Source organism: Phycobacter sedimenti (genome assembly GCF_038148855.1).
Lineage (GTDB): Bacteria > Pseudomonadota > Alphaproteobacteria > Rhodobacterales > Rhodobacteraceae > Phycobacter > Phycobacter sedimenti.
On the sequence record NZ_JBBVGR010000008.1, the window covers coordinates 114920 to 172361 of the forward strand.

51 protein-coding genes (2 of these 51 cut by a window edge) are annotated in these 57442 nt (G+C 59.8%); 31 read left to right on the forward strand and 20 right to left on the reverse strand.

The window, feature by feature from the left end; genetic code table 11:
- Positions 1-97: the final stretch of a sugar transferase gene (locus AADA15_RS15115; protein ID WP_341642390.1), read on the forward strand. Its footprint begins 584 nt before the window's first position; the window shows 97 of its 681 coding nt (coding positions 585-681); the start codon falls outside the window, past its left edge; it ends in the stop codon at positions 95-97.
- A 202-nt stretch (positions 98-299) separates the two neighbouring features.
- Here AADA15_RS15115 and rfbA read toward each other — a convergent pair whose 3' ends face one another.
- The 6 genes from rfbA to AADA15_RS15145 all read right to left on the reverse strand — a co-directional run bounded on the left by rfbA (position 300) and on the right by AADA15_RS15145 (position 5506).
- Positions 300-1187 (reverse strand): glucose-1-phosphate thymidylyltransferase RfbA, encoded by an 888-nt coding sequence (rfbA, locus tag AADA15_RS15120; protein WP_341642391.1) that lies wholly within the window; start codon positions 1185-1187, stop codon positions 300-302.
- Positions 1184-2035: a dTDP-4-dehydrorhamnose reductase gene (rfbD, locus tag AADA15_RS15125; RefSeq protein ID WP_341642392.1), complete on the reverse strand. Its 852-nt coding sequence runs from the start codon at positions 2033-2035 to the stop codon at positions 1184-1186. Before rfbD ends, rfbA begins: the two co-directional genes overlap by 4 nt.
- A gap of 108 nt (positions 2036-2143) precedes the next feature.
- Complete coding sequence (locus tag AADA15_RS15130; RefSeq protein WP_341642393.1) at positions 2144-2911, reverse strand: hypothetical protein; 768 nt, start codon at positions 2909-2911, stop codon at positions 2144-2146.
- 3 nt (positions 2912-2914) lie between these two features.
- Positions 2915-3967, reverse strand: a complete 1053-nt coding sequence (gene rfbB / locus AADA15_RS15135; RefSeq protein ID WP_341642394.1) for a dTDP-glucose 4,6-dehydratase — start codon at positions 3965-3967, stop codon at positions 2915-2917.
- Positions 3964-4545: a dTDP-4-dehydrorhamnose 3,5-epimerase gene (gene rfbC, locus AADA15_RS15140; RefSeq protein ID WP_437343205.1), complete on the reverse strand. Its 582-nt coding sequence runs from the start codon at positions 4543-4545 to the stop codon at positions 3964-3966. The genes rfbB and rfbC overlap by 4 nt, the downstream gene beginning before the upstream one ends.
- 271 nt (positions 4546-4816) lie before the next feature.
- The gene (locus AADA15_RS15145; RefSeq protein ID WP_341642395.1) at positions 4817-5506 is read right to left on the reverse strand and encodes a metallophosphoesterase family protein; all 690 of its coding nucleotides are present in this window, start codon (positions 5504-5506) and stop codon (positions 4817-4819) included.
- A 28-nt stretch (positions 5507-5534) separates the two neighbouring features.
- Between AADA15_RS15145 and AADA15_RS15150 the strand changes: the two genes are divergently transcribed.
- Both AADA15_RS15150 and AADA15_RS15155 read left to right on the forward strand, forming a co-directional pair.
- On the forward strand, positions 5535-5825 hold the full coding sequence (locus tag AADA15_RS15150) for a hypothetical protein (protein ID WP_341642396.1): 291 nt from the start codon (positions 5535-5537) through the stop codon (positions 5823-5825).
- Positions 5826-5845: 20 nt separating this feature from the next.
- Entirely contained in the window at positions 5846-7378 is a 1533-nt protein-coding gene (locus tag AADA15_RS15155; protein ID WP_341642397.1) for a hypothetical protein, read from the forward strand.
- A gap of 124 nt (positions 7379-7502) precedes the next feature.
- Here the strand turns inward: AADA15_RS15155 and AADA15_RS15160 are convergent, their stop codons facing one another.
- The 3 genes from AADA15_RS15160 to AADA15_RS15170 are packed head-to-tail and all read right to left on the reverse strand — an operon-like array spanning position 7503 to position 10874.
- A complete protein-coding gene (locus AADA15_RS15160) occupies positions 7503-8333 on the reverse strand; it encodes a CpsD/CapB family tyrosine-protein kinase (protein WP_341642398.1) in 831 nt (276 codons plus the stop codon).
- A gap of 18 nt (positions 8334-8351) precedes the next feature.
- Complete coding sequence (locus tag AADA15_RS15165; protein ID WP_341642399.1) at positions 8352-9944, reverse strand: GumC family protein; 1593 nt, start codon at positions 9942-9944, stop codon at positions 8352-8354.
- A 12-nt stretch (positions 9945-9956) separates the two neighbouring features.
- Positions 9957-10874, reverse strand: a complete 918-nt coding sequence (locus tag AADA15_RS15170) for an ExeA family protein (RefSeq protein ID WP_341642400.1) — start codon at positions 10872-10874, stop codon at positions 9957-9959.
- A 353-nt stretch (positions 10875-11227) separates the two neighbouring features.
- Between AADA15_RS15170 and AADA15_RS15175 the strand changes: the two genes are divergently transcribed.
- From AADA15_RS15175 to AADA15_RS15195, 5 genes are all read left to right on the forward strand, one after another.
- Entirely contained in the window at positions 11228-13624 is a 2397-nt protein-coding gene (locus tag AADA15_RS15175; protein ID WP_341642401.1) for a tetratricopeptide repeat protein, read from the forward strand.
- Positions 13625-13780: 156 nt separating this feature from the next.
- Positions 13781-14389 (forward strand): polysaccharide biosynthesis/export family protein, encoded by a 609-nt coding sequence (locus AADA15_RS15180; RefSeq protein ID WP_341642402.1) that lies wholly within the window; start codon positions 13781-13783, stop codon positions 14387-14389.
- 105 nt (positions 14390-14494) lie between these two features.
- The gene (locus AADA15_RS15185) at positions 14495-15652 is read left to right on the forward strand and encodes a TonB-dependent receptor (protein ID WP_341642403.1); all 1158 of its coding nucleotides are present in this window, start codon (positions 14495-14497) and stop codon (positions 15650-15652) included.
- Positions 15653-15743: 91 nt separating this feature from the next.
- Positions 15744-17342, forward strand: a complete 1599-nt coding sequence (xrtD, locus tag AADA15_RS15190; RefSeq protein WP_341642404.1) for a VPLPA-CTERM-specific exosortase XrtD — start codon at positions 15744-15746, stop codon at positions 17340-17342.
- Between the two features lie 281 nt (positions 17343-17623).
- Complete coding sequence (locus AADA15_RS15195; RefSeq protein WP_341642405.1) at positions 17624-18193, forward strand: VPLPA-CTERM sorting domain-containing protein; 570 nt, start codon at positions 17624-17626, stop codon at positions 18191-18193.
- Positions 18194-18298: 105 nt separating this feature from the next.
- Here the strand turns inward: AADA15_RS15195 and AADA15_RS15200 are convergent, their stop codons facing one another.
- The 3 genes from AADA15_RS15200 to AADA15_RS15210 form a co-directional block, all read right to left on the reverse strand.
- Positions 18299-21508, reverse strand: coding sequence for a LamG-like jellyroll fold domain-containing protein (locus tag AADA15_RS15200; RefSeq protein WP_341642406.1), 3210 nt, complete (start codon positions 21506-21508; stop codon positions 18299-18301).
- 607 nt (positions 21509-22115) lie between these two features.
- Positions 22116-22817: a response regulator gene (locus AADA15_RS15205; protein ID WP_341642407.1), complete on the reverse strand. Its 702-nt coding sequence runs from the start codon at positions 22815-22817 to the stop codon at positions 22116-22118.
- Positions 22814-23326 (reverse strand): MarR family winged helix-turn-helix transcriptional regulator, encoded by a 513-nt coding sequence (locus tag AADA15_RS15210; RefSeq protein ID WP_341642408.1) that lies wholly within the window; start codon positions 23324-23326, stop codon positions 22814-22816. Before AADA15_RS15210 ends, AADA15_RS15205 begins: the two co-directional genes overlap by 4 nt.
- A gap of 190 nt (positions 23327-23516) precedes the next feature.
- Between AADA15_RS15210 and AADA15_RS15215 the strand changes: the two genes are divergently transcribed.
- Complete coding sequence (locus AADA15_RS15215) at positions 23517-24383, forward strand: branched-chain amino acid aminotransferase (RefSeq protein ID WP_341642409.1); 867 nt, start codon at positions 23517-23519, stop codon at positions 24381-24383.
- A 101-nt stretch (positions 24384-24484) separates the two neighbouring features.
- Here the strand turns inward: AADA15_RS15215 and AADA15_RS15220 are convergent, their stop codons facing one another.
- Positions 24485-24913, reverse strand: a complete 429-nt coding sequence (locus AADA15_RS15220) for an organic hydroperoxide resistance protein (RefSeq protein WP_192964874.1) — start codon at positions 24911-24913, stop codon at positions 24485-24487.
- Positions 24914-25023: 110 nt separating this feature from the next.
- On the opposite strand from AADA15_RS15220, the gene AADA15_RS15225 reads away from it, so the two are divergent.
- Positions 25024-25455 (forward strand): MarR family winged helix-turn-helix transcriptional regulator, encoded by a 432-nt coding sequence (locus tag AADA15_RS15225; protein ID WP_341642410.1) that lies wholly within the window; start codon positions 25024-25026, stop codon positions 25453-25455.
- Positions 25456-25577: 122 nt separating this feature from the next.
- Positions 25578-27140 (forward strand): alkaline phosphatase D family protein, encoded by a 1563-nt coding sequence (locus AADA15_RS15230; protein ID WP_341642411.1) that lies wholly within the window; start codon positions 25578-25580, stop codon positions 27138-27140.
- A gap of 60 nt (positions 27141-27200) precedes the next feature.
- On the opposite strand, the gene AADA15_RS15235 is transcribed toward AADA15_RS15230, so the two are convergent.
- Positions 27201-28142, reverse strand: coding sequence for a DMT family transporter (locus tag AADA15_RS15235; RefSeq protein WP_341642412.1), 942 nt, complete (start codon positions 28140-28142; stop codon positions 27201-27203).
- Between the two features lie 119 nt (positions 28143-28261).
- On the opposite strand from AADA15_RS15235, the gene AADA15_RS15240 reads away from it, so the two are divergent.
- Both AADA15_RS15240 and AADA15_RS15245 read left to right on the forward strand, forming a co-directional pair.
- Positions 28262-28639 carry a hypothetical protein gene (locus AADA15_RS15240; RefSeq protein ID WP_341642413.1) on the forward strand — a complete coding sequence of 126 codons (378 nt, stop codon included), beginning with the start codon at positions 28262-28264 and terminating at the stop codon, positions 28637-28639.
- Between the two features lie 119 nt (positions 28640-28758).
- Positions 28759-30261 (forward strand): malonate--CoA ligase, encoded by a 1503-nt coding sequence (locus AADA15_RS15245; protein WP_341642414.1) that lies wholly within the window; start codon positions 28759-28761, stop codon positions 30259-30261.
- A gap of 63 nt (positions 30262-30324) precedes the next feature.
- Here AADA15_RS15245 and AADA15_RS15250 read toward each other — a convergent pair whose 3' ends face one another.
- The gene (locus AADA15_RS15250) at positions 30325-30951 is read right to left on the reverse strand and encodes a cation efflux transmembrane domain-containing protein (RefSeq protein WP_341642415.1); all 627 of its coding nucleotides are present in this window, start codon (positions 30949-30951) and stop codon (positions 30325-30327) included.
- Positions 30952-31024: 73 nt separating this feature from the next.
- On the opposite strand from AADA15_RS15250, the gene AADA15_RS15255 reads away from it, so the two are divergent.
- Complete coding sequence (locus AADA15_RS15255; protein WP_341642416.1) at positions 31025-31447, forward strand: MerR family transcriptional regulator; 423 nt, start codon at positions 31025-31027, stop codon at positions 31445-31447.
- Between the two features lie 3 nt (positions 31448-31450).
- Here AADA15_RS15255 and AADA15_RS15260 read toward each other — a convergent pair whose 3' ends face one another.
- A complete protein-coding gene (locus AADA15_RS15260; protein WP_341642417.1) occupies positions 31451-32485 on the reverse strand; it encodes an ACP S-malonyltransferase in 1035 nt (344 codons plus the stop codon).
- On the reverse strand, positions 32482-34671 hold the full coding sequence (locus AADA15_RS15265; RefSeq protein WP_341642418.1) for a dehydrogenase E1 component subunit alpha/beta: 2190 nt from the start codon (positions 34669-34671) through the stop codon (positions 32482-32484). The genes AADA15_RS15260 and AADA15_RS15265 overlap by 4 nt, the downstream gene beginning before the upstream one ends.
- A 215-nt stretch (positions 34672-34886) precedes the next feature.
- Here AADA15_RS15265 and AADA15_RS15270 point away from each other — a divergent pair, with 215 nt between their 5' ends.
- From AADA15_RS15270 to AADA15_RS15295, 6 genes are all read left to right on the forward strand, one after another.
- Positions 34887-35888, forward strand: coding sequence for an efflux RND transporter periplasmic adaptor subunit (locus AADA15_RS15270; protein ID WP_341642419.1), 1002 nt, complete (start codon positions 34887-34889; stop codon positions 35886-35888).
- A complete protein-coding gene (locus AADA15_RS15275) occupies positions 35885-39148 on the forward strand; it encodes an efflux RND transporter permease subunit (protein WP_341642420.1) in 3264 nt (1087 codons plus the stop codon). Before AADA15_RS15270 ends, AADA15_RS15275 begins: the two co-directional genes overlap by 4 nt.
- 145 nt (positions 39149-39293) lie before the next feature.
- Entirely contained in the window at positions 39294-41045 is a 1752-nt protein-coding gene (gene acsA / locus AADA15_RS15280) for an acetate--CoA ligase (protein ID WP_341642421.1), read from the forward strand.
- Complete coding sequence (pdhA, locus tag AADA15_RS15285) at positions 41042-43045, forward strand: pyruvate dehydrogenase (acetyl-transferring) E1 component subunit alpha (RefSeq protein ID WP_341642422.1); 2004 nt, start codon at positions 41042-41044, stop codon at positions 43043-43045. Before acsA ends, pdhA begins: the two co-directional genes overlap by 4 nt.
- Positions 43042-44196 carry a dihydrolipoamide acetyltransferase family protein gene (locus tag AADA15_RS15290; protein ID WP_341642423.1) on the forward strand — a complete coding sequence of 385 codons (1155 nt, stop codon included), beginning with the start codon at positions 43042-43044 and terminating at the stop codon, positions 44194-44196. Before pdhA ends, AADA15_RS15290 begins: the two co-directional genes overlap by 4 nt.
- Positions 44193-44438 (forward strand): acyl carrier protein, encoded by a 246-nt coding sequence (locus AADA15_RS15295; RefSeq protein ID WP_341642424.1) that lies wholly within the window; start codon positions 44193-44195, stop codon positions 44436-44438. Before AADA15_RS15290 ends, AADA15_RS15295 begins: the two co-directional genes overlap by 4 nt.
- Here the strand turns inward: AADA15_RS15295 and AADA15_RS15300 are convergent, their stop codons facing one another.
- The 3 genes from AADA15_RS15300 to AADA15_RS15310 are packed head-to-tail and all read right to left on the reverse strand — an operon-like array spanning position 44439 to position 48379.
- Complete coding sequence (locus AADA15_RS15300; RefSeq protein ID WP_341642425.1) at positions 44439-45200, reverse strand: TSUP family transporter; 762 nt, start codon at positions 45198-45200, stop codon at positions 44439-44441.
- Positions 45187-47895: a cation-translocating P-type ATPase gene (locus tag AADA15_RS15305; protein WP_341642426.1), complete on the reverse strand. Its 2709-nt coding sequence runs from the start codon at positions 47893-47895 to the stop codon at positions 45187-45189. Before AADA15_RS15305 ends, AADA15_RS15300 begins: the two co-directional genes overlap by 14 nt.
- A 46-nt stretch (positions 47896-47941) precedes the next feature.
- Entirely contained in the window at positions 47942-48379 is a 438-nt protein-coding gene (locus AADA15_RS15310) for a hypothetical protein (RefSeq protein ID WP_341642427.1), read from the reverse strand.
- Between the two features lie 512 nt (positions 48380-48891).
- Here AADA15_RS15310 and AADA15_RS15315 point away from each other — a divergent pair.
- From AADA15_RS15315 to thyX, 11 genes are all read left to right on the forward strand, one after another.
- Positions 48892-50076, forward strand: a complete 1185-nt coding sequence (locus AADA15_RS15315; RefSeq protein ID WP_341642428.1) for a site-specific integrase — start codon at positions 48892-48894, stop codon at positions 50074-50076.
- A 106-nt stretch (positions 50077-50182) separates the two neighbouring features.
- Positions 50183-50860: a hypothetical protein gene (locus tag AADA15_RS15320; RefSeq protein ID WP_341642429.1), complete on the forward strand. Its 678-nt coding sequence runs from the start codon at positions 50183-50185 to the stop codon at positions 50858-50860.
- A gap of 106 nt (positions 50861-50966) precedes the next feature.
- Positions 50967-51191 carry a helix-turn-helix transcriptional regulator gene (locus AADA15_RS15325; protein WP_341642430.1) on the forward strand — a complete coding sequence of 75 codons (225 nt, stop codon included), beginning with the start codon at positions 50967-50969 and terminating at the stop codon, positions 51189-51191.
- 137 nt (positions 51192-51328) lie between these two features.
- A complete protein-coding gene (locus tag AADA15_RS15330) occupies positions 51329-51550 on the forward strand; it encodes a hypothetical protein (protein WP_341642431.1) in 222 nt (73 codons plus the stop codon).
- A gap of 109 nt (positions 51551-51659) precedes the next feature.
- Positions 51660-52922, forward strand: coding sequence for a hypothetical protein (locus AADA15_RS15335; RefSeq protein WP_341642432.1), 1263 nt, complete (start codon positions 51660-51662; stop codon positions 52920-52922).
- 592 nt (positions 52923-53514) lie between these two features.
- The gene (locus AADA15_RS15340; protein ID WP_341642433.1) at positions 53515-53808 is read left to right on the forward strand and encodes a type II toxin-antitoxin system HigB family toxin; all 294 of its coding nucleotides are present in this window, start codon (positions 53515-53517) and stop codon (positions 53806-53808) included.
- A 2-nt stretch (positions 53809-53810) separates the two neighbouring features.
- The gene (locus AADA15_RS15345; RefSeq protein WP_341642434.1) at positions 53811-55040 is read left to right on the forward strand and encodes a hypothetical protein; all 1230 of its coding nucleotides are present in this window, start codon (positions 53811-53813) and stop codon (positions 55038-55040) included.
- Between the two features lie 175 nt (positions 55041-55215).
- Positions 55216-55401, forward strand: coding sequence for a hypothetical protein (locus AADA15_RS15350; protein WP_341642435.1), 186 nt, complete (start codon positions 55216-55218; stop codon positions 55399-55401).
- Positions 55394-55582, forward strand: a complete 189-nt coding sequence (locus tag AADA15_RS15355) for a hypothetical protein (RefSeq protein ID WP_078523518.1) — start codon at positions 55394-55396, stop codon at positions 55580-55582. The genes AADA15_RS15350 and AADA15_RS15355 overlap by 8 nt, the downstream gene beginning before the upstream one ends.
- A 566-nt stretch (positions 55583-56148) precedes the next feature.
- Positions 56149-57078 (forward strand): dCTP deaminase, encoded by a 930-nt coding sequence (locus AADA15_RS15360; RefSeq protein WP_341642436.1) that lies wholly within the window; start codon positions 56149-56151, stop codon positions 57076-57078.
- Positions 57079-57117: 39 nt separating this feature from the next.
- Positions 57118-57442, forward strand: partial view of an FAD-dependent thymidylate synthase gene (thyX, locus tag AADA15_RS15365; RefSeq protein WP_341642437.1) — the 5' end (the start) only. 434 nt of this gene lie beyond the right edge of the window; 325 of the gene's 759 nt are visible here — the first part of the coding sequence; the start codon lies at positions 57118-57120; its stop codon lies off the right edge, out of view.

A 57442-nucleotide genomic window follows, 5' to 3' on the forward strand; every position in this document is an offset into this window, starting at 1 on the left:
CTATGACAGAAAATATCTGAACGACCTGTCGGCAAAGACAGACGCGATGATTCTGGTCAAAACGGTGGGTGTTGTGTTCAAGGCTACCGGCCACTGAGACGGCAGCCCACACGGATGAGCCCTGATCGGACTTAAAAAAAGCATATCTCGCCACCACAGGCGAGATATGCGGCAAGTCTTCCGCTCGCCCCTGTGAGCGAATGGGGCTAAAAAACTGTCACCAGACGACTTCCAGTATTCAGGCGCAGCGGCGGGACCCGCACCTTCCGGGCAACCCAAAACCACCGCTGCTCCGCCGGTCAGGGTTTTAGCAAGCGTTCCAGATAGGCACCGTAGTCGTTCTTCTTGAACAGATCCGCGCGGGCCTGAAGCTCCTGGTCGTTGATCCAGCCCGCCTCATAGGCGATCTCCTCAAGGCAGCCGGTCTGGAGCCCCTGGCGTTTGGTCAATGTGCGCACGAAATTGCCCGCATCCAACAGCGAGCCATGGGTGCCGGTATCAAGCCAGGCATAGCCGCGACCCATGGTTTCCACCCTGAGGGCGCCTTCATCGAGATACATCTGCAAAAGATCGGTGATCTCCAGCTCGCCCCTCGGCGAAGGCTGCACCCGGCGCGCGCGTTCGGGGGCGGATCCGTCAAGGAAATAGAGACCCGTGACTGCATAGTTCGAGGGCGGAGATTCAGGCTTTTCGATGATCTGGCGCGCCGTGCCGTTTCCGTCAAAGGCAACCACACCATAACGTTCGGGATCGGCCACGTGATAGCCGAAGACCGTCCCGCCCGCGCCCTGTTCACCCGCCGCCGCAAGCAGTTTCGGCAACCCGTGGCCAAAGAAGATGTTGTCCCCAAGGACCAACGCAGACGGGGCACCATCCAGGAAGTCCTCGGCCAGGATATAGGCCTGCGCCAACCCGTCTGGGCTGGGCTGCACCACGTAGCTCAGCGACACGCCCCATTGACTACCGTCTCCCAGCGTGCGCTGGAACTGCTCCTGATCCTGCGGCGTGGTGATCACGCAGATCTCGCGGATCCCGGCCAGCATCAGAACCGACAGCGGGTAGTAGATCATCGGCTTGTCGTAGATCGGAAGCAGCTGCTTCGACACGCCCATGGTGATCGGGTAGAGCCGGGTGCCAGAGCCCCCCGCCAGGATGATTCCTTTCCGCGTGGTGCCATGTGCTGTCATGCGCTCTCTCCCAAATCCTTTAAAATCTCATCCAGGCCCGCGCGCCAATCGGGGCGGGAAATGCCAAAAGCAGTTGCCAGCGTGGTGCAATCGAGCCTTGAATTCAGAGGTCGCTGCGCCGGAGTGGGGTAATCGCTTGAGGGGATATCCACCACTTCGCAGGACAAACCGGCGCGGGAAAAAATCTCGCGCGCGAAGTCGGCCCAGTTGGTATCGGGCTGGCCCGACAGGTGATAGATGCCGCTTTTGGACGGCTCATCGATCAGTTGTTCGGCCATCTTGAGGCAAGCGGCTGCGATATCGCGCGCCGGGGTCGGGGCGCCGACCTGGTCGGCAACAATGGTAAGACGGTCGCGGTCCTTGCCAAGCCGCAGCATGGTCTTGACGAAGTTGTTGCCATGGGCCGAAACAACCCAGGAGGTGCGCAGGATCGCATGCACCCCGCCCGCCGCGCGCACGGCTTCTTCGCCCACCAGTTTACTGCGCCCATAGGCGCCAAGGGGGCCTGTTGCATCATCTGGCTGCCAGGGCGCATCTCCGCTGCCGTCAAAGACATAGTCAGTGGATACAGTCACAAAGGGGATGCCCAGATCAGCGCAGGCCCGTGCCATCGCAGCAGGGGCCACGGCGTTGATCACGGTGGCCAGTTCTTCTTCGTCCTCGGCCCGGTCGACCGCCGTATAGGCAGCGGCATTGATCACCGCCTTGGGGGCATGGGCGTGGATCGCTGCAGCGCAGGCTTCTGGCTCGGCCAGATCCGCCGCATCCCGACCCAGACAGATGACACCGTCATGGGCCGCCAGTTCGCGGGCCAACTGTCCGGTCTTGCCAAAGGTGAGAATGGTCAAACGTGCGGCTCCCTTTCATTCTGGTCTGTGATCAGTCCATTTTCCGTTTCACAAGGTCTTGGGCTTGAGCCGTTCTGCGCTCATCCGCCCCAGGTCCGTGTGACGTGACTACCCCAGCAGGCGTTGTTTGATGTTCGAGAGGTTCCGGCGCATCCTGCTGGCGAAGGTGTCCCGGCGATTGAGCCATTCCTTTGATGTATCTGGTGGGGTTTGCCCGATTGCCCCGAACAAGGCCGGGAAGACGGACCCGTCCCGTTGAAGCACAGCGTCATAGTCAATGACAATCAGATCACCGATGCCTTCCCAGAAGGCACGAAGCTCATCCGTCTGATAGTACCAGCTTCCGTTCGTGCTTTCCGCATCCGACACCTCCTCAAGCAAAGGGGTCACCGATGTTTTCTTGAGCTGGTTTTCCCGTGATGCGGCCCAGGCTTCCTTCGAGCGCAAACACAGGATCGGGACAATCTCGGAAAACAAGGGTGTCAGGTGATGCCGCAGCAAAGTGGCCTCTTCCGGCGTGCGAAGCAGGCAGAATTCCTCACTCGATATGACAAAATCCCGGGCCGTGCTGGCCTCGACCATCTTTGTCAACCCAGCCATGACGCGGTTGGTATTGGCCTCATCCGGCAGCGGCGCATTGCGCAGCAGGCGGGGACTGGTTTTCAGGCTTGGCCGGATAAAGCAGTTCGCCAGCAGGAATGCATTGGCCGAACCTTTGCGGGCGATGGGTTTTCCATGGAGAACCTCGAACCCCGTGCGCCGGAGCTGCGGTGCCATGGAACACAGGGCGGCCTGGAAGGATGTTGTGCCGGTTTTATGAGTGCCAACGTGCAGGAACAGACGCCTCTCGTTGACTTCACTCTTGCTACCACTCACGGTCTACGCTCCTTTTCCCAGCCGCTGCCCGACGCCATGGCGGGCCTGCAGGGGACGCCACCAGGCCTCGTTGTCGAGGTACCACTGGACGGTTTTGGCCAGCCCCTCTTCGACCGTGACCGACGGCCGCCAGCCCAGTTCGTCGCGGATGCGGGAGGGGTCGATGGCATAGCGCGCGTCATGGCCCGGACGGTCGGTCACGAAGGTGATCTGCTCGGCGTAGGATTTTCCATCACTGCGCGGGCGCTTCTCGTCCAGAATGGTGCAAAGCGTCTGTACCAGCTCAAGGTTGGTGCGCTCATTCTCGCCGCCGATATTGTAAGATCGCCCCAGCACACCCTTCTCCAGCACTAGAAGCAGAGCATCGGCGTGGTCTTCAACGAAAAGCCAGTCGCGGATGTTGGAGCCATCGCCATAGATCGGCAGCGGCTTGCCGGCCAGCGCGTTTAGGATCACCACAGGGATCAGCTTTTCCGGGAAATGATAAGGGCCGTAGTTGTTCGAACAATTGGTCAGCACCACCGGCAGGCCATAGGTTTCAGCCCAGGCGCGCACCAGGTGATCGCTGGCGGCCTTGGAGGCGGAATAGGGCGAGCGCGGATCATAGGCGGTTTCTTCGGTGAACATCACCTCTGGATCGCTGGGCAGAGATCCGTAGACCTCGTCGGTCGAGATATGATGAAAGCGAAAGTCTTCGGGCCGCCCGGCCTGCACCCAGAATTTGCGCGCCGCCTCCAGCATGTTGAAGGTGCCGGTGATATTGGTGTCGATGAAATCGCCGGGGCCGTCGATCGAGCGGTCCACATGGCTTTCGGCGGCCAGATGCATCACGGCATCGGGGCGGTGCGTCTCGAAGACCCGGTCCAGCGCGGCACGGTCGCGAATATCGGCCTGTTCGAAGGCGTAATTCGGGCTCTTCGCCGCCTCGGCCACGTTTTCCAGGCAGGCGGCATAGGTCAGAGCATCGAGGTTTACCACCTGATGACCGCGCGAAATCGCCAGCCGTACCACGGCGGATCCGATAAAGCCGGCACCACCCGTCACGAGGATCTTCATGCGGCCTCTCCTTCCCAGGTGAAGGGGCTGTCGAAATCAGCCAGTGCGGCGGCGGCGGCGTCCTTTTCCGAGAGAACCGGCGTGCCGTCAAAACCCCAGTCGATGCCGCAGCTGTCCCAGGCCACCGCACCATCGCATTCGGGTGCGTAGTAATCGGTGCATTTGTAGATGATCTCGGTGTCGGGCGCACGGGTGATGAAGCCATGCAGGAACCCCTTGGGCACCAGCAACTGCTTTCCGTTCTCCGCCGAGAGCTCAATGCCGAAATGCTGCCCGTAGGTGGGCGAACCCTTGCGGATGTCCACCGCCACATCATAAAGCGCCCCGCGCCCGCAGCGCACCAGTTTGTCCTGGGCATGAGGAGGCGACTGGAAGTGGAGGCCCCTCAGGGTGCCAACCTGCGCAGACAGGGAATGATTGTCCTGCACAAAGTCCAAATTCAGCCCATGATCGGCCATGCGCTTGCGGTTCCAGCTTTCGCTGAAAAAGCCGCGTGCGTCTCCAAATCGGGCAGGTGTCAGTATCTTCAGCCCCGCAATCGGCGTCTCTTCAATCTGCACCACGAAAACCTTTTTCATCTAACATTTGCCTAGTGGCTACTCTGGTTTGGCGAAATTTTAAACCCTCCACATTCACGTCGGCGATTATTGTTGAGCCACTGGAACGCATTCGCTCAAAAATTCATAATCCACATGTCTGCAGACCGTTCGAGCGACAGCTTGAGGCATCGGGAGGTTCGTCAATCTGGTAATCCTGCAGGTCTTGATGAACCTGCAAATGTGCTTCGGTCCATGTCCGAACAGAGCCTCCCGCTGCACGCGGATCATGGCAGCCGCCTGCCATTTCACATCAAGGAAGGTGGGTAACCAGACTCTCTGCTTTGCCTGTGTCGATTCTTACGGCGGTAAGCCGACCCGTTGCATAGGCGCCAGTGTCGATGGAAATGCGTCCCCGATCTATGGCGGCTTCATTGACGATGGTATGGCCATGCACGATCCAGATGCCATCGGTCCGCCATTGCTTCAGAAAGGCAGGATGGCCCCACAACAGGTGGCGGGGATCCTGGTCTGCAACGGGCAGGGCTGGATCAGCGCCGGCATGGGTCACAAACACATTTCCGCTTTGGTGCCACAAAGGCAGATCGCGTATCCATTCGACCAGGTCTTTACCCATGGCATCGCGAAGCGCCGCGCTGGCTGCACTCATGGCTTTTTCGTCCGACAGGTCCATGGGAGGAGAGACGCCGAAACTGGCCAGAGTCTGCGGCCCACCGTTACGGAGCCATCGTGCGCCGTCCTGCAGTGGCCTGTCGAGAAACTGAAGCAGCATGTCTTCATGGTTGCCCTTCAGGCAAATGATATCCTTGCGGTTACAAAGGAAGCGCAGAACCCCGGCGCTGTCCTCCCCGCGGTCGACATAATCCCCAACACACACGATGGGGATATCCGGGGACAGGCGATGCAACAGTGCCTGCAACAGGTCGAACCGCCCATGGATATCTCCGATCACGTAAAGCGGATGGTCCGGGGTCAGATCCATGAGTGCCGGACCACGCCGGAGCACTCTGGTGGTGCAGTACCTCAGGATTTTTCCAAATCCGGCGGAGATCATTTCACCAAACTGCCTCATTGTTTGTTTCGCTGTGTTCTGGCGTTCAGGGGTTCGCCTGAGGGAATCAGCCTGCCGACCCGTGCAGCCGGTCCTGGCCAGGTTTGAAACCGGGATTGGCCCTGTTTTTGGCAACGATCCAGTGTTTTTCCCTCCGGCGAGAGAGGTTTTTATACAATATGTCCAAAATTTTGCATTAATTGAATGCGATCTGGGGTATTTCGGTGCTAAAGTTCAGAAAGTTGTTTAATTGAGTCTACAGAGAATATCATGTCGATAATTGGCCGTCGTCGCAGTGAATCCCGTACAAATACCCTGTCGCTTGGCGCTGGGGTGCTTTGTGTCGCAGCGCTGCTACCCTTGGCGGGGCTCGCCGCAACCCAGCCTGCTCAGTCTTCGTCTGTTGAAGTCACGCCAGAACAGGCCGCCTTGTTCGCGGGTCAGAGACCTTTCACATGGTCTCCAGACGGTGGTTTTCGGGATCTTGGCGCATTGCCACTGGGTCTGACCAGCGGCAATGCGTCCGATGCGTTCAACGGCAACCTTGTTATCGGTGTGTTGACCGGCGAACAGCAGAGTGCGGCCTTCAGCTGGGATCCTCAGAATGGTGTCGTGTTGTTCAATGCTGCGCCCGGCGCGCGGACAAGCGTGACGGCAGTCAATGCCACTGGCAGTGTTTTTGCCGGATGGCAGGAAGACTCGGATGGTCGCCGGGCCGGTCTTTGGACCGAAGCGGGTTTTCAGGACATCAACACCCTGGCCAAACCGCCCCAAGGGGTCATCCTGACAGAGGCGAGCGACATTTCGCCCTCGGGTGATATCGTGGGTATCGCCCGTCAAGTGGTGAATGGTGAAGAACGCCAGATCGCTTTTGTCTGGACGCCAGGTGGCGAACTAAAGCTACTGCCCAATATCGGTGATGCCGCACCGGAAACGGCCAAATCCGCATCCGCCGGTGGGTATGTGATTGGTCAGGCCAGAACATCCGGCGTGTCGCAAGGCTATATCTGGCGCGATCAGGAACCAGCGCGGCTTTTGACCACGCCAGATGGATCTCCAAGCGAAGCCCTGGGCGTCAATTCTGATGGTGACGTGGTCGGCTCCGTTACGGGCGACCCCGCCAGAGCCGTGATCTGGCTACGAGACGGCAGTGAAGCGATTGACCTTAATACGCGTCTTGTTGGCCCGTTGCCCGACGGTTTCACGCTTATTCGGGCAGAATCCATAAACGACGACGGTCAAATCGCTGCCTATGCCCGCTCGGAAACAGGCTCCATTTCGTTGGTTCTTTTGTCTCCTTCACGCGGTGCACGCGCCGGGATGTACGTGGCGCGGAACCTGGGTGAAGTCTACGTGGACGAGACACTGCAGACATTGTCGCCTTTGACCATAACCGATGATGGGAACATTGCCGGTGGCTGTGCGCCGCTGGCACGAGCCTGCCCTGCGTTCAACAGTTTCGGCGCAGAAGAGCTTGCAGCCCTCGACGGCGTGACCAACTTGTTCACAGGCAATGGATTGGCAGCCTTTGGCGGGTTTGGTGGCACCGGCCTTGGCGGTTTCGGGGATATCGGTGGAACGCCCTTTGGCGGAACCGGCGGGGGCGCTGCTCCGGGGGCACCTGTGACTGGTGGAGGTGGAACTGGTGGCGTTGGGCGCGGCACTCCGTTCTTCCCGCCGGTGACTTCTTCCGCTCCCACAACGACGGTGGCAGCTGCTTCTCCGGTGCCGCTGCCTGCGGCGATCTGGGCTTTGTTGCTGTCTCTGGGGCTGCTGCTGCGCCCCTGGCGCCGACGGTTCTGATCAGAACCAGCATATCGAAACAAAAACACCGGGCAGCCGTTTCGCTGCCCGGTGTTTTTGTTTTCAGGCCGTCCGGATCAACAATGCGACCGGACAGCCGCTTTGGCGCATGCGCCCGATGGCTTCAGTAGCCGTAGCCATATCCGCCGTACCCGCCTTCGGCAAACTCGCACTTGTTGAGCACAACGCCCAGCACATTGGTCTGCGACGCCAGTTCACGCTCACAACGGTCGATTTCCGCGATGGTGCTGCGCCCTGCGGCAGCAACGATCAACACGCAGTCCACGTGCTGCATGAATGCCATCGTGTCATCGTTGACGAGAACAGGCGGCATATCGAAGATCACTGTATTGGGCTCGTAGTCAGCCTCGATCCCCGCCAGAACTTGCCCGATGCCGTCGCCCAGCAAGATGTCGGAGGCGTTGCGAACCGGGGCTGAGTTTGTCAGGAACGCAAGATCGTCCGTGCCCCGGAATGCCAGATCCCCAAATCTGGCCCGCCCAGAGAGAACATCGCCAACCGATCCCTTGTTGTTTTCTTTGCGGCTGAGCCCCAGCAGCCGGTTCTGGCTGGGATTGCGCATATCGATTTCCATCGCGATGGCACGGGTGTTGGTTTGCCGCGCGATTGAAAACGCAAGATTCAGTGAGATTGTGCTTTTTCCGCAGGCTGGCGTCGGCGAGGTGATCGCCAGGCGGCGCCAGCCATGCTCCTGCATTGCCCGCAATGTTCGCGTCCGGAGCATATCGAACGGCGTTGCCTCTGGATCCGAGTTCATGGACACGATCCGGTTGCGGCGCAGGAGGCGGTCCTGCAATTCGGCATGAGGAATTTCGTCCCAGAGCGGCGGGTTCACCAGTTCGGTTTCGGCTTGTCCCGGGGCGCGTGCTGCGCTGCCTTGACTGCCCTTCTGCTTTTCCCGTGCCTTGATAATTGCGGCTTGAAGGCGTTCCATCGAAATTCCGCTCCGTACTCAGATTAATTGGTCTAGACCGACCCGGTCGAGCACACGCTCAAGGATCGGAGCAAGCGGGGCAACATGTTGATCAACATACCAGAGGGTCGATGGTACACCCACGCAAATAAGGAGTGCGATACCGAGTACAGTCGTACGCCGACGCATACGCTCTGACTGTGTTGTCATGTACGGGATTGTCGCGAAGGCACTGATCTGCAGCCCATTTTCCAAATCCCGTGGCCTGCGGACAGCGTTGTTCAACAGTTCGCGCAGGGCAAAAAGCAAAAGCCCGAGGAACATGCCGCCCATCAGACCGCTCGTCGCAATGATCGGACGATTGGGGCTCGTCGGCTGCTCTGCCGGAACAGCCTGTTCCACGACCGAGATACGCTGTCCCCGCGACAGGGACTCGATCATGCTGCCAGTCTCAGCGCGCGCCTTGTTGGCGACGGCCTGGTTATACTGCTCCTGCAGGTTCTGATAATCGCGCTCCATCGCGGCAAGGGTTACCGTGTTGCCCGGCGTTGCCTCGATGGTTCGGGAGATCCTCTCCATGCGTTCTTCGGCCGCGACACGCTGATCCTCAATGTATCCGATCTGCGCATCGATGTCGGCAATCTGGATATCAAACAGCGACATCTCGAGGCTGCGGTCCGAGGTGTCGACCAAAGGCGCCGTACGCGGGGGCAGGGCAGCCACGGCGGCTTCGGCAGCTTCGATCTGGGACTTCAGCAGGGTCATGCGCGGGTTTGTTTCAGACAGGGTTGCCGACAGGCGGGCATATTCCCGGCGCAACTCTGCCAGTTGGATCTCTTCGGGGCGGGCCTGCGATGTGATGGCTGCAGCCGGGCTTCGGCGGTCGTTGAAGTTGATTTGCCCGGTTGTTTCAAACAGGGTGATCAATTGCTGGCGACGATCCTGAAGGGCACTTTTTTCACGCTCGAGCTGCAGAATGCGCTCTTGCAAGGCGTTCTGCTGGCTGCGGCGAAACTCAAGACTGTCGGGCAGCGCCTCAAGGTTCTGTTCCTGGAACTGGAGGATCTGAGCGCTGATCTGACTGAGAGCCTGTTCCAAGCGCTCGGTTTCCTGGGTGAAAAAGTCGAGAGTTTGGCGCGCTACGTTTGTGCGCATCCGGACGTTTTCCTGGAGGATCAACGTAACGACTTCATTCGTGGTCTGCGCGCTTTTCTGAGCACTGGAAGATTCAAAGCTCACGGTCACGATCGTCGCCGATCGTTCGCCCCGGCGAACCTGGGTTCGGACTGTGTCAATATTGATGCGCCCGCGCAGATCCTTGACCTTTTCGTCTGCGATCATGCCCGGATTGTCCGCATACAGGTTTTGATCGTTGGCCAGATCCAGCAGGATTTCACGGCTCAGGATGCGCTGACGAATGATCTCGAGCGCCTCAATTTCACCCGTTCGCACGGTTGTGGCAGCCAGTTCGTCCGGTATCTGCTCGGACTCCACGATCAAGGTCGCCTGAGATTTGTAGACCGGCGGCAGCGCAAGAGCGATCGCCACGCCAACAATCGCTCCGATTGCGGTCAGGATGACCACATAGGGCAAGTGGCGGCGAAAAATCCGCCAGTAGTAGTGCAGTTCCATCTCGGCCAGGTCCTATTTCTTGTCATCGCCGCTGAGGCGGTCATTCAGATTGGGCGGTGATTGTTCCCCTTGCACAAGACGTAACGGATGCGCTCGTCCGGCACAGAAAAACAGTTGATCATCCAGAACTTCCTGAACAATCGCGCCATCCACGAACTGCTGATCAGCCTCGAAGGCATAGAGCAGCGAAAAGTCGCACAGCTGGTTGATGAGGCGTGGAATGCCCCCCGTGACCTGCCGGATCTTCGAAAAAGTCTCTGGCAGGAATATCTCGTTTTTGGCCCCAGCCACGCGCAGCCGGTGATTGATATAGTTTTCTATATCTGCGTCCCCGAGCCGCGGGAGGAACACGCTGGCAGAAATACGCTGCGCCAACTGGGTCATGTCCGATTGCATGATGATGTCGCGCAGTTCGGGCTGTCCCACCAGAACCAGCTGCACAAGTTCGTGTTCGGCAAAGTTGATGTTGGTCAGCATTCTGAGCTGTTCAAGAGAGTCGCGCCCCAGGTTCTGCGCTTCATCAAAGATCAGAACGACGCGTCGGCCCTTGGCGTATTCCTCGATCAGGAACTCTTCGAACCGTCGGCTCAGCGCAGCATAGGGCTCTTCCTCCCCGTACGCCTGTTCGAGCGATGTCAGTATCAGCCGCATCAGATCTGCACGATCCGTTGCGGTGGAATTCGAGATGAAGCCAATCACGAGGTCATCGGTGATCGTCTTGAGAAGGTCGCGCAGAAGCGTGGTTTTTCCGGACCCGACCTCACCCGTGACCAGAGTGATCGGAGCGCGCGCGATCAGGCCGTATTGCAGGACCGCGCTGGCCTTCTTGTGTGTGCGGGACCAGAACACAAAGTCGGGATCGGGCACCAGCGTAAAAGGCCGCCGCTCAAATCCAAAGTGTTCTAGGTAGATATCAAAACTGAAATTCATGGTACATCCAAACTGCGTGCAGGGCACGAAAATGTTGGCACAACACAACGGTCCGTTCGTACCCGTTCTGTTTTCCTAAGGCAATTCCTTCGGCCTTCCACGGTGGTACCTATCGTAAAATTCCCCCCGATGCGAGTTAATGGGCGGCAACTTGACATATTGTGCCTGAATTGAGCACAGCCGGAGCAGTGTTTAATCGTATTGCGCGAAGCATGGGGGTAGTTTCAGCAAATATCGTACGGTTTCCCCATGAAGAACGGTTGACTAAGTGCTACCTAAAGGCTCGGTCGATTCTCTATTCTGGATACTGGCGGGGTTAAGTTAAGTTGAGACGTTTCATTGCAGTTTTTCTTATGGTTGCAACGCTGGCTGCATGTCAAAGCAGTGAAGAGCGTGCAGAGGCCTATTATCAGTCTGCGCTTGAGTTGCTTGAAGAAGGGGATGTTGAACGCGCCCTGATCGAATTGCGTAACGTCTTTGACAACAACACGCTTCATCGCGAGGCGCGGCGGCTGTATGCGGATCTTGTTCTGGAGAGCGGCAATGTCCGTGAGGCCTACGGGCAATATCTGCGTCTGGTTGAACAGTATCCGGATGCCATTGATGTGCGCAGGTTGCTGGCGGAAATCGCCCTCGACCTGAACAACTTCAGCGAAGTGACACGCCATGGGACGGCCTTGTACGAAGCTGCGCCGGACGTTCCCGAACACCAGGCCCTGATGATCTTCATCAACTATCGTGACGCGCGCCAGAGGCAGAACAACGTCGACGCCGGTCAGGAGGTCGAAAAGGCAGAAGCGCTTCTTGATGAGCACCCGAAACTGTCTACAGCGCTCCGTATTCTCGTCGACTGGCACGCGACCAGCCCTTCGCCGATGCGGGCGATTCCTTATCTCGACCGCTTGCTGGAGCTGTACCCGGATTCTCAGCCACTGCACATGGCTCGGCTGGCGGTCCTGCAACGCGCCGGCGAAACAGAGGAAATCGGCAAGCAGCTGCACTGGCTTTATGAACGCTTCCCGGAAGACAGCGTGATCGCCGATCAGCTTGTTCTTTGGTACCGCGCAAAACGCGATTTTGACACACTGGAAACATTCTTGCGCGACCGTGCCGGTGATTTTGATGGCCCGATTGCGGGGCACATTGCCGTTGTGGAGCTCTTGGCCCAAACGCGGGGCCGGGATGCGGCCCTTGCGGAGCTGAATAGCCTGGCTGAGGCCAACGGCGACACCGACCTGTCCCGTCGCTATGCGCTTCAAGCCGCGCTTTTGGAGTTCAACGCGGGCGAGCGGGAGCAGGCAATTGCCACCATGTCGCGGATCGTGGAGGAGGCCGAGCAGGTCGACCTGATCAATGAGGCCCGTATCAGCCTGTCACGCATGAAGGCGGCCACGGGGTATGCCGACGAGGCGCGTGCTCTTGTTGAAGAGGTCCTGGAAAGTGATCCGGGCAACGTTCCGGGGCTTGTGGCGCGCGCGGCCTGGAATATCCGTGAAGACAAGCTGTCCGAAGCGATCACGGGCCTGCGGCAAGCCTTGGATCAGGACCCGCGCAACTCCGAAACCCTGATCTTGCTGGCTGAAGCGCATCAAAAGATGGGCAATATAGAACTGGCCGAGCAGCGCCTCGCGCAGGCGGTGGAGGTGACCAACGCGGCTCCGCGTGAGGCACTGATCTATGGTCGCTATCAGATCGCGCGCGAGCAGCTCGCGGCGGCCGAGCAGGTTCTGACGGATTCTTTCCGCACCTTCGGGGATCTGGAAGTCGCGCGCCTTCTTGGGCAGGTTCTGTTGCAGCGTGGCGACTTTGAAGGCGCCCGCGGGATCCTGGATCGTCTGGCCAACAGCGAAAACCCGAACGCGGCGCCCTTGGCCCGGGCTTTGCAGGCCGCCATCATGTTCAATCAGAACCGGGTAGAAGAGGGTCTGGCCTTCCTGCGCCAAACCGCCGATGTGGAAGGCGAAAACGGTGAGTTCGTTTCCGCTCTGCAGATCCTGCGGGTTCAAATGATGTCCGGGCGCCTTGAGGATGCGCGCAACCAACTCGCCGTGATGCGCAGCCAATTCCCCGAAAACCTTGCTCTGCGTCTACTCGAAGGAAATCTGGCCGGGTTGGAGGGGAAGCCCGAAGAAGCCATTCAAATCTACCAAACCCTGCACGACGAACACCCCGACCAACCGATTGTGTTGCAGCGGCTCTATTCGTCGCTGCGCGAGAATGGGCGTGGAGACGAGGCAAAAGCGATCCTTCAGGCCGGGCTGGAGCGCCAGCCGGATGCGCATCCGCTACTGATGCTGCGCGCCTATGAGCTGGAACTGGAGCAGCAGGAAGAGGGCGCGATCGAGGTTTATGAGCGCCTCTATAAGGAGGATCCGGACAGTCTGATCGTGGCCAATAACCTGGCCAGCATGCTTGCGATGCATCGCGACAATCCGGAGGACGTCAAGCGTGCCTACACGATTGCGCAGCGGCTGAACGGCACCAAAATTCCGGCGATGCTCGATACGCTGGGCTGGGTGCAGACGCTCAATGGGGAGTATGACGCGGCAATCCTGAACTTGCAGGCCGCGGTACGCGGGTTGCCGAACAATCCTACCGTTGCCTTCAATCTGGCCCAGGCCTATGCCAAGGCGGGGCGTATCGAAGAAGCGCGCGCAGAGTTGCAGCGCGGCTTTGATCTGGCGGACGGCGATGAGGGCGTTCCCCAGTTCCAGCGAGCTCTGGATCTCAGAGACGAGTTGGGCGGATAGTGCGGCAAGGGCTTGAATCGCCAATGTGACCTACAGGGCACGGCCCGGCAGGAACATCGGCTTTTCATTTGTCGGTGGTAAACAAAGTATGTAAATCTCGGCGCATATGTCTAACGATTCTGGCGCGCGCTACGAATTTGGAGCAGGATTTTAGAAATGAAGACGAACAACAAAGCTATCGCTCTCTTGGCTTGGGCGCTATTGGCCTGTGTAGGCTTCATCGCCACCGGGGTTGAGGCCGCCAGCTACAAGATCCGCTCGGGCGACGTGCTGCGGGTGGAGGTTCTGGAAGATGAATCGATCAACCGTGATGTTCTGGTCGGACCGGACGGAAGCATTTCTGTCCCGTTGGTCGGCGTCATCTCCGTATCTGGCAACACCCTGACAGAGGCAAGCAGCCGCCTTGCAGGCGCACTGGCGCCCAATTTTGCCAACACGCCCAACGTTTTGGTGTCCCTGCGTGAGCGTAACAGCTCAAGCGGCACATCGGTTTCCCGCAAGGTCTACGTGATCGGCGAGGTGAACAATCCCGGCTATGTGGATGTGGACAGCAACACGACACTGTTGCAGGCGCTGGCCCTGGCTGGTGGAGTCACCGATTTTGCGGCCGTCAAGCGGATCCAGCTTCGCCGCGTGTCCGGCGGGTCCGAGACCGTCTATCGCTTTGACTACAGCAAAGTTCTGGATGGCGTCAGCAACGTGGGCACAAGCGCAGTCACCGGGGGCGACGTGATCGTTGTGCCCACCCGCCGTCTGTTTGAGTGATCCTGGGGTACCATGAACCATCGAGGTAAAAATCTGACCCTGTTCGCAGGGTTGATTTCCCTGTCCGTCTCGCCTGTGGCGGGCCAGGACACAGGTGGCAGGACAATGCGTTTCGATCTTTCAGAACGCGTCGAAGCCGTGCGGAACCCCACGCTTAATCCCGGACAGGATGATTCTGAGATTCTGTCCACGACAAATCTTGGCTATGAGCTGTCCAGCAAGACGCGTAGTGACGAGTTGTCTCTTCGGCTGCAGGCCGCATTGCGCGTCCCGTTCGGTAGCAGCTCGGATGATCCGGACATCGACGATACCGGCGCGACCCTGCGCTACAGGCATATCGCACCCGGCGCCACCTTTACGACACTGGCGTCCATTCGTCGGAGGGATCTGGCGTATCTAAGATCATTCGATCTGGATGAAGATGACGACATCGATGCGCTCAACAATACCGGTGATCGGATCAATTCGAACCTGCAATTCGGGGTCGATTTCGGGCAGGACCGGCCGTTTGGCTGGGGGGCCTCCGTTGGAGCAAGCAAAGTTCGCTACAAGAACCTGGGCGCGGGGTCGACTCTTACGGATTATGATCGTGAGAATGCGACACTGACCGGACGTTTCGATCTGTCGGAAGTGACGCAGCTGACATCCAGCCTTACCTATTCTCAAAGCCAGGAAGAGGGCAGCAACCGCTTGCGCACCTATGGTGCGAACTTTGCGCTCAGCCATTTGCGTGAAACAAGCGAGTACCGAACCTCGCTGTCCATGGCCTGGCCGGATCAATCTGCTGATCGCGTCACGCTGACGGTCGGGAACACAACCCAGTTCAGTGATCGTGGGCAGATCTCTTTTGATATCGGCGGTACCTTCTCGGACGGTGGGTCAACGCGGATTGTCGGGCGCCTGGATTACCAAAACCAGCTCACGCCCAACAGCAACGCCCGTGCAAACCTGCAGCGCCAGGTGAGCGATGCGAGCGATGGTGCGGTCATTCTGCGAACCCGTGGTCAGATCGGATACGACGTTTCGTTGACCTCTTTGACCACGCTGGCGTTTGACCTGCGCTACCTGGAGCGCGAAAACCTCAGCAATGGTTCCGACCTCGAGGAATACGGCGTCAGCTTCAGCGTGAATCGTCAGCTGACCTCCGATTGGCTGCTGACTGTCGGACTGGGGCAGACGACACGCAAGGAAACCGGGCTTGCAACGGCCAAGTCGGAAACGGTTTACTTTTCCATCGGCCGGGCGTGGACCGGAAGGTTCTGAGACACTAGGTTGATGTGAAATTCATGCGCCATGGCGGGTTTGGATGACCTGATCCAACCCGCGTGTTGTTTGTTAATTCGGGATTATTGCGATGCCCACTGGACCCTCTGTTGCCAATCCCTCTGAGTTTCAAGGCCGGATACCCGTTGGCGCCATCATGCTGGTGGTGTTGTTCCTGGTCAGCGTGCCGGTGCTTTGGCTGGGCATTTCATCGCTCTTGGAAGTCTGGGTAACACCCGAATACAGCCATGGACCGCTGATCCCTCTGATCTCTCTCTACCTGTTCCTTCGGGAGTTGCGCGACAAGGAGCCGCTTCCCGGTACGACCCCGGTGAATCGCCGTCCTGGCGTTCTGGTGATCGTGAGCGCTCTTCTGCTTGCAGTGGTCGGAAATCTCACCTCTGTGCCGGATCTGGTGGCCTACGCGCTGATCATATGGGTTGGCGGAGTCGTGCTCGTCTGCTTTGGCTGGGCAGAGGGCCGGCGCCACCAGATGCCGGTCCTGCACCTGATCTTCATGCTGCCGCTGCCCCAGATTCTCTATTGGAAACTGACGATCTTTTTGCAGGGCGTGTCGTCTGAGCTGGGGGTCTGGTTCATCAAACTGGCCGCGGTACCAGTTTACCTGGACGGCAACATCATCGATCTTGGGCCTTACAAGCTTCAGGTGGCCGAGGCTTGCTCGGGGCTGCGCTATCTTTTCCCGATCCTCAGCTTCTCCTATCTGACCGCGATCCTGTACAGGGGCCCCTTCTGGCACAAGGTCTTTCTCTTTGCCTTTGCGGCGCCGCTGACGGTCTTCATGAATGCCTTCCGCATTGGCGTGATCGGTGTTCTGGTCAATTCTTACGGGATCGAACAGGCTGACGGATTTTTGCATTTCTTCGAAGGCTGGGTGATCTTTGGTGCCTGCGTTGCGATCCTGTTTCTGACCGCCGTCCTGTTGCAGCGTCTGAGCCGCAGTCACCTGAGCCTGGCGGAAACCATCGACATGGATTTCAATGGACTGGGTGGCGAGGCCGCCAAGGTGCTGTCCTTTCCGGCCAGCCGTGCTCTGACGGCTTCGGTGGCGCTCAGTCTTTTGATCTCTGCCACCTACGTGCTGACACCGCATTCAGAGAACGAGCCCCCGACGCGGGATTCATTTGCCCTGTTCCCAAGTCGGCTTGATGGATGGTCGGGATTCTTCAGCACACTGGAGCCGAATGTCGAAAAGGTACTTGGCGCAACTGACTATGCGAACTCCGCCTATATCGGTCCGGACTCCGATATTCCGGTCGAGTTTTTCGCGGCCTGGTATCGAAGCCAGACCGAAGGGGAAGGGATCCATTCCCCCGAGGTGTGCCTGCCCAACGGCGGCTGGGAGATCTTCTCGTTGGCCCCTCATGAAGTGTCGATGCCCGAAACGGTTTACGGGACATTCACCGTGAACCGCGCGGTCGTCGAGAAGGGGTTCGAGCGCCAGTTGGTCTACTACTGGTTCGAGCAGCGTGGCACCCGGATGACAAATGACGTGACGGCCAAACTGTCGGTCCTGCGGGACACGGTGATACGGGGACGTAGCGATGGCGCCATGGTGCGGTTTGTGACCCGTATTGCCCCGAACGAGACAGAGGAGGATGCGACACGCCGCCTCGAGGCGCTCATGTCGCGTGTCCTCAAGATCCTTCCACGATATATCCCGGAATAGGCATCAGACCGGCTGAAACCGCGCCGCAGCAGACAGTCACTTTTGCAAGGGATCGCATCTTTCGTTCTTCTTAATGTTGCCACTATTCCAATGGATCTGGGGCGATTCGCCCATTTTTCTTGGTTGGCAGCGCGAAAGTCTCACACTTGTGTGCGCTTGGTGGATAGCCTGCCTCATGCGGCAGGATTTCGTTCAATTTGGCAACAATGCACCCAATTCCGGGGCCATTTTCGCATCAGAACCCTCGCAGACGTTAACAATTTGTTGCTGCGCGCCGGGGTATGAAGTATTTTAATCATATCGTTGGCAATTCTCTTGGAGCCCCAAGAGCGTTGACATGGGTGCAGGCATCCGTGGGTGGATGTCGTGATAACAAATTTGAGGATGGTAAAGTGATTAAAGCTCTCAAATACGTAGCTGCCGCGGCTGTTGCCACGCTGGCTCCGATGTCGGCCTCCGCGCTGACATACTTCTCTGCGTACACAGACGGTAGTACGTACAACTTCTCCGATGGCTATCAGTCTCTGGTTGGCGTTGCTCTGTCTCCAGAAGGTGCCGGTTCCATCACTCTGAACATTGTCAATGATATCGGTGCAAATCTCCGGTTTGCCTTCGACCTCGTTGCCGAAACTCTGAGTGGTGTCACCTATACCTTTGGCGGTGCGCCGGTAACTCCGGACTTTGGTGCGCCGGTTGCTGGTCCCACCCAGCTCGTGATCAACTACACCGGCGCAAACGTTGGTGATCAGATCGCATTCGCGATGTCGGCTGTTCCGGTTCCGGCAGCTGCAGCTCTGATGCTGACTGCAATGGGTGCTCTGGCACTGGTGCGTCGCAACAAGCAAGCGTAAGCTACGCGTAGAAACGCAAAATCAGTTGGGAGCGGTCGAAAAGGCCGCTCCCAATTCCTTTTGGGGCACATCCTAGACGGCAGGCGGACTGGTCGCTAAGACGGCTTACAGAATGCTGAAGTGGTCTGCTCCGACGTCGGTCATGAAGACGAAGTCGTCGATCTGCCCATCAAATCCATTTCCCCATTTCCTGCCTACGGACAAACCCCAGTGCTGCATATCGGGGGTGGTCCCGCTTGCGTCCATTGAGTCCACAAGGATGCCGTCCACGCTCATCTGCAATCGCCCCTGGCTGTCAGAATAGGCGATTTCCACCTCGTGCCAGTCGCGGTCGGCCAGCACATCCCCGTCGGTTGAGATTTCGAACTGACCATCTGAGGTCGTCATGCGGAAAACCAGGTCATCCCCCACGACATCAAGCTGGAATGCCTTGTGAATTCCGAAGACATTGCGACCGTCGGATGTATCGCTTTTCATGTCGAGCGAGAAGACGAAGTCGTCCTGACCGTATAGGTCCTCGTATCCCCGAGTGACCTCAAGCGCTGCTTTGTCCGAGGACACGTCGAGTACCTGCGATCCCCGTACTTCCGAGAATTCGAAATTCCCGTCTGCCGATTGCAGTTGCGCTCCGGCGCCGGACAGGTCGGCCAGTTTGCTTCCCTCGAAGTCGAATGCCAGCACGGTCTCTCCGGACAGACCGTGGGCGGTTGGGTCGAACAAGCCATCGATGACATATGGCCCGTCATGAAGGCTGGGCGTATCCGAAACCGTTATGTAATTCACCAGGGCGTCAACCGTTTCGCCTCCCCAGGGATGGCCGAAGTTCAGCCCCCAGTACTTAACGGACGCGGTCGTGCCGCTGTGCTCACCGCTGGCCACCAGCCTGTCATCCACGAACAGCTGCAGGCTGTTCTCGGCACTGTCATACTGGATGCTGATCTTGTGACTCTCTGTGTCCCAGTTCTCCGGGCCTGAGGCGATCTGCTTCCAACCTTCGGAGGTCTTGAGTCTCAGAACCAACTGACCGCTGTCGTTCAGCGCCAAATCCAGCGTATTGTGAAGATAAGCAATGGTGCCACTACTGTCAGGATCGTTCATCTGCAGGGTGAACTCTACGGAGAATGCATCGGCCTCATAGAAGACGTCATTCTGCCGCGTAAGAGCCAGGCTGTTTTCGCTGATATTGATACCTGCAGGAGTCCAGGGTCCAACGCCGCTGAGGGTATAGTCCAGATCAACGGCTTCGACCCCGTTTGCGTCCCAGAAGAGGTAGCCAAGGAAGCTCGGCATTGCATCAGCCGAAATGTCTTCGATCGCAGAGCCGTCCCGTTCCAGGTTTTCCCGCAGCAGGTAGATGTCGCGGACCTTGGCAGACAGGCCATCATTCCAGGTGTTGCCAACCGTCAAGCCCCAGTACATTTTGGGATTCGTCGTTCCGTGAGCTTCAACCGTATCTGTCAATTCTCCGTCCACCAGCAATGCCAGGCTCCCCTGGTCGCCATCGTAGACAAAGTTCAGATGATGGGCGGCTTCGTCGGCAAAGATCGCGACGCCGCTCACCAGCTTGAACTCCCCTTCATCAGTATTCATGGTGAACCACACGTGGCCCTCGGCATCGATCCTGGCCGAAAGGGAGTGAGGCAGGTCGAGGAATGACCCGGCCATGCCGTCTTCTCGGTCGATCGTGATGCCAAGGTTGAAACTGCTCAGATTGAACAGTGCGTCGTTGGACCGCGAAATCTCGATCCTGGACTGACCGCCAATCTCCACCCAGTCATCTGCAACGACCAGATCTCCTTTCAGAGCGATGTCATTTGCGATTTCCGTCTTGTCAGCAAGTATGGAGCCGGAAACATCAAGGTCGAACACGTATGGAGAGTCGATGTCGATGCTTCGGGTAATCTGATCTTTCGTCCCATCCGGCAGCGTAACCACCAGAATGTAGTCATGAGATCCCGACGTTCCGAAATCATGCGTGACGGTGACCCCTTTCTTTTCGGTTCCATCGGCAAAAATCCAGGTAAAGTCAGCCCCTGCGTCAACCGCCAGACCTGTCGCCGATCTGGAGTGTTCCGCGGTCAGAGTGACTTCTGACTGATCGAATTTCGAAATCGTTACGTCTGCAACTGCCAACAGCGCGTCTGCGGTTGGATCGAACCAGGTCAGATGGCTCCCAGCAACGCCATTCAGGGGGCTGTCCGGACGCAACATCAGATCGCGCAGGTCGCCGCTGCCCCCTGCCTCGACGTTGAGGAAGTGATCCCTGTAGTCATCGCTGGGATCGTCCCCGATGCCGAGGACCGCGTTGTCGCCCTCATTTCGAACGGTGTGAACGATGTTGTTCTCGACAACCGTATTGGTTCCGCCGATATCAATCGTACCCACCATGCTGGATGGGGTGATTGAGCCGTCGGCTTCAATTATGAAAATGTCCGGACTATTTATGACGGTATTGTTTCGAACTGTAGCGTTGTTGGTATCATTAAGGAATATCGCGTTGCGGTGACCCCCAAAAAGGACGTTGTCCTCAATCAGAATATTTTGGAAGAGTTCGTCGCTATCTTCAGCATTTCGATTGTGCCCGAAAATCAGCTGATAAAGAGGTCCGCCACTGGCATCCAGAATGTTTTCCGAAATAGTGATGTTCTCATTATTAATCGTTGTTCGAAAACCCCATAGTTGAATAAAGTCAGGGTGATTGAACTCCGTTGTGGAACCGGTCATGTCATGCAGGTGGTTTCCCTGCACGTTCATTCCGGAAACGCCGCCGATGCGAATTCCATCCCCTTGCAGCCCCTGAATATCGTTTTTGACGACATCAATGTCAGTGCAATCTCGGAAAGCAAGCCCATGGAAGAAGTTGGAAATCTGATTTTGTTCAAATACGATGCCGTCTGACCATTTCACGATTGCGGCACTGCTGGCGACTTCGTAATCGTCAATGGTGCCTGGAGGCCCTTCGGACGATCCCTCCATCACATTGTTCTTAAACACGATATTACTGCACGACATGAGGTCAATGACCGATGTGGGTTGCGATGACCCCATTCCGGACTCTTCAATCCTCAGGTTCTCGAAAGAGATGTTTTCAATCCCTTTCATTCGGACAGACGTGACTATCGCGGGGGTATTTGGATCCAGGGATCTGATGGCGATGTTCGGGTTGACATTGCCATCCTCTGTGTCCCAGGCGGCAATCTGGAACTCGACTTTTGGAGCCAGAAGTATTTCACCGCCACCCTCCGAGATAAGGTTTTTGAGTGCGGCATCCAATTCTTCCTGGGAATAACATATTACCGTTTTTGCTTCACTCATGATCTCGCCCTTTTCAACAAGTGCCCAAACCTGAAGGCATCGTTAACGGGACGGAGGGCTTGCAGTGGAAAAATTTCGGGCTGAAATGTGTCTTTCCGTTATAACTTTATGATAATTATTTTGTGGGTTGCTTTAGGTCCCGGTTTTGCGTGATGGCAGTATTGAGAATTGAATTAATTTTTCATGTTCGTGACACGGGCGACCAGTGTCCGGTCCAGATCTTCGGGGCGCCGTCTTGCAAGCCATGCCCTTCAGGCACGGAATGTCGTATGCCCTCGATGATCGAGGTGCGGGGTCATGTCACCGTCAGCGCCGCGCCGATGCGCAGGACCATGCATCTGTTCGTCACCCTCCGGGGTGCCGCGCGCGTCTGTAGCCGGGCCGAAACTGTCAAAAGCGCACTCATGATGGCCGCCGCAGACCTCAGAGCCCGGCTACGCCGGACGTTGGCATCCCATCAGTCGTGCGTTCTACCGCTCCGTCATATGCGAAGCTGCATGTGACATCGTGAATGTCGCATGTGCGTCCGGCGGGGCCGGACGCGCGCTATTTCTGATTGAGTGACAGCTTTGACAGCGTGGAACTGAACGGCGATCTCGTGAAGCTGTCAGTCCGGGGCCAGCATGTAGCCCGCGCCGCGCACGGTCTGCAGGTATTGCGGCTGCTTGGGGTCTGCTTCGATCTTGCGGCGCAGGCGGGTGATCTGAACGTCCACCGCGCGCTCTTGCGCCTGGCCGCGGTCGCGTCCCAGATCCTCGACCAGCTTGGCGCGGCTGACGGGTTCTCCGGGGCAAGCGGAAAAGATCTTCATCAGCTGGCTTTCGGTACCGGTGAGGCGGATCAGCTCTTCGCCCTGCCACATTTCTCCGCGCTCGATGTCATAGCGGATGTCGCCTAGGTGCAGGACCTTTGGCACGCTGTCCTCGGCCACCGTATCGGGCATGCGCCGCAGGATCGCATTGACGCGCAGCACCAGTTCCTTTGGCTCAAAGGGTTTGGAGAGATAGTCATCCGCCCCGGCCTCAAGCCCTGCGATCCGGTCCGAGGTTTCGCCCTTGGCCGTGAGCAGCAGGATCGGGGTCGTCATGGTTTCCCGCAACGAGCGCGTCAGGCTGACGCCATCCTCGCCGGGCATCATCACGTCCATGATGATCAGATCGAAATCCAGCCCTGCCAGAAGCCGCCTCGCATGGGCGCCGTCTCGGGCTGCGGTCACCAGGAATCCGGCCCGCATGAGAAATTTCTTCAGGAGGCTGCGGATGCGTTCGTCATCATCTACGATCATCAGATGCGCGTCAGACCCGCTCATGCGCCCGACTCCCGCAGCTTGGTGTAGGCGCGGCGCATGTCGGCATCCATCATCGCCTCGAGCACCTTCTTGAAACCCTGCACGGCCTCGGGACCGGCCTCTTTATAGGCGGTGCGCATCCGGGCGCGCTGGGCATCGGACAGGGCGGTCTCAAGCGCGATGCCCTGTTCGGTGAGATAGAGATGGCGCTCGCGTTTGTCGGTGGTGCCGACCCGGCTTTCGACCAGGCCGTCGTCGATCAGGGTGCGCAGCACGCGGTTGAGCGATTGTTTGGTCACGCCAAGAATGGTCAGAAGGTTGTTCACAGTGGTGCCTGGCGCACGGTTGATGAAGTGGATCGCCCGGTGGTGCGCCCGTCCATAGGACATCTCGGCCAGGATCCTGTCTGGGTCGGCGGTAAAGCCACGGTAGGCAAAGAACATTGCCTCGATGCCCTGGCGCAGCTGCTCGTCCGTCAGGAACAAAAGGCTTTCGCCGCCAAATCCCTGCCCCGATCGTCCTTCCGGCATGGCTGTCCCCCTTTTTGGTCCTGTTCCGGTTGGTCTTCCGGCCTGCGCTCACTGCCAGTTTAAGTCAGCGTTATTGACATTCCAAGGGTGAAGATGTATCGAATCGCAGCTTTGGCGCAACAAAATGTCCGATCCGGTCATTTCGAGCGCAACTTATGAAAATATCGCTAGGTGTTAGGGAGGGTGCGGCATGGCCGGATATGATGACCGTGACGGATTGATCTGGATGGACGGGGAAATGGTCGAATGGCGGGATGCCAAGGTGCATATCCTGACCCATGCGATGCACTATGCCTCCTCGGTTTTCGAAGGTGAGCGCGCCTACAACGGCAAGATCTTCAAGAGCCGCGAGCATTCCGAACGCCTGATCGCATCGGCCAAGGCGTTGGACATGCCGATGCCCTACACGGTGGACCAGATCGAGGCGGCCAAGGAAGAGACGCTCAAGGCATCCGGGCTGACCGACGCCTATGTGCGCGCGTTGGTCTGGCGCGGCGCCGGTGAGGACATGGGCGTGGCCTCGGCGCGCAACCCGGTTCGCATGGCGATCGCTGTCTGGGGCTGGGGCGCCTACTATGGCGATGCCAAGATGCAGGGCGCCAAGCTGGACATCGCGGAATGGAAACGCCCCAGCCCGGAGACCATCCCGGTGCACGCCAAGGCGGCCGGCCTTTACATGATCTGCACCATCTCCAAGCACAAGGCCGAGGCCAAGGGCTGCTCGGATGCGCTGTTCATGGATTACCGCGGTTATGTGGCCGAGGCGACCGGCGCCAATATCTTCTTTGTGAAGGATGGCGAGGTGCACACGCCGAAACCCGATTGCTTCCTCAACGGGATCACCCGCCAGACTGTCATTCAGATGCTGAAGGACAAGGGCATCACCGTGCATGAGCGCCACATCATGCCCGAGGAAATGGAAGGATTCGAGCAGTGCTGGCTAACCGGCACCGCCGCCGAGGTCACTCCGGTGGGCGAGATCGGCCCGTATAAATTCGAAGTGGGTGCTCTGACTCGTGAAATCGCCGAAGCCTATGAGGCTCTGGTGCGCAGCTGATCCTATCCTGCCGGACCTAGAATGCAAAAGCGCGGACCCGAGGGCCCGCGCTTTTTCCGTGTAAGCACCTGCGGTGCCGCGGACGCTGTTTGGCGCAGTGGTCACACCACCTCGGTGGTGACCTCGATATTGCCACGTGTGGCGTTGGAATAGGGGCAGATGGCGTGGCCCGCATCGGCGATGCGCTGCGCCTCGGCCTTGTCCACGCCGGGCATCGAAACCTTCAGCTTCACCGAAAGGCCAAATCCGCCCTCGGCGCGGGGGCCGATGCCCACCTCGGCGTCTACGGAGACGTCATTCGGGACTTTTGCAAGGGTGCTGTCCTGGGTGGTCGCGAACTTCATCGCGCCGATATAGCAGGCGGCGTAGCCGGCAGCGAACAGCTGCTCGGGGTTGCTGCCTTTGCCGCCGCCGCCCATTTCCTTTGGCGGGTCGAGATCAAAGCTCACCTCGCTGCCGTGGATGCTGGCCTTGCCGTCGCGCCCGCCGGTTGCGGTGGCGCCTGCAGTGTAGATCGCTGTGATGGACATCTCTCTTCCTTTCGAATCGCGTGCGATTATATCGTGTACGATATAAATAGTCTGTGGTACGCAAAAATCAACCGCTTGCGATTAGGGCGCGCGCGACATAAATTTGTGGCATGGATCAGATGTTGAAAATCGACGACCTTTTGTGCTTTTCCGTCTATTCGGCAAACCATGCGCTGACGCGGCTGTACCGGCCGCTGCTGGCACCCTTGGGCCTGACCTATCCGCAGTATCTGGTGCTGGTCGCCCTATGGGAGAATGACGCGCAGAAGGTCGGCGATCTGGGCAAGCGGCTGGATCTGGAGACCAACACCCTGACGCCGCTGCTGAAACGGATGGAGAGCGCGGGCTATCTGACGCGCCGCCGCAATCCAGAAGATGAGCGCAGCCTGATCGTGACCCTGACCGACAAGGGGCAGGCGCTGCGGGCTGAGGCGCGCCACATCTCGACCTGTGTGATCGAGGCGATGGGCGGTGACCTGAAAGAGCTGATCGAGCTGCGAGATCGCGTGAACGCCCTGCGCGCCCGGCTTGAAGGTTCTTGAGCGGATGGCGCACCGGCCGTCATAAAAGAGTCTCCAAAGTTTCATTTTGAGTACGGGTAGAATTTACATTCGCCCTGTTTGTCTGGCGGCACCTATTCAACTGCAACAGACAGGGAAAACTCATGTCTTCTCATCGCTTTATGCGTCCCAGCCGCCGGGCCTTCCTGGCGGGCGGCACCGCTTTTGCTGCTTCGCTGGCGGCGCCTTCGATCTCCCGCGCCGGCGCGCGCCCGGTCTTTACCCACGGTGTTCAGTCGGGTGACGTAGGCACCATGTCCGGCATGATCTGGACCCGCACCGACCGCCCTGCGCGGGTGATGATGGAAGTTTCCACCACCGAGAGCTTTGCCAACGCGCGCAAGCTGGCACCGATGAACGCGCTGCCCGGAAGCGATTTTTCGGTCAAACGTCTGGTGGACGGTCTGCCGTCCGATCAGGATATCTTTTACCGTTTCGTGGCAGCGGACCTGAACGATCTGCAGGCCACGTCAGAGCCGATCATGGGCCAGTTCCGCACCGCGCCCACCTCGCGCCGCGACGTGCGTTTTGCCTGGTCTGGCGACACCGCCGGTCAGGGCTGGGGCATCGATGACGAGGGCATGCGCACCTATGCCACCATGGCCCAGCACCGTCCCGATTTCTTTATCCATTCGGGCGATACCGTCTATGCGGACGGACCGATGAAGGATGAGGTCGAAAAGGACGGCCAGCTGATCTGGAAAAACGCCACCCTGATCGAGGAAAAGCGCAAGGTGGCCGAGACCCTCGACGAATTCCGCGGTCAGTGGAAATACAACATGATGGACGAGCATGTGCGCGAAATGAACGCCCTGTGCCCGACCTTTTTCCAGTGGGACGACCATGAGGTCGTGAACAACTGGTCCGATGCCAAGGATCTGAGCGGCGACGACCGCTACACCGAGAAGAACGTGCATGTGCTGGCCTCCCGCGCGGCGCAGGCGTTCCACGAGATGACGCCGATCAGCTATACCCCTGCTGAGCCAGGCCGCGTTTACCGCAAGATCGGCTATGGTCCGATGCTGGATGTCTTCTTCCTTGATCTGCGCAGCTATCGTGCGGGCAACAGCCTGGGCCTGCAGGACAACCCTGCGGATGAGGCGACCACGCTTCTGGGCGCCGAGCAGATCGCCTGGCTCAAGCGTGAGCTGGCGAATTCAACCGCCACCTGGAAGGTCATCGCCTGCGACATGCCGATCGGCCTTGTGGTCCGTGATGGGGAGCGGGTCGAGGCGATTTCGAACGGCGACAACGGCAGCGCCAAGGGCCGCGAATTCGAAATCGCCGACCTCTTGCGCTTCATCAAGACCGCCAAGATCGACAATACCGTCTGGTTCACTGCCGATGTGCATTACACCGCCGCGCATTACTACAACCCGGACAAGGCCGCCTTCCAGGACTTCGAGCCCTTCTGGGAATTCGTTTCGGGTCCGTTGCATGCCGGCACCTTTGGCCCGAACGCACTGGACGGCACCTTTGGCCCCGAGGTGAAATTCGTCAAAGCCCCGAAAGACGGTGAAGCCAACCTGCCGCCCTCCGAAGGGCTGCAGTTCTTCGGCCTGGTAGACATCGATGGCGCCACACAGCAGATGACCGTGCGCCTGATGGACCGCGCCGATCAGGAGCTGTGGAAGATCACGCTGGATCCAAAGGGCGCCAGCATCTGATCTGCGGATCTGATATCGAAATCAGGATTGACCCCGGCGTAACTGCCGGGGTCAATTGCCTTACCCGCCCTTGGGATCGGTGAGGGAGCGGGCCTTGCCGCGCTCCAGCCCCAGGCGACTTTCGCGCCAGATCACCAGCGCATTGCCCGCAATCACCAGCGTGGCGCCTGCCAGCATCACCAGGGTCGGCAGTTCGTCGAACCAGAAATAGCCAAGCAGGATCGCAAACACCATCGAGACATAGTCATAGGGCGCCAGCATCGAAGCCGGGGCAAACCGGTAGGAGGAGGTCACAAGGATCTGCGCGATCCCACCCACAAGACCCGCCCCGATCAGCATTGCCAGAACCTCGGCGCTGGGCATGACCCAGCCAAAGGGCAGCGTCAGCAGCGACAGGGCCGAGGCGGTCAGCGAGAAATAGAAGACGATGGCGGCGGTCGGCTCGGTCATCACCATGCGGCGCACGTGGATCTGTACAAAGCCCCGAGCGATGGTCGCCCCAAGAACCAGCAGCGCCCCAAGCGTTGCGCCGTCAGACAGATCTGCACCAGAGCCAAGGCGCGGCCAGATCATGATCATCACCCCAACCAGACCAATGGCAACGGCAGAGATGCGCACCAGACGAATGGTCTCACCCAGAAAGATCGCCGCAAGGATGAGCGTGAAGATCGGCGTGCCATAGCCGATGGCCGTGACCTCAGGCAGCGGCAACAGGCCCAGTCCAAGGAAGGTCATCCCCATGGCCGAGGTCCCGACTAGCCCCCGCCAGACATGCACCATCGGGTTCTTTGTCTTCAGCCCGTCCCGCAGATCGCCCCGCAGTGCCAGCCAGACGACGATGACGGGAATCGCAAAGAAGGAGCGAAAGAACACCGCCTCACCGGCCGGAACCTCTTCGGTCGCCGCCTTGATCAGCGCCGACAGCATGGTGAACAGCCCGATGGCTGCCACCTTGAGCAGGATGGCAAGAACAGGTCGATGCGATGTTAAGGACTTCGTCATGGGCAGGAACCTGCGCCCGTGCGGGGCAAAGATCAAGGAGATGTCTGCAATTCGTGTTGGGCGGAGAGGGGGACAAAACCGACCTTGAGATATGACTTTCTCGGTGCCAAGAATGCTGAATGGAAGAAATTAGTCAGCAATTACTCTACCAAAGGCTTCGCAACCGTGTGATCGAATTGTTCGAAATACACTCCTCTATTGAGGACATCGCTTCGATGGGGGCATTTGAGACGATCAACATGGTAGATGATTGGCTGCCTCTCGACTTCGAAAAGGCACCTAAGGTGTTTAGTGAAGCAGAAAAAGAAGCTATCGCCGAGTTTATTCAGCTTGCAGAAGTTGCTGCTGACGCAACCGAAGAAGACACATGGGATATCGAATGGTTTAGGGCGTCGAGGGAGTGGGTGCGACTGTCCCAATTTGCGAAATACGTTTTAGATATCTTCTCTGAGCGCGGGCGCTTTTCCGAGGAAAGTGAAGAAATCTTTGCGATGTAGTGTAGATTGCTTTGGCCTCTAAGCGGACCAACACGATTTGCAGCCCCTACCAAGATCAACGGCTTGATTTCCCGCCCTGCTATGGCGCAGATAGCGGCATGTGACGAAGGATGCTGCCGATGTATGACGCCAACCACCTGATTTCGCGGCTGCGCGCGGCCTCTATTGGTCACGAGACGCGCAACTTTGCCACCTTCCCGGCGCGGGCCAGCATGACCTTTGGCGAATTGTTCGCAGGGGCTGAGCGGAATGCGGCGGCCTTGGTCGGGATGGGCGTCAAACCCGGTGATCGGGTGGCGGTGCAGGTGGAAAAGACCATCGAAGCGATCCAGCTTTACCTTGGCACGGTAATGGCGGGGGGCGTCTTCCTGCCCTTGAACACCGCCTATACCACGCCCGAAGTGGCCTATTTTCTGGGCGATGCCAGCCCCCGTGTGGTGGTCTGCGATCCCGCCCGCGAAGATGACATTGCCGAAATCGCAGGCGACGCCCGCGTGATGACACTGGATGGCAAGGGTCTGGGCAGCCTCACCGATGCCGTTGTGGGGCGCGGCGGCTTTGATCCGGTGCCGCGCGGGCCGGATGATCTGGCGGCGATCCTTTATACCTCGGGCACCACGGGGCGTTCCAAGGGCGCGATGCTGAGCCATGAGAACCTCGCCTCGAACTCGCTCATGCTGCGTGACTACTGGCAGTTCACCGACAGGGATGTCCTGATCCACGCGCTGCCGATCTTTCATACCCACGGGCTGTTCGTGGCCACCAATGTGGCGCTTCTGGCCGGGGCGCGGCTGGTGTTCCTCAAGGGCTTCAACGCTGATGAAATATTGGAGGCAATGCCGCGCGCCACGGCGCTGATGGGGGTCCCGACCTTCTACACGCGCCTCTTGGCGGATCCGCGCCTGACGCGCGAACGCGCCGAGAACATGCGCCTGTTCATCTCCGGCTCGGCGCCTTTGCTGGTGGACACGCATGAGGAATGGGAGGCCCGCACCGGCCATCGCATCCTCGAACGCTACGGGATGACCGAGACCAATATGAGCACCTCCAACCCTTATGACGGCGAGCGCCGCGCGGGCACCGTGGGTTTTCCCCTGCCGGGGGTCGAGGCGCGGATCATGGCGGATGGCAAGGAGGTTGCGCAGGGCGAGATCGGCGTCTTGCACGTGCGCGGGGCGAATGTCTTCCAAGGCTACTGGCAGATGCCGGAAAAGACCGCCGAGGAACTGCTGCCCGATGGCTGGTTCATCACCGGCGACATGGCCCGGATGGACGAAGACGGTTACATCACCATAGTGGGCCGGGAAAAGGATCTGGTGATCACTGGCGGTTTCAACGTCTACCCCAAAGAGGTGGAAAGCCTGATCGACGATCTGCCCGGCGTCTTGGAAAGCGCGGTGATCGGCGTGCCGCATCCCGACTTTGGCGAGGCTGTGGTGGCCGTGGTTGTGCCCACGGGCGAAGGCACCAGTCCTGAGGCGGTGAAGGCGGCGCTGTCCGGGCAATTGGCCAAATTCAAGCAGCCCAAAGAGGTGATCCTGACGGGTGCCCTGCCGCGCAACACCATGGGCAAGGTGCAGAAAAAAGCCCTGCGAGAGGATTATGCCGGGCTGTTTGCCTGAGGTTTGCCCGGCCGACAGGTCGGGCTGCGCCTGCCTGCCCCCCGGCAGGCGCCGTCCTTGTCTTCAGTGCTGATGCGCCAGATCTTCGCGCCGTTCGGCAATAGCCTGCACAAGGATTTGCCAGGCGGAATTCAGGAACAGCCCGGCCATGATCCCGGCCACGATCAGATCGGGCCAGCCGGTGGCGGTGCCCCAGACCCCCAGCGCCGCGATCATCACCGCCACATTGCCGATGGCATCGTTGCGCGAACACAGCCAGACCGAGCGCACATTGGCATCCCCGTCCTTGTAGGCCGCCAGCAGCAGCACCGAGGTCACATTGGCCGCCAGCGCCATGAACCCGATCACACCCATCACCTCGGCCTGCGGCACGCCCAGAACAAAGACGTGGTAGAGGGTTGATCCGAACACCCAGAGCCCCATCAGAAGCAGGCTGATCCCCTTGGCCAGCGCCGCCAGAGCGCGGGTGCGCAAGCTGGCACCAATGACGGCCAGTGAAATCCCGTAAGTCAGCGCATCACCGAGGAAATCCAGCGCGTCCGCCTTCAGCGCCTGACTGCCTGCCATCTGGCCCGCGCCCATCTCGACCGCGAACATGCCCGCGTTGATTGCGATCACCACCCACAAGCGTTTTTTGTAGGCCGCCGACATCCCGTCGAACCGCGCCTCATGCCCGCAACATCCTGCCATTGCACTTGTCCTTCATCTTGATTCGAGGTCAACCTAGGGCCTCTAGTCACTAGAGGTTCAAGAGGGATCTGCGATGTTTTCCATCGGCGCGCTGTCCAAGGCCACCGGGGTCAAGGTGCCCACTATCCGATACTATGAGGAGATCGGCCTGCTGCCGCCTGCCGAACGCAACGCGGGCAACCAGCGTCGCTATGGCCAGGAGGGGCTGGAGGCGCTGGGCTTCATCAAGCACGCCCGCGACCTTGGCTTTGCACTGGAGGACATCAAGGTGCTGATGGCCTTGGATGGCGAATTGGGCGCAGACTGCGCCGAGGCGAACCGCATCGCCCGCGCCCAGCTTGATCAGGTACGCGCCCGCATTGCTCGGCTCCAGCAACTGGCAACCGAGCTGGAGCGCATTGCCCATCTCTGTGACGGTGGCAATGGCGGAGAGTGCAAGGTGCTGACGGCGCTGGGTGATCACAGCCAATGCGCCGCCGACCATGGACCGGTCTAGGCTTTAGCCGGTGACAAGCGCCCGCTGCGCGTCATCACCCATGGAGATGAGGAAGGGCGCCTTGGCCTGACGCGCCTTGAAGCCCTCCTTGCCATTCATCCCCTGCCAGCCCGCATGCACCAAAGATTGCGCGACCGCACCGCCCAGGGTGGTGCCGGGGCCGGTGACGATGAACAGATCCGGCGCAAACTCCAATGCAGCGTTCTGCACCGCGCGGGTGAAATCGTAAGACTCCACCACCTGATGGCCGAGCGTGTAGCCCCACAACGCCTGCGTGTCCGTCGCGCCGGGCCACCAGACATGGCCGCGCCCATCGATCAGCGGCACCTTCGGCTGGCTGAACATGCCCGCGCCCAGACGCTTGCGCCCCTCGGCGGCGACAGGGGCCTGAAGGGAGGTATGGAACGCCGCGTGATTGGCCAGCCGCATCGGGAAACGCTCATCCACCACCGGCACGGCAGATTCAAAGGCAGACAGGCCTGCCTCATTCCCGGCCAAGACCAGCATACCGCCCAGATCAATGGACAGCGCCAGATCGTGGCCCGCGCGGGCGTCGATTTCGGCCACGATCGCAAGCAGCTCAGCCTTGCGGGTGGGATCGTTCTGCCAGTCAGCGCCTGCAAAGGGATAGACCAGCTGCCCGCCGATCAGCTGCTCCTGCATCAGCTTGCCCATGGTGTTCACCACGGTGAAGCCATCGTTTGCGCTCAGCGCGCCTGCAGCGGCCAGGGCGATATACCAGCCCATGGAGTTGCCGGTGACCGCGACCACCTCGATATCGTCCGCCAGCGACTGCGCGTCCGCCAGCGCGGCGGCATAGATCAGCGGTGAGGCGATATCTCCGCGGGAATATTTCGCGACCGAGAACCGGTCGGCCCCGTCCAGCGCCGTTACCCCTTCCTGACCTGCAGCGGCGCGCTGGGCGTCAAAGCCTGCGAACAGGTCTGCATTGTCGCCGTGGTGGCGGTGCAGATAGCCGAGTTCGGGTTTGTTATAGGTGCCCCGTCCGGGACAGATCAGAACGGCCGTGCGGGTCATTTTGCACCTCCGGTCAGGTCCAGGGCGGCGGCCAGAATGCTTTCCTTCGACGGCAGCGTCGCCGCATAGGCAGGCCCAGTTGCGATGAAACAGTCCCCGGCCGCATGGCGGGCAAGCGAGGTGACGCCAGCCTCGGTGAACAGCGCCATCAGCCCCTCGGACTGGCTGCCTGTGGTGCGGCATTCATCGACGATCAGCACATGTTTGCAGCCCTTGGTGGCCTCCAGCAGCGCCTCCGCCAGGAGCGGTGCCAGCCAGCGTAAGTCAATAACGCGGGTCTTGATGCCTTTGGCCTCCAGTTCGGCCTTGGCTTGGGTCGAAAGATACCTACCGTTGCCATAGGTGACGATGGCCAGATCGGTTCCATCCCCATGAATGCCGACCTCACCGAGCGAAATCCGCTGATCCGGGGCCGGGTAGCTGCGCATCCAGCCGCCGTCCTTGGCCTCATGCAGGTCGCGCATCGGATACAGCGCGATGGGCTCCACGAAAACCACCACGCGCTGTTCCTCGCGCGCAAGGCGCACCGCTTCGCGCATCATCATCGCGGCCTCGGCCCCGTCCGAAGGGCAGGCGATCACGATCCCCGGAATGTCGCGCAGAACGGCCAGCGAGTTGTCGTTGTGGAAATGCCCGCCGAACCCCTTTTGATAGCCAAGCCCGGCGATCCGCAGCACCATCGGGTTTGAAAACTGCCCGTTGGAAAAGAACGGCAGCGTCGCCGCCTCGCCGCGGATCTGGTCCTCGGCGTTGTGCAGATAGGCGAGGAACTGGATTTCCGGCATCGGCAGAAAGCCGTTGTGCCCCATGCCAATCGCCAGCCCGAGGATGGATTGTTCGTCCAGCAGCGTGTCGATCATCCGGTCCGGTCCGAACCGCTGATGCAGCTTTTGCGTGACGCCATAGACGCCACCCTTGCGGCCGACATCCTCGCCCATCATGACGATCTCGCCATGTTCCAGCATCAGGTCGGTCAGCGCCCAGTTGATCAGCCGGGACATGGGCTGGGGGTCTTCCATGGCGCGCATATCGCTGCCAAAGACCTCGGCCCGCTTTTCCGGCGGCACGCCATTGGTCGGCGCACAGGCCCGCGCGGGCGGGATCAGGCTGGCGGCCACATCGGCGCCGGTTTTCAGATGCGGGCGGGTGATGACCTCGGCCCTTATGCGTTCGACGCGGGCGCAGGTGTCATTGTAGATCTTCAGTGCTTCCTGCGGCTCCAGCGCGCCCGCCTCGGCCAGAAGGCGCGCGGAATGCAGTAGGGGATCGTTGGCCTCATCCGCTTCGACCTCGGCCTTTGCCAGATAGGTGGTGGGCACATCGGCGCCCGCGTGGCCATAAAGGCGCACGGTGCGCAGGTGCAGGAAGGCGGGCTTGCGCCGCGTCCGCACGTAGTCTGCGGCCTCCAGCGCGGTGGCGTAGGCCTCAAACAGATCCAGCCCGTCGGTCTTGAAATACTTGATGCCGGGCCGCCCCGCCATCGAGGATTCGATCCAGCCTGCGGGCGTCTTGGTGGAAATGCCGATGCCGTTATCCTCGCAGACCAGCAGCAAGGGCAGGGGGATCGACTGTACCGAGGTCCAGCCCGCCGTGTTGATCGCCCCCTGCGCGGTGGAGTGGTTGGCTGAGGCATCGCCGAAGGAACACATGACGATGCTGTCGTCGGCCAGCAGCTGATGTTCGGGGCGATGGCGCCGCGCCGCGCCCACCGAATAGGCCGCGCCCACGGCCTTGGGCAGATGGCTGGCGATGGTCGAGGTCTGCGGCGGGATCATCAGCGCCTTGGAGCCCAGAACCTTGTGCCGCCCGCCCGAGGTCGGATCCTCGGAGGAACAGGCAAAGGACAGCAGCATGTCCCAGGCGATGCGCTGCCCTGGCACCTGGTCGGCGCGGGCAATCTGGAAGGCGGCATCCCGGTAATGCAGAAACGCCATGTCATCGGGACGCAGCGCCCGGGCGACGGCGGCCATCCCTTCGTGACCCGAGGATCCGATGGTATAGAACCCCTGACCGGCCTTCTGCATGGCGCGGCTGGTCAGATCCAGCGCCCGGCTCAGCACCTGGGCGCGGTAGACGGCGACGGCCACGTCTTTAGACAATCCTTCTCGCGGGGGGGCACCGGCTGGCAGCTGTCCTGCCGCGACCCGGTCCAGGAAATTTTGATGCACGATCTGGGCGCGATCCATCTGACGTCCTCTTTCCTTATCTGCCTTCTTGGATCAGCAAACACGAGATTTATTGGCTTTTCCACGATATACGGGCTTTGTTTTTTGCGCGACCTTTGGAAAGCTGGCTTGAGATAAGTCAAAGCCAGATACATCGATTTTGCTGAATGTGGCTCTCAATGCCGCCGCCGTGCACTTGATCCCTTGCGCTGCACAGGCCCTCAAGAGGAACGAACATGCGCTTTCTGATCCAAGTCTTTTCGCTGCCTGTCGCATTGTTGCTGCTGTGCGTGCCAACTGCGCAGGGGGCGATGGCGCAGTCGTTTGATGTCGAACTGCGCGAGGTTTCGGACTGGCGGCCCGTCTTTGGCAAGGTGCAAAGCGTCAAGCGGGCGCTGGCCCGCGCCCGCTTGTCCGGTAGCCTGGTGGAGCTGCGTGCGGAAGAAGGCGATAGCGTTGCCGCCGGTCAGGTTCTGGCCCGAGTCGAGGATGAAAAGCTGGCGCTGGAAATCGCCGGGGTCGAAGCGGGCATCCGCGCGCTTGAAGCACAGATTGCCCTGGCCGAGATCGATCTGGCCCGTGTTCTGGAATTGCGGGAACGTGGCGCCTCGCCCAAAACAGCGGTGGATCAGGCGCAGACCGCGCTGAGTGTGGCAGAGGAAAATCATGCCGCCCAGCAGGCGCAGCGCGATCTGCTGCTGGCCCGTCAGGCCGAAGGGATCGTGCGCGCGCCCGAGGCGGGGCGGATCCTCAGCGTGCCGGTTGTTGAGGGCATGTTCGTCAATCCGGGCGAGACCATTGCCACGATCGCGACCGAGAATTTCGTCTTGCGCACCGAACTGCCTGAACGCCACGCCCGCTACCTGGAAGCGGGGGAAACCGTCCGCATCCTGGCGCGCGGCGAGTTGACCAGCGCAGAGGCGCAAAGTGATGGCCGCATCGCCAAGATCTACCCCGAACTGGTTGCGGGTCAGGTCGTTGTGGATGTGGAGGCCGAGGGCCTTGGTGATTTCTTTGTCGGTGAACGCGTCCGCCTGCTGATCGCCACCGGCCAGCGCCCGGCCATCGTTGTGCCCGAGGCCTACCTGCAGCAGCGCAATGGCGTGACCTTCGCGCGGCTCGACAGCGGGGCAGAGGTGGTGGTCCAGCCCGGTGTGCGCGTCGACGGCGGGATCGAGGTTCTGGCGGGACTGAAACCCGGCGACCGGCTGACCGCATATGAGGCGGTGCAGAAATGAGCACCGAGAACACGCCAAACGAGCGCGCCGAAGAGTCCCTTGGCATTGCCGGCTCGATTTCCAGCGCCTTCATCAATTCACCCCTGACGCCCTTGTTGCTGATTGCCTCGCTGATCCTCGGCTTCGTGGCGCTTCTGTTGTTGCCGCGCGAAGAAGAGCCGCAGATCTCGGTTCCCATGGTCGATGTCTTCATCCAGGCCAACGGGCTGGCCGCCGATGATGCGGTGGAGCTGGTCGCCAAACCGATCGAGGCGCTGCTGACGCGCCTGCCCGGCGTCGAACATGTCTACAGCCAGAGCTTTGATGACCGGGTCATGGCCACCGCCCGTTTCGAGGTGGGCGTGCCCGAGGACGATGCCATCCTGCGGGTCCATTCCGAGATCCGCGCCAATTTCGACCAGTTGCCCATCGGCATCCCGGAGCCCCTGATCATCGGGCGCGGGGTCAACGACGTCGCCATTCTGGTTCTGTCACTCGCCCCGCGCGCGGATCTGCCGCGCGATGAGGCAGAGCGGTGGGATCGCGCCAATCTGGGCGAGGTCGCATCGCAGCTGATGTCGGAGCTGTCCAAGGCCGATGACGTGGGCCGCACCTATATCGTCGGCGACAGCCGCACCGAGATCCGGGTGGAGCCGGACACCGCCGCGCTGGCCCTATACGGCGTCACGCTGGAGCAACTGGCGGAGAAAGTGCGCAACGCCAACCGGTCCGAGCTGCTGGGCCGGGTGCGCCAGACGGGGGCCTCGCTGGATCTTCTGAGTGGTCAAAGCCTTGTGGGGCAGCCGGACCTTGGTCTGCTCTTGGTCACCACGCGGGATGGGCGGCCTGTCTATGTGAAGGACGTCGCCCGCGTCAGCATTGCCCCCGCCGATGCGGATAACCGCGCCTGGACCCTGCACCCCGGCGAGGCGACGCCGCGCCCTGCGGTCTCGCTTGCCTTTGCCAAGCGCGAAGGCGCCAATGCGGTCAACGTGGCCAAGGAGCTGCTGGAACGGCTGGAGACCGCCAAGCGCGATTTCCTGCCCGATGCGTTGGAGGTGGAAGTCACCCGCAACTACGGCGAGACGGCGCAAAAGAAATCGGACGAGTTGTTCTCGCATCTTGCGGGGGCCAGCGTGTCGATCTTTCTGATGATCGTGGTCTTCATTGGCTGGCGCGAAGGGGTTGTGACGCTGATCATCATTCCCGCCACCATTCTGATGACCTTTGCCGCGTCATACCTGATGGGCTTCACCATCAACCGGGTATCGCTGTTTGCGCTGATCTTCTCGATCGGGATCCTGGTCGATGATGCCATCGTGGTGGTGGAAAACATCGCCCGCCACTGGCGGCTGGATCCCACCGGCGACAAGACCAAGGTCGCGCTGCGCGGCGTCGCCGAGGTGGGCAACCCGACGATCATCGCAACGCTGACCATCGTATTCGCGCTGCTGCCGATGCTGTTCGTGTCCGGCATGATGGGCCCCTACATGAGCCCCATTCCCACCAATGCATCCGCGGCGATGATCCTCAGCTTTTTTGTGGCGGTGATTTTTGCGCCCTGGATCATGCTGCGCCTTCAGCGCAAGAACGCGGGCGCTGCCCCGGCACATGGCGGCGGCGAGGATGGCCACGGCGAAGACACCCGCATGGCCCGGATCTATCGCGCCATTGCACGGCCCCTGCTGGCCAGCCGCACCGGGGCTGCGATCTTTTTGATCCTCGTTTTTGTGGGCACCGGTGCGTCTGTCTCGCTCTTCGCCACCCAGTCGGTGGTGGTGAAGCTCTTGCCCTTTGACGACAAGTCCGAGGTGCAGGTGATCGTCGACCTTGAGGAAGGCGCCACGCTGGAAGACACCGAGCGTGCGCTGTTTGCGCTGGCCAGTGCCGCCGGAGAGATCCCCGAGATCGAAAGCATCCAGGCCTATGCGGGTACTGCCGCGCCCTTCAACTTCAACGGGCTGGTGCGGCACTACTTCGTGCGCCAGAACCCGGAGCTGGGCGATCTGCAGATCAACCTCGCGGATTCCGAGGAACGCGACCGCCAGAGCCATGCCATCGCGCTGGAGTTGCGCGAACGACTGGCACGGGTCGATCTGCCCGCAGGCACCTCGGTCAAGGTGGTGGAGGTGCCGCCGGGCCCGCCGGTTCTGGCAACCCTGCTGGCCGAGGTCTACGGCCCGGATCCAGACACCCGGCGCGAGGTTGCAACCGGCCTGCGCGAGATTTTCACGGATGTGGATTTCATCGTCGATGTGGATGACAGTTTCGGCCGCCCGCCCGAGCGCCTCCGGATCGAGATTGATCAGGCCAGCCTCGATTTCCACGGGGTCGAGCAAAGCGCGGTCTATGACACGCTGTCGCTGCTGTTCCATGGCACCACCGTCGGCTATTCCCAGCGCGGTGGCGGGGTGCGGCCCATCCCGATCAGCATGAAGCTGAGCGAGGAACGCCGCCAGGTGACCGAATCCCTGCTGGCGACGCCATTGCCCGCGCGTGGTCCCGCCGGCATCGGTCAGGGCAATGTGGAGCTGGGCGAGGTTGTCAGGGTTTCGGTCGAGCAGGGCTCCTGGCCGGTCTTCCGCAAGAATGGGCTGGATCTGGAAATGGTCACCGCCGACCTGGCGGGCCGGTTCGAGGCGCCGATCTATGGCATGATCGCGGTGCAGGATGAGATCGACGCCCGCGACTGGCCCGAGGGCATGAAGCCCGAGGTCACGCTGTACGGTCAGCCGATGGATGAGAGCAAACCGATCCTTTTGTGGGACGGCGAGTGGGAGGTCACCTATGTCACCTTCCGCGACATGGGCGCGGCCTTTGGCGCGGCGCTGATCGGGATCTATTTCCTGATCGTCGGCCAGTTCCGCAGCTTCAAGCTGCCGCTGGTGATCATGACGCCGATCCCCCTGACGCTGATCGGGATCACGCTGGGCCACTGGGCGCTCAATGCGCCGTTCACGGCCACGTCGATGATCGGTTTCATCAGCCTTGCGGGCATCATCGTGCGAAATTCGATCCTTCTGGTGGATTTCATCCGGCGCGAGCAGGAGCATGGGCGGTCATTGCATGATGCGCTTTTGGCGGCGGGGGGCGTGCGGTTTCTGCCGATCTTCCTGACGGCGATCACGGCGATGTCGGGGGCGGCCTTTATCCTGGTCGATCCGATTTTCCAGGGGCTGGGGATCTCGCTGTTGTTCGGGCTTGCGACCTCGACCGCGCTGACGCTGCTGGTGATCCCGGCGATCTACTGGGTGGCGCGGGGTGGCCGGGAAAAGGCCTGAGGATATGCGCAGGGCAGGAGGCATTCCTGGTTGTCCCTTGCGGAGAGTGCGGGTGACAGAGAATTCCGCCTGCCTTGAGCTTGATCATCTGCGCCCTCGGATAATCTGCTTAACCTTGCTATGGTGAAGCCGGGGGAGGATGCGCATGGAAGACACGCGGATAACCAAATCGGATGGCGTCAAGATCGTCTCCAACATGACCGACTACGCTTCCCTCAGCGCCACATTTTCCTGGGCGGATGCGCGGGCGCTGGTGGATGGTTTGCCGGACGGCAAGATGAACATCGCCCATGAAGCCATCGACCGCCATGTTGCCGCAGGTCACGGAGACCAGCTGGCGCTGCGCTGGATCACGAAAAGCGGCCACCGGCACGATTTCACCTATGCCGATCTGCAGCGCGAGGCCAACCGTTTTGCCAATGTCCTGCGCGCCCGAGGGTTTCAGAAGGGTGACCGGGTCTATGCGCTGCTCGGGCGGGTGCCACAGCTGTATATTGCCGCGCTTGGCACGCTAAAGGCCGGGTGCACCTTCTGCCCGCTGTTCTCGGCCTTCGGTCCCGAGCCGATCCGCGCCCGGATGGAGATCGGCGGGGCCAATGCGCTGATCACCACCGCGCGGCTTTACACGCGCAAGGTCAAATCCCTGCGCCCCATGCTCCCGGATCTGCGGGATGTTTTCGTCATCGATGACGCGCCCGCGGAAACGCTGTCGCTGGCGGATCTGATGCGAAGTGCCCCGGATGCCTTCGAGACTGAACCCATGGATCCCGAAGACACTGCCTTGCTGCATTTCACATCCGGCACCACCGGCAAGCCAAAAGGTGTCGTGCATGTGCATGAGGCCGTGGTTGCCCACAACTGGACCGGCCATATCGCGCTCGATCTGCGGGCAGGGGATGTCTACTGGTGCACCGCAGATCCCGGCTGGGTCACCGGCACCTCTTACGGGATCGTGGCACCCCTGACCAATCGGGTCTCCATGATCGTGGATGAGTCGGAGTTCGACGTCACCCGCTGGTATGACATCCTGCAAGGCGAAGGCGTCACCGTCTGGTACACTGCCCCCACCGCCATCCGCATGCTGATGAAGGCCGGGGTTGAGGCGATGAAGGGCTATGATTTCTCGTCATTGCGCTTCATGGCCAGTGTCGGCGAGCCCTTGAACCCAGAGGCGGTGATCTGGGGCAACGCGGCCTTCGGTCGCCCCTTTCACGACAATTGGTGGCAGACCGAAACCGGCGGGATCATGATCGCCAACTATGCCGCGACGGATGTGAAACCCGGCTCAATGGGCCAGCCTCTGCCGGGGATCAAGGCCGGTATTGTGGAAAGAGACGGGAAAACCGGAGCCCTGCACGAGGTGACAGAGCCGCACACCATGGGAGAACTGGCCCTGCGCGCGGGCTGGCCCTCGATGATGCGCGGCTATCTCCATGAACAGGCGCGATACGACAAATGCTTCCGCGATGGCTGGTACCTGACCGGCGACCTCGCGATGCGCGACGCGGACGGCTATTTCTGGTTCGTGGGCCGCGCCGATGATCTGATCAAGAGTGCCGGCCACCTCATCGGCCCGTTCGAGGTGGAAAGCGCCCTGATCGAACATCCCGCTGTGGCCGAGGTGGGCGTGATCGGCATTCCCGATGAAACCGCAGGCGAATTGGTCAAGGCCTATGTGGCGCTGAAACCGGGCTTTGAGCCGTCCGAGGACTTGCGCCTCGATCTTCTGGGCCACGCCCGCAAGAAATTGGGACCGGCCGTTGCCCCCAAGGAAATCGCCTTTCGCCAGAACCTGCCCAAGACCCGCAGCGGCAAGATCATGCGCCGCCTTCTGAAAGCGCGCGAGCTGGGCCTGCCCGAGGGCGATATCTCTACCCTGGAAAGCGACGAGACATGAGCATCGACCACGTGAAACCCCGCCTCGATCACACGCACCTGCGCGACCTTCTCAAGGCGATGATCCGCATCCGACGGTTCGAGGACACATGCGCCGAGCTGTACACCCGCGAGAAAATCCGCGGCTTCCTGCATCTTTACGACGGGGAAGAGGCGATCGCGGCGGGCATCATACCGTTGTTGTCCCCGCAGGACCGGGTGGTCGCCACCTACCGCGAGCACGGCCATGCTTTGATGCGCGGCATCCCCATGGGCAGCGTCCTGGCGGAAATGTACGGCAAGGCGGAGGGCTGCGCCGGGGGGCGCGGTGGATCCATGCATCTCTTTAGCCGCGACCATAACTTCTATGGCGGCAATGCCATTGTCGGCGGTGGGCTGCCGCTGGCGGCGGGTCTTGCGCTGGCCGACCGGATGCAGGGCACGGGCGCCGTCACCGCCTGTTTCTTTGGCGAGGGCGCCGTGGCCGAAGGCGAGTTCCACGAAAGCCTGAACCTCGCCGCGCTTTGGGGTCTGCCGGTGCTGTTCGTCTGTGAAAACAACGGCTATGCCATGGGCACGGCGCTGGAGCGCTCGGAATCCGAGATCGATATCCACGCAAAGGCCGCCAGTTATGGCATCGACAGCCATGTGGTGGACGGCATGGATATCGTCGCCGTCGAAGGGGCAGCGCGAAAGGCGCTGAAAGCCATCGCCGAGACGGGCAAGCCGCAGTTCCTCGAATGCCGGACCTATCGATTTCGCGCCCACTCCATGTTTGACGCCCAGCTCTATCGCCCCAAGGATGAGGTGGAGGACTGGCGCGCCAAGGGGCCGATTGTCCGCTTCCAAACATGGGCCGAGGAGAACAACCTGCTCCATGCCGGAGAAGTGGCGGAGATCACCGCCGAGGTGGACGCCGAGATTGCCGAGGCCGTCGCCTTTGCCGAGGGCGGCACGGATGAACCAGTCGCGGACCTCACCCGCTATGTCATGGCGCCTGACAGGCCTGCACCGCCTGAGGTCGTACCGCCCGGCAACATGGTCACCACCACCTACCGCGAGGCGGTGCGCGCAGGCATTGTTGATGCGATGACCCGCGATCCTCGCGTTTTCCTGATGGGAGAGGACGTCGGGCGCTACGGCGGCTGCTATGCGGTCTCCAAAGGCTTGCTCGATCAGTTCGGCGAGGACCGCATCCGCGACACGCCCCTGTCCGAATCCGGTTTCACCGGTGCCGGGATCGGCGCTGCGATGGCCGGGATGCGGCCCATTGTCGAGGTGATGACCGTCAATTTTTCGCTTCTCGCCCTGGACCAGATCCTCAACACCGCCGCCACCTTCCGCCACATGTCGAACAACCAGTTCGGCGTGCCCGTGGTGATCCGCATGGCTACCGGCGCGGGGCGGCAGCTGGCGGCGCAGCATTCGCATTCGTTGGAAGGCTGGTACGCCCATATTCCGGGATTGCGGGTTCTGGCGCCTGCCACGGTCGAGGATGCGCGCGGCATGCTCTGGACCGCGCTCAATGATCCCGACCCGGTGCTGATTTTCGAGAACGTCATGCTGTACAATCTCGAGGGAGAGCTGGCCGAAAACGCCGGTGCTGTGGATATCGACCGGGCCGTGATCCGGCGCGCGGGGACGGATGTTTCGCTGATCACCTATGGCGGATCCCTGTTCAAGACGCTGGAGGCCGCCGCGGCGCTTGCGCAGGAGGGCATCGACTCCGAGGTGATCGACCTGCGTTCCCTGCGCCCCCTCGACACCGAGACGATCCTGGCTTCGGTGCGCAAGACCCGCCGCGCTGTGATGGTGGACGAGGGCTGGAAAACCGGCAGCCTCGCCGCCGAGATCGGCATGATCCTGGCGGAAGAGGCTTTCTGGGATCTGGACGCGCCCCTGGCGCGCGTCTGCAGTGCCGAGGTGCCGATCCCCTATGCGGCCCATCTGGAGCAGGCCGCGATCCCGCAGGTGGAGGAGATTGTCAGAACCGCCCACCGCGTGATGGGGGAGGCGCCATGAGCGATTTCCTGATGCCCTCGCTCGGGGCGGACATGGAGGCGGGAACGCTGGTGGACCAGGTGATCGCCGCCGGTCAGCCGGTTGCGCGCGGCGATATCATCGCCGTTGTCGAAACCCAGAAGGGCGCGATCGAGATCGAGTGTTTCGAGACTGGCACTGTCACGGAGTGGCTGCTGGCCGTCGGGGCGCGGGTTCCGGTGGGCACCCCGCTGGCGCGGATCGATACGGGTGAGGAGGCAGAGGAGGGGGCCGCGACACCGCAGCCCACGCCTGCGCCGCACGTCGTGGAACGGGCGCCCGAACCGGGGCCTGCGCACAGCCCTGTCTCTGACGATACGCGCATCGCTGCCTCTCCGGCGGCGCGGCGCTTGGCGGCCAAGGAGGGTGTCGACCTCGGCACAATCAAGGTGACGCCCGGCCGGCCGCTCCGCCACGGCGATGTGGCTGCCCATCTCAAGGCAGGCGATAAACCCGAACCACAGACAGGTCTCAGTGCGATGCGTCAGGCGATTGCCGCCGCCATGTCGCGCTCCAAACGCGAGATCCCGCATTTCTACCTCAGCCATCAGGTGGATCTGACCGCGCTGACCGAGTTTATCGCTGAGGTGAACGCCGATCGCACCCCCGAGGACCGCCTGTTGCCGCCGGTCTTCTACCTGCGGGCCATGGCGCGGGCGCTGAAGAAATACCCGGAGTTCAACGGCCATTTTGAGAGCGGCACCTTCACCCCAGCCGAGGCCGCGCATATCGGCCTGGCCATCGCGCTGCGCGGCGGAGGGCTGGTGGCGCCCGCGCTGTTTGATGTGGCTGCGCAAGAGCGGGATACCCTCATGGCGCAGATGCGCGAGCTGATTGGCCGGGTGCGCGCGGGGCGCTTCAGGGCGCGCGAGCTGTCGGAGGCCACGATCACCCTGACCAGCCTCGGTGATCGCGGTGTCGATGGTCTTTTCGGTGTGATCTACCCGCCGCAGGTGGCCATCGTCGGCATCGGCTCGCCCGCGCTGCGCCCTTTCGTTGTGGACGGAAACGTGGTGCCCCGCCAGATTGCAACCCTGACACTGGCCGCCGACCACCGCGTCGGCGATGGCCACCGCGGCGCGCTGTTCCTGCGCGCCATCGACCAATTTCTGCAGGAGCCACAGACCCTATGACCCGTAGCGACATCGAACAGGCGCTTGGCGAAGAGCTGACCCGCATTGCGCCCGATATCCCGCTGGAGGAGATCGACCGAAGCGCCGATCTGCGCGATGAATTCGATATCGACTCGATCGATTTCCTGAACCTTGTGACCGCCCTTGGCAAACGCTTTGGACTGGACATGCCCGAGGCCGACTATGGCGAGATGGACAGTTTCGACCATCTGGCCGACTACCTTTGGGCGCGGGTTTCCTGATCAAAGAACGGCCTGCGCCAATCCGATCAGACAGAGCGCGAGCAGCAGCCACAGAACGGCGCGGCGGAACCTTTGCTCATGCACCGCCGCCTGTGCCCCTCTGGCTGCGGCAGAGCGGGCAAAGCGGTGTCCTCCAAGCCAGACACCTGCCGCGAGAATCGGCAAGGCAGCGGCAATATGCCAGAGTGTTTGCGCAGTATAGTGGCCTGATGCGGCGAGCAGCCCCCCGGCCCAGATATCGGTGAAAAAGAAATAGGCGATCATCGTGGCCCGCATCGCGCGGGAGCTGATCGCCGTGGTCGAAAAGAACAGGCCCAGCACGAGGCCGCTCATCGCGGTTGCACCGTTTGCCACCCCGGCAACAAACCCGGCCATAAGATACAGGGCTGCGCCTGGCTCGGTGGGTCGCGTCGGGCGCAGCAGCAGCGTGATCACCGCTCCAAGGATCAACAGGTGAATGCCGATGCGCATCGCCTGATCCGGGACATGGCCCAAAAGGGCAACACCCAGCGGATTGCCGACAAATCCGGCCAGCAGCAGCAGACCAAGCGCCCGCCGGTCCACATCCCGCAGCACGCTGCGCGATTGGCCCAGAGAGGCGATGATCTCAAGCGCGATGGACATGGGCACGATCTGGCTGGCGGGCAGCCAGAAAATCAGCCCGGCCATCAGGATGGTGGAAAAGCCAAAGCCGGAATAGCCGCGCAGAACCGCGGCGGTGAAGACGACCGTTCCGGCCAGGAGCAGGTCAATCAGGTCCAACGTCGCTCTCTTTGAACGGGATGATCGGGGATGCCGACGGCTTTGGCATCTGCCTTTGCCAAAGCCTGAGGATCAAGGCAACCTGCCCGATGACAAGCGGCGCAAGGCTGAGCGCGCCGGCAAGCGCAAGTCCGGCAGGGCCGGGATCGGGCAGGCGCAGCAGATCCGAAAGGCCCGGCAGCCAAAGCGCAGCGCCGATCAGGCCAGAACACAGGACGAGCGCGCCCCAGACGTAGGGATTGCCCGTGACCTCGTTGACCCAAAGCCCTCCGCCCGTACTGCGCACGTTGAAGACATTCCACAGCTGTGCCAGCGCCAGGGTCAGGAAGGCCACACTCACGGCCTGCTCCTCTTGCAGGTCGAGCCAGAACAGGGCGAGCAGGAAACCGGTCAGGGTGGCAGCGGTGATCGCGCCGCTCAGGAATCCGATCCGGGACCATTCGGGCCGCCCGGCAATCGGCTCGGCGGGATCGCGCGGCGGGCGGGACATGATGCCCTCATCTCCTTTTCCCAGCCCCAGCGCAAAGGCGGGAAAGACATCCGTTACAAGGTTCAGGAACAGGATCTGCAGCGGCAAAAGCGGCGCAGGCAGGCCCGCGCCCACGGCGATGCCGACAACCAGAACCTCGCTGACGTTGCAGGACATCAGGTAGACCACGAATTTGCGGATGTTGTCGAAGATCACCCGGCCCTGCCGCATGGCCATGATCAAGGTGCCAAAGGCATCATCCTTCAGCACCACATCGGCAGCTTCACGGGCGACCTGCGTGCCGCGCTGACCCATGGCAATCCCGATGTCGGACTTCTTGAGGGCAGGCGCATCGTTCACCCCGTCCCCGGTCATCGCCACCACGTGGCCTGCCTTTTGAAACAGACGCACGAGGCTCAGCTTGGTTTCCGGAGCAACGCGGGCAAAGACATCCGCGGACAGAATCCGCGCCCGCAGATCGGGGTCGACCGTTTCAGGGTCGAAATCGCGCAGCTCCTTGCCTTCGATGACATGCAGACCACCTTCGGCCAGTCCGGCCTGCCGGGCAATGGTGGCGGCAGTATCGGCGTGATCTCCGGTGATCATTGCCACGCGAACCCCCGCCTCGAGGCTAGAGCGGATTGCATCGGGCACATCGGCGCGCAAAGGGTCGAGGAAACAGACCAGACTCACCAGGGCCAGCCCCTCGTAGGGGTCTTCATCGGGGGATCTTGTCTGTTTGGTGGCAAGCGCCAGAAGCCGCAGACCTTCGCGTGCAGCGGCGGATTGCCGGTCTGCCCAGGCCCTGCGCGCGGTTGCATCCAGCGGCACGGGGCCGTCCGGATGAAATTCATGCGTGCACTGCTCAAGCACGGCTTCGGGAGCGCCCTTGATGGCATAGAAGAAACAATCACCCTCGGCGTGGACGCTGGCCATCATGTTGTGGCCGGGATCAAAGGCGTGTTCGGCAACCTGCGGGCAGGTTTCTTCAAGGCTGCGCAGGTTCATGCCGGCGCCTCGGGCCGCGTGCAACAGAGCGACTTCCATCGGCTCGCCGCTGGTTTCTGCCGCAGCGGCGGCTAGGGTGGCGTTGTTGCATAAGGCCCCGATGCGCAGGGCGAGGTTCAGCCGCCCGTCGCCGGGTGCAAATTTGCCATGATCCAGCGCCCTGTCACCATCCGCAAAGAGATAGCGTACCACGGCCATTTCATTCTCGGTGAGCGTGCCGGTCTTGTCTGTCAGGATCAGGGTTGTCGCCCCCAGGGTTTCGACCGAGGAGAGCCGCGTGATGACCGCGTTCTGCGCCGCCATGCGCCACATGCCGCGTGCAAGACACAAGGTCGCGACAATGGGCAGCCCTTCGGGCACGGCGGCCACCGCAAGTGCAGTCCCGGTGCGGATCATGTCGATCAGGGCATGGCCGCGTATCACGCCCACGACCACCATCAGAACCGCCAGTCCAAGGGTAAGCCAGACCAGCCGGTGCCCCAACCTGTCCAGCCGCCGCTCCAGAGGCGAAACTTCGGCCTGTGCCGCTTCGGTCAGCGCGCTGATGCGCCCGATTTCGGTCTGCATGCCGGTGGCGGTGACCACGGCTTCTGCGGCGCCCTGGGTGATGGCGGTGCCCTTGAAGACCATATTGCTGCGCGCGTGCAGATCGGTCTGGACGGGCAGGGCTGAGATTCCCTTGGCGACGGGCAGCGATTCCCCGGTCAGGATCGATTCGTCGCTTTGCAGGTTCGAGGCCTGCAGAAGGCGCAGGTCGGCGGTGATCACATCGCCCGCATCCAGGATCACGATATCCCCCGGAACCAGATCGCGGGCATCGATGCGCTGCACCCGGCCGCCGCGACGCACCAGCGTCTGCACCTCGGCAATCCGCAGCAGCGCCTCCATGGAACGCACCGCCCGCAGCTCGGTGAAAAAGCCTATTGCGCCGTTGAACAGGATAACGACAAGGATCGCGATCCCTTCGGCCAGGTCCCCGAAGGCAAAGGATAAAAGGGCCGCCGCAGCAAGCAGCCAGATGATGATGCTACGAAACTGATGCGCGATGAGCGACGACAGGCTTTGTGGCTTCTGCGCCCTGAGCTGGTTCGCCCCATAACGGGCGCGCCTTTCTTCGATCTCCCGCGCAGTCAGACCATGGGTGCGATCAACACTCAGCGCCGCGATGATTTCCTCGCACGCAAGAGCATGGGGCGCGGCGCCCGTGACTTCTGCCATGGTCTTCTCCGTCACGCGGCGGCTGAACCGTCAGCTATGGTCCGGTTCAAACCGGAGTGGCATGGCGGTGGCCCGCATCCTTTACCGTGTCAGAGACAGCTTCCATGGTTTCCTTGTTCGCCGCAACCTCGGCCGAGGTGACGAGCTCGGCGCTGCGGGTGCAAAGATCAATCCATTCCTGCACGTCTTCGGTGATCCGTTCGGCCGACTGCATCTGCCAGTCGTGCAGGGCCTTTGCGGCTGCCGCAGGATCGGTGGTGCCGGTTTCGAACATCGCAGCCGTTGTCTGCAGCGCGGTGCGTGCCGCCGTGTGGCGCCGCTCGAACCAATGCTTGCTGAAGGTCTCAACCTCGTTCAGGAGGCGTTCCTGCATATCCCAGAACTGGTGCACTTGCGGGCCGACCAGCGGGCTGAGCGATGAAAGCGCTTGCACAGGACCTGTGGAAGCGGTGGATTTCTTCTTTGTTTGGCGGGTATTGGCCATGGGTGCACCTCTATGTTTGGTTCAAAGACAACAAGAGCCAGATCCGGCGCCAGAGACATGCTCTGGCGGGCGCCTGACCAACCTATAGCAGTCAGTCTAACCTGATTCCGCGGCCATCACATTGACCCGCGTCAATATTGCGCATGGGTTTAGTTTGTAGCCTGTTGGTTCCGCACGGATCTGAGGCAGTGCCTGCCAAGTGACCACATGAGGGCCTGGCCATCAGCCAAATATTCAACCGCGCCTTAACGGCAACCGCCTGCTTTATACCCGGCTTTTGGGAAAGTGGTGAGCCGTGCAGGATTCGAACCTGCGACCCACTGATTAAAAGAACGGCTAGAGCCATTTCTCTGCATTTCGCCAGAATTCGCCACACTTCCAAAAGCAAAGTAAAAACAATGATTTGTGTTGACTGGTGTTCCGCCGTGCCGCCATGACTAACGCCAGAATTCGCCGCCATTTGCTTCCGTATAGCTTCCGGAAGCAGGCCGTAAGTAAGGAGAGGTCTGGATATGTTCAAACTAACCAAGCGCAGTGTTGAGGGATTGGCTGCCGAAGAAAAGGACTACCTCGCTTGGGATCGGGACATGCGCGGATTTGGCATTCGTGTCTATCCATCGGGCAAAAAGACGTACTTGGTTCAGTATCGCGCTGGACGGCGCACAAGACGAATTACCATAGGACAACATGGCGTGCTGACTGCCGAGGAGGCTCGCATCCGAGCGAAGCAGCTTTTGGGCGATGTGGCGCGCGGGTCGGACCCTTCCGCCGAGAAACAGGCTAAGCGACGCGCCCCAACTGTTGCCGGTCTCTGTGACAGGTTCCTCGAAGAATATGTCGAGCAGCATTGCAAGCCGACAACCGCACGAGATTACCACAGCATTATTCGCCGGTTCATTCGGCCTCGTCTCGGGCCGCTACCGATTGCAGAGGTCACGCGAGCGGACGTGGTAGCGTTTCACCATGCGTTGCGCGACACGCCCTACCAGGCCAACCGTGCGGCGAGTATGTTGTCCAAACTTTTCAATCTGGCCGAAGATTGGGGCTTGCGTCAGGCCGGATCGAACCCGGCACGGCGCATCAAGAAGTTTCGGGAAGAGGAAAAGAAACGCTATCTCTCAGATGCCGAACAGATGCGGCTTGGCAAAGTACTCGCAGAGGCGCTGGAAGAGGGCTCAGAGTCCGTCTATGCGGTGTCAGCCATCCTCCTGCTGATTTTCACCGGATGCCGCCTCAGCGAGATTCTGACGCTCCGCTGGGACTATGTGATAAGCCACCATTTGGAGTTGCCCGACAGCAAGACAGGGCGGCGGCGTATCCCGCTCCCTAGGGAGGCTTACGACATTCTCATGGAGCTGCCCCGCGAGGCCGGAAACCCTTACGTTATTCTGGGCGAAGTGGATGGCGCACCTTTGGTCAACTTGCAGAAGCCTTGGCGACGCATCCGGTCAAAAGCCGGTTTGGATGATGTTCGTATCCACGATCTGCGGCACACCTATGCGTCGGTCGCGATGAAAGACGGAATCGATCCGTTCACGCTCAAAGAAATCATGGGGCACAAGAACCTAACGACGACCTTGCGCTACGCGCACCTAGCGGATGATGCTGTACAGCGTGCGGCGGGATCGATCGCGGCAAGGTTGGCGCGGGCAGTACGTCAGGACAAGCCAAGGACGCCTCTTAGGGTTGCTGGGTAACTTGTTGTTGTTCGACCTGCTCTTCTATTAGTTAACTCAGACGCCATAGGTCTCAGCTGGCCAATAGGCACGAGGTGGTTTGAACGATGAAAGAAGCCGACCCAAAATGACTTTGCGAGAAGAGATCGCCGCAAGGGTTTCTGATGCGTTTGTCCAAAACCTCCACCAGCTTATCGAAGCGCAGTGTGACACCAGCCAATTCAAAGACAAGTTGGTGCATTTCCTGGTCCGATACGAGCGTTACTTTGCGAGTACTCCTGCGGTAACCCGCAACGAACGGCGTGTGCAAATCTCTCGACTTCATGACAAGGCCTCAGGGTTCTTGATGGCTCTAGAAAATCTACACCCGGAAATTGTTGGCAGGATCAGCGCTCAGCTAAACGAATTGACGCATCAGGATAGGTGGGAAGGCTTCGATGTCTTTGACCTCGAGCAGAGCTTGCCGCCGGACGACGACACACCGCATGTGGCGAGGCTAGCATGTGAAAGAATTCGTCAGGCCTGTAAGCTTGAGCTAGATTTCCTCGACGCGACCAAGGGCGCCCCAAAGGGAAGCACGAACCCGTCGCTAGATCAGATTATTATTGATTTGGCAGCGCTCTACGAGATTGAGACTGGGAATTCGGCTATGTCACACTGCTATCGTGATGCGACCGTCGAAGACGAATTCAACGGAAAATTTTTCCTCATGACGAAAGTGTTTCTCGAAGAATGCGCACCCGATCTGGTGACAACCCCCATCGCTCTTGGAAAGCGCATTCATCGAGTCCTGCAAGCTAAATGACCTTCACACACCACATAGGGTTCGAGAAAAATCCTATGTGGTGTTACCGGGCGATTTGTTTACGCCGCATAAAGCCTACGACGCAACGACATGCAGCGAGGCAGATATGCAAACACAACGTGACCCCGACTACTACGACCGCCTGATCGACGAGAAAGAGGCCGCTAGCTATCTCTGCTATTCCGTGCGCGCCTTGCAGAACTGGCGTGTGCGGGGTGGTGGCCCGTTATTCATCAAGGTCTCTGGCCGGTCAGTGCGTTACACCCGGCGCGATCTGCAACAGTGGATCGCGGACAAACGCGTCGCCAACACCAGCGCCGCACCTTCCTAAACACCGAGTTTTGCCCCGCAACGGTTGGTAGCGGTTGTGGGGATTTTGGGGCCGGACGGCTCTTCCAAGGGCGTGGGGTAAACGCACCTCACGCCCTTTCTGTATCCGCTGCCAGACACACCAAAGGAGATTGTCCTATGAACAACCAACCCGCTCACAAACTCAGGCTTGGCCTGATCACTGCAACCATCTGGGCCAACGATGGGTTTTACTCCATCGACTTGGCACGCTCATACAAGAACGCAGATGGGCAATGGCAAAACACCAACAGCCTTGCGCATTCAGATCTTTTGAATGCTGCCAAATGCCTGGAACGGGCAGAAATCTGGATTGGGAGACAGATCAATGGAGGCAAATAATGCGAAAGCCGGACAGCATGTCCGGCCCCAAAACAAAAGCTACCCCGCCGGAGGCTCCCGAACGCGCGGCGAGACCCGACATTCGGATGGGCGCGCGCCCAAGAGGGGGGTGATAGTAGCACCCCCCTCTGGAAATACAGAAACCCCGGAAGACTACACCGTGTTGCACAGAGGTTTTGATACACTGGCCCTCTCTATTCAGGCGAATATTGGTCCTGAGCTTTTTGAATACCTGGAAGCGCAGAAAGCGATTGCCGAGGAGGAGCAGAAAGACGTTCTGATCACCTATGGAGGCGCTCAGTTTTTGCTCAAGCCCTATGGTGGAAAAGGCTATCGATATCTTCTGGATGGTGGCCCCGAGGGAGCAAGCTGGTCGATCAAGAAACCCAATGTCAGGGACAAGTGGGGCATCCGCCTGTCGTTCGGCTCGTTCTTCCTCTCAGTCTATGGGCTAGGAGCCGCCAAGGCGCACTGTGAACGGGTTTTGGACACGTTCGGGGTTCGATTTGGACCAGAGGATGTCAGCATCTCTCGCGCTGACTTCTGCGTCGATGTGTTGGCGAATGGCCTAACGTTGGACCCCAATAACCTGATTGCGCACAGCGCAGCACGGCGGCGAGATAATATTACCCATGAGGATGTAGCCGTGCATGGAAAGTCTGGCTGGGTGTCATCCGTCACGTCAGGCAGCATCGCAAACCGGCAAGTGATAATCTACAACAAGCGGTCTGAGGTGATTGCCCACGGCAAGAGCCACTGGTGGGATATCTGGAACCATACGTTACGTAGTGGGGTGGGCAATACGAACGCCCCCTATACGTTACGTAGTGGGTACGTCCCAGGCCCGCTTTCCCCCGAAAAAGAACGCGCAGCAAAGAACCAAGTTTGGCGGGTTGAATTCCGAGCGGGCAAAGCGCTGTTGAAAGATCGCTGGGGCATTCGCACGTGGGATCAATTCTTCAACCAGTTCGGCGATCTATGCCGCTCGTCCGGTGAGCTTGTACGTTATGCCGAACCCGACCCAACCGACAGCAACCGCGCCCGTTGGCCCAACCACCCCTTATGGGATGTGGTGTGTGCTGAGATGAATGACGATCTGGTTGAAATGCGCAGCGGTGCAGACCCCAACCCTATGAAGGAAGTACAGCGCGAAGAGCATATCGCGAGCCTTCTGAAACAGGTGACGGGCACATGTATCACGATGGCGGCGCTTGAGGGTTGGGGGCATTCGGAACTGCCAACGGCATTCAGCAGTTTTGCGGAACGGATGACTGAGGCAGCAAACGATAACCCTGAGCGCACTGCCAAGCAGTTGCAGGACGCAAAGGACCGATATGTGTTTGTTCGCAGGTTAGATGAACCGCCTACATAACGTTACCTATACGTAGGAACGACCCGGAGATCAGAATCTCCCTACGTATACGTTACGTAGGGAGCATCGGACTGATAAGCAGGCGTTCGCTGTTCAAGGCACTATTGTCAGCAATGCGCAGATAGCGACATTTGCAAAGTCGGGTGTGATCGGGCACGATTTTAGGCCCGACCGACCCAAACCTGCCGTCCGCCCTATTGTCATGATGCTGCACTGCGGCGCATGGCATAGCTGCCATTCACCAATACACTGACTGGGAGGTGGTTCAGGTAGTGCGATGAGGAACCGTAATTTGGAAACTGCGGTCCCTTCGACCTACCCGGGCAGGTGAATAACTCCGTCGTGATCCGGGGATAGGATCAACAATCAAAGAAAACGATCAAAGAAAACGATCCAGCCAAATTTTTACAAGTAATGGTGCTCAGCCTTGCCCCTAGGTTGTATTCGGCGCATTTTAGACATCGGCTTCAAAAGTGGACCAAGAAACTCCTTTCGCTGCCGAACTTGCCGCAAAGGCACGAATCTGATAGATGATCCCTATTAGGGAGCGACATACATCTTGACCGTACGGGAACGCTGGACTAGATAAACGATGAGAATCATTGCTCGACCGAAGTTGATTGCCTTTTCCAAACGCTTCCCGGACTCGAAGTCGCAGCTGGATGTATGGTGGGCAGAAGCGCATCGCACGAACTGGAAAACACCAGCTGAGGTCAAAGCGCAGTATCGCAACGCAAGCATTTTGAAGGGCGGACGAGTGGTCTTCAATATTTGTGGCAACAAATATCGACTGATTGTCAGGTTCGACTACGAGAAGGGTATTGGCTTTGTTCGGTTCCTCGGAACTCACGAGGAATATGATCAAATCGACGCGGAGGAAGTATGACTATGAATGAGCATCATATTCGGCCAATTCATTCCGAGCAGGATTACACCGCTGCACTTGCCCGTGTTGAAGCGCTGATGGACCTTGACCGCTCCAAAGCAGAAGATGATGAGCTTGATGTGCTGGCGACACTGATCGAGGTCTACGAAGATCGTCACTTTCCAATGGACGCGCCAGATCCAATCGAAGCAATCAAGTTTCGCATGCAGCAACTCAACATGAATCAGAGCGACCTGGCCCCAATCTTTGGAAGTCGCGCAAAGGCATCGGAAGTTCTGAGTGGAAAACGAAGCCTGACTCTCAAGATGATCCGGGCTTTGAATGAACATTTGGGCATTCCGGCCGATGTGCTGATACGAGATGGTGGTGCTCTGCCGACCGCTCCGGCGGGGATTGATTTTGAGCGTTTTCCTGTGATGCAAATGGCCAAACTAGGTTGGATCAAGAAAACAGCAGACATCAAGGATCGCACCGAAGAAATCGTGCAGAAGATGGTCGCGTGCGTTGGGGGGCAGCAAGCGCTGCCACAGGCTTTGTTCCGCCAAGGCGGAGGTTCACGAGCCAACGCCAAAACGGATGTTCATGCGTTGCAAGCTTGGTGCCTGCACATTCTTTGCAAAGCACGGCAAGCGGGGCTGGAAGGTGTCTATGAACAAGGAACTATCGACCTCGATTTTCTCCGTGATTTGGCCCGCTTGAGTGAATTTGACGAGGGGCCAAAGCTCGCCAAGGAAAGACTTGCCAAGCATGGCATCGCGCTTGTTGTCGCCTCTCACCTGCCAAAGACTTATTTGGATGGCGCAGCGCTTTGGACAGTGGATAGTGTTCCAGTTGTGGGCATGACGATCCGGTATGATCGTCTGGATAATTTCTGGTTCTGCTTACTTCATGAACTGGCCCACTTGGGGCGGCACTTCAACAATGGAGACGGGGAGGTCTTCATTGACGATCTGCAACTTCGTGAGCGGAACCATGAACGAGATGATATCCGCGAACAGGAAGCTGACAAGTGGGCGCAAGAAGCACTCATTCCCTCCGAGCTGTGGGACGGCCATCCAGTGCGTTCTAACCCCAGTGTGCAGAACGTTATTTCCCTTTCGCGGCAAGCAAAGGTTCATCCTGCCATCGTCGCAGGCCGCATACGCCACGAGAAGCAGAACTACAGGCTGCTTTCGCAGTTCGTTGGCGCGAAACAGGTTCGTCCATTGCTGATGGAGGATTCAATCTGCTGAGTTTAGCGGGGGCGCCCGGCAAGGCGTCCCCGCTTTCACAACACGTCGAAAGGATACAGGCGCACCCTCTTCGTCGTGGCTCCGGAGACCGAAGCGCTCTTGTGGTGGTAAGCAAGGGATAGACGGTTCGGGACTCCAGGGCAAATGTTTTAACAAGCGCCAAGGAGTACGCCGGATGGCTACTATCAAAACTCTGACGCCTGAGCAGGTGTCGATCATCAAGGCTCGCCTTGCGAAGGGCGATTTTCAGCATCGGATCGCTGCCGACTTTGATCTCAATCAGGGGCGCATCAGCGAAATCGCGACCGGAAAGCGCTTTGCAAATGTCCCTCCTGCAGCACAGGAGGCGTCTCATGTCTGACAAGCTTCTCAAGCCAGGTCAAAAAGCGCCACGTTCTGGACAGTATGAAATCACCGGCCCGCGTGGGGGTGGAACCGGAGTTGAACGCACGGTCACACGCAATGAACCTCTTCCGCCGCCAGAGCAGAAGGGTCAGAAGTATCGTCTGGTGGACCCAACAAAACACCGGCGCAAAAATTGAAGTGCCCAATCCAGTACGCGGCTCGGATGAACCGAGCCGCGTTTCCCGCTTTGAGATAACGCAGGAGAAACCCCCTCAATATCTTTAGAAAAAGTCTGGTCGAAGTTCGGCTGAGCGGACCTGTCGCGAAACCGTCTTTAGCCTGCCTCTGAAACATAATCCCCAAAGGCCATCATAAATTGTCCGCTCCTGCCGAGGCCTACCGTCCGAGTCGCGTTCGCAGCGAAAGCCAGCTCTCCGCCCGACCTTTTAGCCGGGCCATCTGATGCACGTGCTGAACCAATGTCGTGTTTGGGCTACAAATTCGGCTGACCGGTGGCCGAGTTGCACGTATCCGGGCGCCTAGGTCGACTGGGAGCAGATAGAGACCTTTGCAAAGTCGGGAGCGTCGTCAGGGTTGAAGACACGCCCGGCCCGGAGCGGATCTCCGGAGCGGCTTGTGCCAATCACCGATGTTTTGACATTCCAAGGTCTTACCAAGGAGGGCAGTAGTACTTCTTAGTTGAACGCACTTGTCATATGTCGGAACCTGTATCGAATGGGATCTAGTTTGACGGAGAACCTCAGTGGCTGGCAAAATCCTCGGCGATACGGAGATTCGAAAGGCGATCAAGGATGGGCTGCTGGAAGTCTCGGAACTTGACGTTGACGGGGTTGATTTGCGCAGTGCAGACTGTCGAATTCAACCGAGCTCTCTAGATCTGACGGTCGGTCAAATTTTTGATCCACCGAAAGACATGCATGGCCTCGACAACCTTGAACGTTGGCCGCAACCGCTTATGGGGCTGCGCTTGCTCCCGGGCCACAGCGCCATTGTTGAAACGCAACAAACGCTCAAATTGTCCAATCAGATTTCTGCATTCGGTTTCCCTCCCGCGCACCTCGCGCGGAAGGCTCTCCTTATGACGAATCCTGGACACATCGACCCTGGCTACGAAGGCAAGCTCACCTTCACTGTCATTAATCTCGGTCGCGAGACAATCTATCTTGATCGCAGCGACATCATCGTCACCCTATTGCTTTTCCGTCTTGAAGGTGAAGGTGCGAAACACGGCTATGCGGACCGGCGAGCCGACCAACCAAAAAAGACAGAAGAAGGTCGTCGGAAAAGCAGGTCCAGGTTGTTGAACACGCTTGCTCCAGATTTTGGCGATTTCACACAACGCATGGAGATCGCTGCAGAAAAGGCGGTCAATAGAACTCTAGCCAGAGAAGAAATGAAAAAATACTGGGTTTCGGCCGCAGCTGTGGCCGTTGCGGCGATTGTGTCCGCTGGTATCGGGTTTTTCAAAGACACCCGAACGATGGACAAGTTGTACACATTCAATGCCAGCAATCAGGTGTCGGTGGGAGAGCTTGGTGACCGATTGTCCAGGCTCGAAGCCGAGGCAAAAAACAGGGAAGCAATCCAGGGCCTTGAAACAATTGCGCTGGAAGTCGAAGAACTTCGAAGGATATTGGAAGATCTTCGTGCAGATACGGAACAGCTCAGGTAGGGACAACTTCAAGCCGCAATGACAGTGAGACTTAAGACCATGGCACTCCCAGAAATCTACGTGCTATCGCGCCCCAGGTTCGAAAGCGCTGAGCTGCAAAGGTTCCTCAACGACAGAGGGCTTGCATGGGTTGCAAGTCCGGACGCTGCGGACGGCGAGCATCTGGTCGAAGTCTGTGGCCGGATTTGCTATATGTCCTTTTCGGCCGACACCTCGAAGGTGCGCCACCCAAACAGCTCTTATATCGAAAATTTGGTGAGAAAAGGTCACGAAAGCGTTTTGGAGCACGCCAATTGGACGTTCATCCTGGACGGTGTTAGCCGCGCCTTTACTCATCAATTAGTGCGTCACCGCATCGGCTTTT

What these genes read in the sequence shown, in the direction of transcription:
- AADA15_RS15320 (WP_341642429.1), top strand. Translation starts at nt 50,183, where the DNA reads ATGACTTTGCGAGAAGAGATCGCCGCAAGGGTTTCTGATGCGTTTGTC.
- AADA15_RS15185 (WP_341642403.1), top strand. Translation starts at nt 14,495, where the DNA reads ATGCGTTTCGATCTTTCAGAACGCGTCGAAGCCGTGCGGAACCCCACG.
- rfbA (WP_341642391.1), bottom strand. Translation starts at nt 1,187, where the DNA reads ATGACAGCACATGGCACCACGCGGAAAGGAATCATCCTGGCGGGGGGC.
- AADA15_RS15160 (WP_341642398.1), bottom strand. Translation starts at nt 8,333, where the DNA reads ATGGAACGCCTTCAAGCCGCAATTATCAAGGCACGGGAAAAGCAGAAG.
- AADA15_RS15330 (WP_341642431.1), top strand. Translation starts at nt 51,329, where the DNA reads ATGAACAACCAACCCGCTCACAAACTCAGGCTTGGCCTGATCACTGCA.
- acsA (WP_341642421.1), top strand. Translation starts at nt 39,294, where the DNA reads ATGGAAGACACGCGGATAACCAAATCGGATGGCGTCAAGATCGTCTCC.
- AADA15_RS15145 (WP_341642395.1), bottom strand. Translation starts at nt 5,506, where the DNA reads ATGGATCTGACCCCGGACCATCCGCTTTACGTGATCGGAGATATCCAT.
- AADA15_RS15180 (WP_341642402.1), top strand. Translation starts at nt 13,781, where the DNA reads ATGAAGACGAACAACAAAGCTATCGCTCTCTTGGCTTGGGCGCTATTG.
- AADA15_RS15250 (WP_341642415.1), bottom strand. Translation starts at nt 30,951, where the DNA reads ATGGCAGGATGTTGCGGGCATGAGGCGCGGTTCGACGGGATGTCGGCG.
- AADA15_RS15170 (WP_341642400.1), bottom strand. Translation starts at nt 10,874, where the DNA reads ATGAATTTCAGTTTTGATATCTACCTAGAACACTTTGGATTTGAGCGG.
- AADA15_RS15165 (WP_341642399.1), bottom strand. Translation starts at nt 9,944, where the DNA reads ATGGAACTGCACTACTACTGGCGGATTTTTCGCCGCCACTTGCCCTAT.
- AADA15_RS15230 (WP_341642411.1), top strand. Translation starts at nt 25,578, where the DNA reads ATGTCTTCTCATCGCTTTATGCGTCCCAGCCGCCGGGCCTTCCTGGCG.
- AADA15_RS15340 (WP_341642433.1), top strand. Translation starts at nt 53,515, where the DNA reads ATGAGAATCATTGCTCGACCGAAGTTGATTGCCTTTTCCAAACGCTTC.
- pdhA (WP_341642422.1), top strand. Translation starts at nt 41,042, where the DNA reads ATGAGCATCGACCACGTGAAACCCCGCCTCGATCACACGCACCTGCGC.
- AADA15_RS15275 (WP_341642420.1), top strand. Translation starts at nt 35,885, where the DNA reads ATGAGCACCGAGAACACGCCAAACGAGCGCGCCGAAGAGTCCCTTGGC.
- AADA15_RS15200 (WP_341642406.1), bottom strand. Translation starts at nt 21,508, where the DNA reads ATGAGTGAAGCAAAAACGGTAATATGTTATTCCCAGGAAGAATTGGAT.
- AADA15_RS15345 (WP_341642434.1), top strand. Translation starts at nt 53,811, where the DNA reads ATGAATGAGCATCATATTCGGCCAATTCATTCCGAGCAGGATTACACC.
- rfbC (WP_437343205.1), bottom strand. Translation starts at nt 4,545, where the DNA reads ATGAAAAAGGTTTTCGTGGTGCAGATTGAAGAGACGCCGATTGCGGGG.
- AADA15_RS15220 (WP_192964874.1), bottom strand. Translation starts at nt 24,913, where the DNA reads ATGTCCATCACAGCGATCTACACTGCAGGCGCCACCGCAACCGGCGGG.
- AADA15_RS15195 (WP_341642405.1), top strand. Translation starts at nt 17,624, where the DNA reads ATGAAGTATTTTAATCATATCGTTGGCAATTCTCTTGGAGCCCCAAGA.
- AADA15_RS15205 (WP_341642407.1), bottom strand. Translation starts at nt 22,817, where the DNA reads ATGAGCGGGTCTGACGCGCATCTGATGATCGTAGATGATGACGAACGC.
- AADA15_RS15290 (WP_341642423.1), top strand. Translation starts at nt 43,042, where the DNA reads ATGAGCGATTTCCTGATGCCCTCGCTCGGGGCGGACATGGAGGCGGGA.
- AADA15_RS15255 (WP_341642416.1), top strand. Translation starts at nt 31,025, where the DNA reads ATGTTTTCCATCGGCGCGCTGTCCAAGGCCACCGGGGTCAAGGTGCCC.
- AADA15_RS15265 (WP_341642418.1), bottom strand. Translation starts at nt 34,671, where the DNA reads ATGGATCGCGCCCAGATCGTGCATCAAAATTTCCTGGACCGGGTCGCG.
- AADA15_RS15270 (WP_341642419.1), top strand. Translation starts at nt 34,887, where the DNA reads ATGCGCTTTCTGATCCAAGTCTTTTCGCTGCCTGTCGCATTGTTGCTG.
- rfbB (WP_341642394.1), bottom strand. Translation starts at nt 3,967, where the DNA reads ATGAAGATCCTCGTGACGGGTGGTGCCGGCTTTATCGGATCCGCCGTG.
- AADA15_RS15315 (WP_341642428.1), top strand. Translation starts at nt 48,892, where the DNA reads ATGTTCAAACTAACCAAGCGCAGTGTTGAGGGATTGGCTGCCGAAGAA.
- AADA15_RS15260 (WP_341642417.1), bottom strand. Translation starts at nt 32,485, where the DNA reads ATGACCCGCACGGCCGTTCTGATCTGTCCCGGACGGGGCACCTATAAC.
- AADA15_RS15350 (WP_341642435.1), top strand. Translation starts at nt 55,216, where the DNA reads ATGGCTACTATCAAAACTCTGACGCCTGAGCAGGTGTCGATCATCAAG.
- AADA15_RS15215 (WP_341642409.1), top strand. Translation starts at nt 23,517, where the DNA reads ATGGCCGGATATGATGACCGTGACGGATTGATCTGGATGGACGGGGAA.
- AADA15_RS15240 (WP_341642413.1), top strand. Translation starts at nt 28,262, where the DNA reads ATGGAAGAAATTAGTCAGCAATTACTCTACCAAAGGCTTCGCAACCGT.
- AADA15_RS15305 (WP_341642426.1), bottom strand. Translation starts at nt 47,895, where the DNA reads ATGGCAGAAGTCACGGGCGCCGCGCCCCATGCTCTTGCGTGCGAGGAA.
- AADA15_RS15155 (WP_341642397.1), top strand. Translation starts at nt 5,846, where the DNA reads ATGTCGATAATTGGCCGTCGTCGCAGTGAATCCCGTACAAATACCCTG.
- AADA15_RS15175 (WP_341642401.1), top strand. Translation starts at nt 11,228, where the DNA reads ATGGTTGCAACGCTGGCTGCATGTCAAAGCAGTGAAGAGCGTGCAGAG.
- AADA15_RS15210 (WP_341642408.1), bottom strand. Translation starts at nt 23,326, where the DNA reads ATGCCGGAAGGACGATCGGGGCAGGGATTTGGCGGCGAAAGCCTTTTG.
- AADA15_RS15295 (WP_341642424.1), top strand. Translation starts at nt 44,193, where the DNA reads ATGACCCGTAGCGACATCGAACAGGCGCTTGGCGAAGAGCTGACCCGC.
- AADA15_RS15325 (WP_341642430.1), top strand. Translation starts at nt 50,967, where the DNA reads ATGCAAACACAACGTGACCCCGACTACTACGACCGCCTGATCGACGAG.
- AADA15_RS15225 (WP_341642410.1), top strand. Translation starts at nt 25,024, where the DNA reads ATGGATCAGATGTTGAAAATCGACGACCTTTTGTGCTTTTCCGTCTAT.
- xrtD (WP_341642404.1), top strand. Translation starts at nt 15,744, where the DNA reads ATGCCCACTGGACCCTCTGTTGCCAATCCCTCTGAGTTTCAAGGCCGG.
- AADA15_RS15235 (WP_341642412.1), bottom strand. Translation starts at nt 28,142, where the DNA reads ATGACGAAGTCCTTAACATCGCATCGACCTGTTCTTGCCATCCTGCTC.
- AADA15_RS15310 (WP_341642427.1), bottom strand. Translation starts at nt 48,379, where the DNA reads ATGGCCAATACCCGCCAAACAAAGAAGAAATCCACCGCTTCCACAGGT.
- AADA15_RS15355 (WP_078523518.1), top strand. Translation starts at nt 55,394, where the DNA reads ATGTCTGACAAGCTTCTCAAGCCAGGTCAAAAAGCGCCACGTTCTGGA.
- AADA15_RS15245 (WP_341642414.1), top strand. Translation starts at nt 28,759, where the DNA reads ATGTATGACGCCAACCACCTGATTTCGCGGCTGCGCGCGGCCTCTATT.